53 protein-coding genes (2 of these 53 cut by a window edge) are annotated in these 55,123 nt (G+C 70.4%); 32 read left to right on the top strand and 21 right to left on the bottom strand.

The features are described from left to right. The 6 genes from ACYCO6_RS11355 to ACYCO6_RS11330 form a co-directional block, all read right to left on the bottom strand. On the bottom strand, positions 1-307 hold the 5' portion of the coding sequence (locus tag ACYCO6_RS11355) for a hypothetical protein (RefSeq protein WP_459771872.1). 83 nt of this gene lie to the left of the window's left edge; only the first 307 of its 390 coding nucleotides appear in the window; it begins with the start codon at positions 305-307; the stop codon falls past the left edge of the window. A 501-nt stretch (positions 308-808) separates the two neighbouring features. Further along, the gene (locus ACYCO6_RS11350; protein WP_457106099.1) at positions 809-1,015 is read right to left on the bottom strand and encodes a Trm112 family protein; all 207 of its coding nucleotides are present in this window, start codon (positions 1,013-1,015) and stop codon (positions 809-811) included. A 12-nt stretch (positions 1,016-1,027) separates the two neighbouring features. Continuing rightward, positions 1,028-1,693: an LON peptidase substrate-binding domain-containing protein gene (locus ACYCO6_RS11345; RefSeq protein WP_459771871.1), complete on the bottom strand. Its 666-nt coding sequence runs from the start codon at positions 1,691-1,693 to the stop codon at positions 1,028-1,030. 49 nt (positions 1,694-1,742) lie between these two features. Further along, the gene (gene trxA, locus ACYCO6_RS11340) at positions 1,743-2,657 is read right to left on the bottom strand and encodes a thioredoxin (protein WP_459771870.1); all 915 of its coding nucleotides are present in this window, start codon (positions 2,655-2,657) and stop codon (positions 1,743-1,745) included. An 84-nt stretch (positions 2,658-2,741) separates the two neighbouring features. Continuing rightward, entirely contained in the window at positions 2,742-3,209 is a 468-nt protein-coding gene (locus ACYCO6_RS11335) for a hypothetical protein (RefSeq protein ID WP_459771869.1), read from the bottom strand. 96 nt (positions 3,210-3,305) lie between these two features. Beyond that, a complete protein-coding gene (locus ACYCO6_RS11330) occupies positions 3,306-4,283 on the bottom strand; it encodes a glutathione S-transferase family protein (protein WP_459771868.1) in 978 nt (325 codons plus the stop codon). 250 nt (positions 4,284-4,533) lie between these two features. On the opposite strand from ACYCO6_RS11330, the gene ACYCO6_RS11325 reads away from it, so the two are divergent. Further along, positions 4,534-4,758: a hypothetical protein gene (locus tag ACYCO6_RS11325; protein ID WP_459771867.1), complete on the top strand. Its 225-nt coding sequence runs from the start codon at positions 4,534-4,536 to the stop codon at positions 4,756-4,758. Here the strand turns inward: ACYCO6_RS11325 and ACYCO6_RS11320 are convergent. Continuing rightward, positions 4,752-5,714, bottom strand: a complete 963-nt coding sequence (locus ACYCO6_RS11320; protein WP_459771866.1) for an alginate O-acetyltransferase AlgX-related protein — start codon at positions 5,712-5,714, stop codon at positions 4,752-4,754. The genes ACYCO6_RS11325 and ACYCO6_RS11320 overlap by 7 nt on opposite strands. 72 nt (positions 5,715-5,786) lie before the next feature. On the opposite strand from ACYCO6_RS11320, the gene ACYCO6_RS11315 reads away from it, so the two are divergent. The 5 genes from ACYCO6_RS11315 (at position 5,787) to ACYCO6_RS11295 (ending at position 10,076) form a co-directional block, all read left to right on the top strand. Beyond that, on the top strand, positions 5,787-6,902 hold the full coding sequence (locus tag ACYCO6_RS11315) for an SPL family radical SAM protein (RefSeq protein WP_459771865.1): 1,116 nt from the start codon (positions 5,787-5,789) through the stop codon (positions 6,900-6,902). A 27-nt stretch (positions 6,903-6,929) separates the two neighbouring features. Continuing rightward, positions 6,930-7,448 (top strand): 2'-5' RNA ligase family protein, encoded by a 519-nt coding sequence (locus ACYCO6_RS11310; RefSeq protein ID WP_459771864.1) that lies wholly within the window; start codon positions 6,930-6,932, stop codon positions 7,446-7,448. Between the two features lie 31 nt (positions 7,449-7,479). After that, complete coding sequence (locus ACYCO6_RS11305; RefSeq protein ID WP_459771863.1) at positions 7,480-8,238, top strand: phosphatase PAP2 family protein; 759 nt, start codon at positions 7,480-7,482, stop codon at positions 8,236-8,238. Between the two features lie 101 nt (positions 8,239-8,339). Continuing rightward, positions 8,340-8,708 carry a PilZ domain-containing protein gene (locus ACYCO6_RS11300; RefSeq protein WP_459771862.1) on the top strand — a complete coding sequence of 123 codons (369 nt, stop codon included), beginning with the start codon at positions 8,340-8,342 and terminating at the stop codon, positions 8,706-8,708. Positions 8,709-8,777: 69 nt separating this feature from the next. Continuing rightward, positions 8,778-10,076, top strand: coding sequence for a Gfo/Idh/MocA family protein (locus tag ACYCO6_RS11295; RefSeq protein WP_459771861.1), 1,299 nt, complete (start codon positions 8,778-8,780; stop codon positions 10,074-10,076). 6 nt (positions 10,077-10,082) lie between these two features. Here ACYCO6_RS11295 and flgH read toward each other — a convergent pair whose 3' ends face one another. Genes flgH through flgF form a run of 4 tightly spaced genes read right to left on the bottom strand, consistent with a single transcriptional unit; the run spans position 10,083 to position 13,581 of the window. Further along, positions 10,083-10,832 (bottom strand): flagellar basal body L-ring protein FlgH, encoded by a 750-nt coding sequence (gene flgH / locus ACYCO6_RS11290; RefSeq protein WP_459771860.1) that lies wholly within the window; start codon positions 10,830-10,832, stop codon positions 10,083-10,085. A 36-nt stretch (positions 10,833-10,868) separates the two neighbouring features. Next, positions 10,869-11,990, bottom strand: coding sequence for a flagellar basal body P-ring formation chaperone FlgA (gene flgA / locus ACYCO6_RS11285; protein WP_459771859.1), 1,122 nt, complete (start codon positions 11,988-11,990; stop codon positions 10,869-10,871). Between the two features lie 46 nt (positions 11,991-12,036). Next, the gene (gene flgG, locus ACYCO6_RS11280; RefSeq protein ID WP_459771858.1) at positions 12,037-12,828 is read right to left on the bottom strand and encodes a flagellar basal-body rod protein FlgG; all 792 of its coding nucleotides are present in this window, start codon (positions 12,826-12,828) and stop codon (positions 12,037-12,039) included. A gap of 12 nt (positions 12,829-12,840) precedes the next feature. Then, positions 12,841-13,581: a flagellar basal-body rod protein FlgF gene (flgF, locus tag ACYCO6_RS11275; RefSeq protein ID WP_459771857.1), complete on the bottom strand. Its 741-nt coding sequence runs from the start codon at positions 13,579-13,581 to the stop codon at positions 12,841-12,843. A gap of 255 nt (positions 13,582-13,836) precedes the next feature. Between flgF and fliL the strand changes: the two genes are divergently transcribed. From fliL to ACYCO6_RS11250, 5 genes are all read left to right on the top strand, one after another. Continuing rightward, a complete protein-coding gene (fliL, locus tag ACYCO6_RS11270) occupies positions 13,837-14,394 on the top strand; it encodes a flagellar basal body-associated protein FliL (RefSeq protein WP_459771856.1) in 558 nt (185 codons plus the stop codon). A 64-nt stretch (positions 14,395-14,458) separates the two neighbouring features. After that, entirely contained in the window at positions 14,459-15,676 is a 1,218-nt protein-coding gene (fliM, locus tag ACYCO6_RS11265) for a flagellar motor switch protein FliM (RefSeq protein WP_459773527.1), read from the top strand. Between the two features lie 19 nt (positions 15,677-15,695). Beyond that, on the top strand, positions 15,696-16,202 hold the full coding sequence (locus ACYCO6_RS11260) for a DUF6468 domain-containing protein (protein ID WP_459771855.1): 507 nt from the start codon (positions 15,696-15,698) through the stop codon (positions 16,200-16,202). Beyond that, positions 16,199-17,041: a MotE family protein gene (locus ACYCO6_RS11255; RefSeq protein ID WP_459771854.1), complete on the top strand. Its 843-nt coding sequence runs from the start codon at positions 16,199-16,201 to the stop codon at positions 17,039-17,041. Before ACYCO6_RS11260 ends, ACYCO6_RS11255 begins: the two co-directional genes overlap by 4 nt. Positions 17,042-17,294: 253 nt before the next feature. Continuing rightward, on the top strand, positions 17,295-17,894 hold the full coding sequence (locus ACYCO6_RS11250; protein WP_459771853.1) for a cysteine hydrolase family protein: 600 nt from the start codon (positions 17,295-17,297) through the stop codon (positions 17,892-17,894). Between the two features lie 70 nt (positions 17,895-17,964). Here the strand turns inward: ACYCO6_RS11250 and ACYCO6_RS11245 are convergent, their stop codons facing one another. The 4 genes from ACYCO6_RS11245 to ACYCO6_RS11230 are packed head-to-tail and all read right to left on the bottom strand — an operon-like array spanning position 17,965 to position 22,330. Continuing rightward, positions 17,965-19,263: a leucine-rich repeat-containing protein kinase family protein gene (locus tag ACYCO6_RS11245; RefSeq protein ID WP_459771852.1), complete on the bottom strand. Its 1,299-nt coding sequence runs from the start codon at positions 19,261-19,263 to the stop codon at positions 17,965-17,967. A gap of 3 nt (positions 19,264-19,266) precedes the next feature. Then, on the bottom strand, positions 19,267-19,458 hold the full coding sequence (locus tag ACYCO6_RS11240; RefSeq protein WP_459771851.1) for a DUF1192 domain-containing protein: 192 nt from the start codon (positions 19,456-19,458) through the stop codon (positions 19,267-19,269). 11 nt (positions 19,459-19,469) lie between these two features. Further along, complete coding sequence (locus ACYCO6_RS11235) at positions 19,470-20,690, bottom strand: phosphopentomutase (RefSeq protein WP_459771850.1); 1,221 nt, start codon at positions 20,688-20,690, stop codon at positions 19,470-19,472. Between the two features lie 2 nt (positions 20,691-20,692). Further along, entirely contained in the window at positions 20,693-22,330 is a 1,638-nt protein-coding gene (locus tag ACYCO6_RS11230; RefSeq protein ID WP_459771849.1) for an ABC transporter ATP-binding protein, read from the bottom strand. Positions 22,331-22,443: 113 nt separating this feature from the next. On the opposite strand from ACYCO6_RS11230, the gene ACYCO6_RS11225 reads away from it, so the two are divergent. The 5 genes from ACYCO6_RS11225 to ACYCO6_RS11205 all read left to right on the top strand — a co-directional run bounded on the left by ACYCO6_RS11225 (position 22,444) and on the right by ACYCO6_RS11205 (position 28,489). After that, positions 22,444-23,823 carry a CoA transferase gene (locus ACYCO6_RS11225; RefSeq protein ID WP_459771848.1) on the top strand — a complete coding sequence of 460 codons (1,380 nt, stop codon included), beginning with the start codon at positions 22,444-22,446 and terminating at the stop codon, positions 23,821-23,823. 125 nt (positions 23,824-23,948) lie between these two features. Continuing rightward, on the top strand, positions 23,949-24,857 hold the full coding sequence (locus tag ACYCO6_RS11220; RefSeq protein ID WP_459771847.1) for a transglycosylase SLT domain-containing protein: 909 nt from the start codon (positions 23,949-23,951) through the stop codon (positions 24,855-24,857). A gap of 83 nt (positions 24,858-24,940) precedes the next feature. Then, the gene (locus ACYCO6_RS11215) at positions 24,941-25,843 is read left to right on the top strand and encodes an alpha/beta hydrolase (RefSeq protein ID WP_459771846.1); all 903 of its coding nucleotides are present in this window, start codon (positions 24,941-24,943) and stop codon (positions 25,841-25,843) included. 259 nt (positions 25,844-26,102) lie between these two features. Further along, on the top strand, positions 26,103-26,882 hold the full coding sequence (locus ACYCO6_RS11210; protein ID WP_459771845.1) for an FkbM family methyltransferase: 780 nt from the start codon (positions 26,103-26,105) through the stop codon (positions 26,880-26,882). Between the two features lie 281 nt (positions 26,883-27,163). Beyond that, positions 27,164-28,489 (top strand): O-antigen ligase family protein, encoded by a 1,326-nt coding sequence (locus ACYCO6_RS11205; protein WP_459771844.1) that lies wholly within the window; start codon positions 27,164-27,166, stop codon positions 28,487-28,489. Positions 28,490-28,517: 28 nt separating this feature from the next. Here ACYCO6_RS11205 and ACYCO6_RS11200 read toward each other — a convergent pair whose 3' ends face one another. Both ACYCO6_RS11200 and ACYCO6_RS11195 read right to left on the bottom strand, forming a co-directional pair. Continuing rightward, complete coding sequence (locus ACYCO6_RS11200) at positions 28,518-30,275, bottom strand: outer membrane protein assembly factor BamB family protein (protein WP_459771843.1); 1,758 nt, start codon at positions 30,273-30,275, stop codon at positions 28,518-28,520. 78 nt (positions 30,276-30,353) lie between these two features. Then, positions 30,354-30,881, bottom strand: coding sequence for an ankyrin repeat domain-containing protein (locus tag ACYCO6_RS11195; protein WP_459771842.1), 528 nt, complete (start codon positions 30,879-30,881; stop codon positions 30,354-30,356). A 139-nt stretch (positions 30,882-31,020) separates the two neighbouring features. Between ACYCO6_RS11195 and ACYCO6_RS11190 the strand changes: the two genes are divergently transcribed. After that, entirely contained in the window at positions 31,021-31,239 is a 219-nt protein-coding gene (locus ACYCO6_RS11190; RefSeq protein WP_459771841.1) for a hypothetical protein, read from the top strand. A 25-nt stretch (positions 31,240-31,264) separates the two neighbouring features. Here ACYCO6_RS11190 and uvrB read toward each other — a convergent pair whose 3' ends face one another. Beyond that, positions 31,265-34,006, bottom strand: coding sequence for an excinuclease ABC subunit UvrB (uvrB, locus tag ACYCO6_RS11185; RefSeq protein ID WP_459771840.1), 2,742 nt, complete (start codon positions 34,004-34,006; stop codon positions 31,265-31,267). A 302-nt stretch (positions 34,007-34,308) separates the two neighbouring features. Between uvrB and ACYCO6_RS11180 the strand changes: the two genes are divergently transcribed. From ACYCO6_RS11180 to ACYCO6_RS11145, 8 genes are all read left to right on the top strand, one after another. Beyond that, the gene (locus ACYCO6_RS11180; RefSeq protein WP_459771839.1) at positions 34,309-34,926 is read left to right on the top strand and encodes a hypothetical protein; all 618 of its coding nucleotides are present in this window, start codon (positions 34,309-34,311) and stop codon (positions 34,924-34,926) included. Next, on the top strand, positions 34,913-35,302 hold the full coding sequence (locus ACYCO6_RS11175; RefSeq protein ID WP_459771838.1) for a transcriptional regulator: 390 nt from the start codon (positions 34,913-34,915) through the stop codon (positions 35,300-35,302). Before ACYCO6_RS11180 ends, ACYCO6_RS11175 begins: the two co-directional genes overlap by 14 nt. 77 nt (positions 35,303-35,379) lie before the next feature. After that, positions 35,380-36,105 carry a di-trans,poly-cis-decaprenylcistransferase gene (locus ACYCO6_RS11170; RefSeq protein WP_459771837.1) on the top strand — a complete coding sequence of 242 codons (726 nt, stop codon included), beginning with the start codon at positions 35,380-35,382 and terminating at the stop codon, positions 36,103-36,105. Between the two features lie 44 nt (positions 36,106-36,149). Next, entirely contained in the window at positions 36,150-37,373 is a 1,224-nt protein-coding gene (gene coaBC, locus ACYCO6_RS11165) for a bifunctional phosphopantothenoylcysteine decarboxylase/phosphopantothenate--cysteine ligase CoaBC (RefSeq protein ID WP_459771836.1), read from the top strand. Positions 37,374-37,823: 450 nt separating this feature from the next. Next, complete coding sequence (locus ACYCO6_RS11160) at positions 37,824-39,845, top strand: methyl-accepting chemotaxis protein (protein WP_459771835.1); 2,022 nt, start codon at positions 37,824-37,826, stop codon at positions 39,843-39,845. Positions 39,846-40,033: 188 nt separating this feature from the next. Then, the gene (locus ACYCO6_RS11155; protein ID WP_459771834.1) at positions 40,034-40,450 is read left to right on the top strand and encodes an FKBP-type peptidyl-prolyl cis-trans isomerase; all 417 of its coding nucleotides are present in this window, start codon (positions 40,034-40,036) and stop codon (positions 40,448-40,450) included. 35 nt (positions 40,451-40,485) lie between these two features. Then, positions 40,486-41,856, top strand: a complete 1,371-nt coding sequence (locus ACYCO6_RS11150) for a Wadjet anti-phage system protein JetA family protein (protein WP_459771833.1) — start codon at positions 40,486-40,488, stop codon at positions 41,854-41,856. Beyond that, positions 41,849-42,475 carry a DUF4194 domain-containing protein gene (locus tag ACYCO6_RS11145; protein ID WP_459771832.1) on the top strand — a complete coding sequence of 209 codons (627 nt, stop codon included), beginning with the start codon at positions 41,849-41,851 and terminating at the stop codon, positions 42,473-42,475. Before ACYCO6_RS11150 ends, ACYCO6_RS11145 begins: the two co-directional genes overlap by 8 nt. A 19-nt stretch (positions 42,476-42,494) precedes the next feature. Here ACYCO6_RS11145 and ACYCO6_RS11140 read toward each other — a convergent pair whose 3' ends face one another. Next, entirely contained in the window at positions 42,495-44,159 is a 1,665-nt protein-coding gene (locus tag ACYCO6_RS11140; RefSeq protein ID WP_459771831.1) for a methyl-accepting chemotaxis protein, read from the bottom strand. A 173-nt stretch (positions 44,160-44,332) separates the two neighbouring features. Here ACYCO6_RS11140 and ACYCO6_RS11135 point away from each other — a divergent pair, with 173 nt between their 5' ends. Further along, the gene (locus ACYCO6_RS11135; RefSeq protein WP_459773526.1) at positions 44,333-47,770 is read left to right on the top strand and encodes an SbcC/MukB-like Walker B domain-containing protein; all 3,438 of its coding nucleotides are present in this window, start codon (positions 44,333-44,335) and stop codon (positions 47,768-47,770) included. A 69-nt stretch (positions 47,771-47,839) separates the two neighbouring features. Here the strand turns inward: ACYCO6_RS11135 and ACYCO6_RS11130 are convergent, their stop codons facing one another. After that, the gene (locus ACYCO6_RS11130; protein WP_459771830.1) at positions 47,840-48,055 is read right to left on the bottom strand and encodes a hypothetical protein; all 216 of its coding nucleotides are present in this window, start codon (positions 48,053-48,055) and stop codon (positions 47,840-47,842) included. 404 nt (positions 48,056-48,459) lie between these two features. Here ACYCO6_RS11130 and ACYCO6_RS11125 point away from each other — a divergent pair, with 404 nt between their 5' ends. The 3 genes from ACYCO6_RS11125 to ACYCO6_RS11115 are packed head-to-tail and all read left to right on the top strand — an operon-like array spanning position 48,460 to position 50,585. After that, positions 48,460-49,590 carry a S1C family serine protease gene (locus tag ACYCO6_RS11125; RefSeq protein ID WP_459771829.1) on the top strand — a complete coding sequence of 377 codons (1,131 nt, stop codon included), beginning with the start codon at positions 48,460-48,462 and terminating at the stop codon, positions 49,588-49,590. Continuing rightward, positions 49,587-49,838 (top strand): hypothetical protein, encoded by a 252-nt coding sequence (locus ACYCO6_RS11120; protein WP_459771828.1) that lies wholly within the window; start codon positions 49,587-49,589, stop codon positions 49,836-49,838. The genes ACYCO6_RS11125 and ACYCO6_RS11120 overlap by 4 nt, the downstream gene beginning before the upstream one ends. Before the next feature lie 3 nt (positions 49,839-49,841). Further along, the gene (locus ACYCO6_RS11115; protein ID WP_459771827.1) at positions 49,842-50,585 is read left to right on the top strand and encodes a J domain-containing protein; all 744 of its coding nucleotides are present in this window, start codon (positions 49,842-49,844) and stop codon (positions 50,583-50,585) included. A 107-nt stretch (positions 50,586-50,692) separates the two neighbouring features. Here ACYCO6_RS11115 and ACYCO6_RS11110 read toward each other — a convergent pair whose 3' ends face one another. Beyond that, entirely contained in the window at positions 50,693-52,162 is a 1,470-nt protein-coding gene (locus ACYCO6_RS11110) for a serine hydrolase (RefSeq protein ID WP_459771826.1), read from the bottom strand. A gap of 292 nt (positions 52,163-52,454) precedes the next feature. Here ACYCO6_RS11110 and ACYCO6_RS11105 point away from each other — a divergent pair, with 292 nt between their 5' ends. From ACYCO6_RS11105 to clpA, 3 genes are all read left to right on the top strand, one after another. Then, positions 52,455-52,787, top strand: a complete 333-nt coding sequence (locus ACYCO6_RS11105) for a phasin family protein (protein WP_459771825.1) — start codon at positions 52,455-52,457, stop codon at positions 52,785-52,787. A 189-nt stretch (positions 52,788-52,976) separates the two neighbouring features. Then, entirely contained in the window at positions 52,977-53,378 is a 402-nt protein-coding gene (gene clpS / locus ACYCO6_RS11100; RefSeq protein ID WP_459771824.1) for an ATP-dependent Clp protease adapter ClpS, read from the top strand. 37 nt (positions 53,379-53,415) lie between these two features. Next, on the top strand, positions 53,416-55,123 hold the 5' portion of the coding sequence (gene clpA / locus ACYCO6_RS11095) for an ATP-dependent Clp protease ATP-binding subunit ClpA (protein WP_459771823.1). The gene runs 779 nt beyond the window's last position; the window shows 1,708 of its 2,487 coding nt (coding positions 1-1,708); its start codon is at positions 53,416-53,418; its stop codon lies off the right edge, out of view.

Below are 55,123 nucleotides of genomic sequence, written 5' to 3'. Positions count from 1 at the left end.
CGCCGTTGCCGGCCTGGAGCCGCCCCGTGCCGGTCCCGCTCGTTGTCCCGTTGCTGACGGTGAGCCCCACACTGCCGTCGGCGCCGACATGGCCGCTGACGCGGGCTCCGGCGCTGCCAGAGACGAGCTGCACCTGCCCTTCACGGATTGCCAGGGCATAGGTGTAGCGCGCGTTGCACAGGCCGCTCTCCGTGACCAGCTCCACCGACCACGTCCCGTTATTCGTGCCCGGCGCCGCCACGGCAGGAAGATGGACCGGAAGGGAGAGGCCGGCGGCGAGCGCCGCGGCGGCGACCAGCTTGATCATGGGTGGCAGTCTCTCAGCGAAGCGGCGCCGCAGGACACGGCGTGCTTGAACAAGATCATCGATTGAGGATGACTCGACACTGAATGGAAGAAGCGGCGAGAGTATGGCCGCGAAGCATTTTGGATCGGGATTCGCGAACAGCCGGATTTGAATAGCGGCGCTGATCGGCGCCAATGCTTGGCTGTATTCTCAAGCTTGTGGTTGAGTCCGGGACCGCACCGATCTTTCGCTGATGCAAGCGCGGCCGTACGGGCCGGCCCCTTCCAGAATGCCGCCCAGAATGCCGCGGTCGAGCCCGGATCTGCCGGATGGCGCGCAGGGCGAAGACGCAGCCGTGAAAGGTCTCAATGCCGCGACGGTCAACGATCCCGGGCTCCCCTGCACGGTCCCGGGATGACGCGGTGAATGGCGGGCGGCCGATGAATCGTCCGGCCCTTGAGACCACGACGTGGCTTCAGGCGATCGTACAAGTTTCGCCCGGCCTGGGCTTCCGGAACGCGCTCAGTCGGTGAGCGGCCGGGCCTCCTCCGGCAGCATGATCGGGATGCCGTCGCGGATCGGGTAGGCGAGCTTCGCGGACCGGCTGATCAGCTCCTGGCGGGCGGAATCGTATTCCAGGGTGCCCTTGGTCAGCGGGCAGACCAGGATCTCCAGGAGCTTCGGGTCGACGCGGGTCGCCTCGATGGGCGCGGTGAGGTCGTTGGTCATCGTTCCTGCAACCTATTGCATCGGCGACTCGGGGCCCGAGCCGCGCACCAGTTCCATCTGCGTGACCGCGATCAGGATCTCGGCCCGGGTCTTGAGGTCGGGCGCTTCCAGCATGGCCTGCTTCTCGCGCACGCCGAACGGGCTCATCATGCACAGAGCGTTGACCAGCGCCTCATCGGGCGCCTCGTCGATCCCGGCCCAGTCCACCTTGAGGTCGTTCGACTCCACGAAGTCGCGCAGCGCCTTGAGGACGCCGACGCGGTCGACCTGCTCCTCGCCCGCCCGCGGCTCGAAGTCCACCGCGAAGGCGTCGTAGGATACGTGGCAGCGCCGATAGAGGCTCGCCGAGGCCAGCTCGCTCTCGACCCGGAAGCGGCTGATGCCGGTGAGCGAGATCAGGTACCGGCCGTCACCGGTCTCCGCGTACTGCGTGATGCGTCCGGCGCAGCCGACGCGGTAGAGCTTCGGCACCGCCGCGCCCGATCCTTCCGGATCAGGCTGGATCATCCCGATCATCCGGTCCGTGCGCATCGCGTCGTCAACCATCGCTAGATAGCGCGGCTCGAAGATGTTCAGCGGCATCTGCCCGCGCGGCAGCAGCAGCGCGCCGGAAAGGGGGAAGACCGGGATCACGGCGGGGCAATCCGCCGGACCCTTGTAGCTCGCATGGGTGCTCATGGCGCCTCCCAGAGGGGCCGAAGGGTGGGCCGGAGCGCGAGCCGGCGCGTCACGAGAACAGGAGCGCCGAGAGCTTACGCCGCCCGCGAATCGTGTCGGGATCCATCACGCCCCAGGCCTCGAAGAACTGCAGCAGCTGCTTGCGCGCCCCGTCGTCATTCCAGTCCTTGTCGCGCTTGCGCAGCTCGATCAGGTGATCGACGGCCTGGCCGCGCTCGCCCCGTGCGGCGAGCGCCAAAGCGAGGTCAAACCGCGCCTGGTGCGCGTCCGGGTTCGCCTCGACCTCCCGCTGGAGCCCCGCCAGATCGCCCAGTGAGGCGGCCTGCTCGGCCAGTTCGAGGGCCGCGCGGATGCCCGCGAGCGCCGGATCGGCGGCCTTCGCCTCCGGGACCATCGCCAGAACCCGCTTGGCGTTCTCGATTTCGCCCGCGTCGAGCTGCAGCTTCGCGAGGCCGGCGAGCGCCGCCACGTTGTCGGGCTGCTGCTCAAGGACCGCCGCGTAGATCTCGGAGGCACCCGCGAGGTCACCCTCCTGGATCAGGCTGGCGGCCTCGGCGATGGCGGCCTCAACCGGATCCTGCATGGGGCCGGCGACCCGCGCGATCAGCTCCTTGATCTGGCTCTCCGGCACCGCGCCCATGAAGCCGTCAACGGGCTGGCCCTTCTGGAAGACGATCACTGCCGGAATCGACTGAATGCCGAGCTGCCCCGCGATCGAGGGATGCTCGTCGATGTTCATCTTGACCAGGGCGACGGCTCCGGCGGCCTCCTTGACGACCTTTTCCAGAACCGGCGTGAGCTGCTTACAGGGCCCGCACCAGGGTGCCCAGAAATCGACCAACACTGGCCGGCGCATCGACTCGGCGATGACGTCCTGACGGAAGGCCGCGGTCGTCGTGTCCTTGATCAGGGAGCCGGTATCGCCGGCCGGGGCGCCGCCGCCGGCGAGGGTGTCGTTGAGCATCGGTCTGGCTTCGGAACCTTTTTCGTGGAGCGCCCTAAATGGGGCCTTCGGCGCCGTCTGACCAGTCCGGGGCGGTCCGTCGGCTCAGCGAGCCGGCGCGGCGGCCGGTGCCCCCGCCGGCGCCTTGGCGGCGGTCACGAAGGTTCCCGCGAAGGGACGGCCGTCCGCGGCATTGGCCTCGCAGGTGATCGCTGTGCGGCCAGGCTCAGGTGTGGAAAACCGGCAGGCGCCGATCGCCAGGGTCGGCGTGGCGTCCTTGCCGACAATCACGACGTTGATCGGCTGGAGCGGGTCCGTCTCCTCGGTGGCCTCCTGCTGGGCGCCGTTGCCGCTGAAGCTCAGCCTCTGTCCGTCGGAGGTGGTGAAGTCGAAGCTCGTGCGGTTGCGACTCACCGCGTTCGTCAGGATGTTGCTGCAGGATTGGCTCAGATCCTGGGTGCCGATGACGAGCTTCTCGCAGGTCCCCTCCAGGCGCAGCGCGGCTTGGGCGCGCGCTGCGGACGGAAGGCTGACAAGGGCGCAGAGCAGCGCGAGGCGCAGGCTGTTCGTCATGGCGTGTGGTGCATCCTCCGGTTGAGAGCCGAATTAGGCGCGCGCGGCGCGCCGTCGAGAGTGACGGCAGGACGCCTGACGCGGCCGAATGGCTGGTTAAGCCGCGAACCGCAGGGCGCGGTCGTTGGGGGCCGAGAAGTCGAGATCCGGCCCCAGCGGTACGATCCGGGTCGGATTGATGGTCGGGTGGCTCTCGTAATAGTGCCGCTTGATATGCGTGAGATTCACGGTCGGCGCGACGCCCGGCAGGGCGTAGAGGTCGCGCAGGTAGTTGGACAGGTTCGGGTAGTCGGCGATCCGGCGCTTGTTGCACTTGAAGTGCCCCACATAGACCGCGTCGAACCGCACCAGCGTGGTGAACAGCCGGACATCCGCCTCGGTGAGCCGGTCGCCGCAGAGATAGCGGCTCCGGTCGAGCCGTCCCTCCAGCGCGTCGAGTTCCGCGAACAGGGCCTCGAAGGCCTTGGCGTAGGCCTCCTGCGCGGTGGCGAAGCCCGCCTTGTAGACGCCGTTGTTCACGCGGTCGTAGACGCGGGCATTCACGGCGTCGATCTCGGCGCGCAGAGCCTCAGGATAGAGGTCCGGCCCGCTGCCCCCGAATGCGCCGTTCAGCATCCGCAGGATCTCGGCGGATTCGTTCGACACGATGGTCGCGCGCTGCCGATCCCAGAGCACCGGGACGGTTACCCGGCCGGTATAGGACGGGTCCGCCGCCAAGTAGACTTCGTAGAGGCGCCGGACGTTGTGGATCGGATCCCGCGTCGCACCGGGCGTGTCGCCGAACACCCAACCCTCGGAGCCCATGTGCGGATCGACCACCGAGACGGTGATCGCCTCCTCCAGGCCCTTCAGGGCGCGCCCGATCAGGGTGCGGTGGGCCCAGGGGCAGGCCAGCGCGACGTAGAGGTGATAGCGGCCCGGCTCGGCGCGGAAGCCCCCCTCGCCCGTGGGGCCCGGCGCTCCGTCGGCGGTGACCCAGTTGCGGAACGTCGAGGCCTTCCGCTCGAAGCGGCCGCCCGTGGAGGCGGTGTCGTACCACTGATCGCGCCAGACGCCGTCTACGAGCAGGCCCATCGTCGTGTCCCGTTCCGCGAGCAGTTCCGGACCAGATGGGCGCGGGACCGCGCTTGAAAAGTGGCTTCAAGCAACCCGGCTTCGACGGCTGTTGCGTTTGTTCCCGCCAGCGTCCGAATCCGGCGCAAGGCAGGCTTGCGCCCGCCCTTCTGTTGCGGTGCAGCAAGATCCGCCATGTCTCTCGTCATCGCCGACCGATGCGCGCCCGCGGCGGCCGTCCCGACCCGGCGAGATCGATGGAGGTGAAGTCATGTCGTTCGCGCTGGTGCCCGTCGCGGAGGCGGCCCTGTTCACGTTCGGGTGCCTGGTGATCCACGCCCTGCGGCGCCATGCGGACGTGGTCACGGCAACCCTCGCGTGTCTGGTGACCCTCCTCGTGCTGATGATCGGCATCGCCTGCGCGCCGGGATCCTTCGCCAAGTATCAGGCGGCCAGCATCACCGACTTCGCCCACCTGGATCCGGCGACCTACTGAGACTCCGGAGGAGCACCGTCCAACCCGCCGGACCTGATCCGCGCGAGGCGGCCGCCCGTCCCGCGCTGGCCGGCGACCGTCACGTCGAAATCGTCCTTCGGCAGCCGGGCCAGGAAGCGCTCGGCCAGCTCGAACAGCAGGATGTCGGGGCGCACGCGCTCGATGTAGTCCCAGTCGAGGCTCGACGACCACACGAAGTGGACCTCGCTGAAGCTCTCGGCGAGCAGCCCGGTCAGCAGGAACGGGTCGAAATGCGCGCAGGAATCACCGAACAGGACGAGCCGGCGCGGATCGGCGGAGGGCGACGCATTCCGGTACACGACATGCGCGCCGACATGTACGTCCCGGTCGCGTCCCTGCGCCTCGTAGGCGGCGAGCAGCGGGCCGACCTCGACCCGCTTCGCATCGCGCTGAAGCATGAAGCGGGTCAGCCGCTCCTTCGGTCGGTCCCGGAGCTTCTCTCCAAGATCCATCACCGCGTCCGAGACGACGAGGGGCCGACCGCCGATATCGGCCGGCGGGATCGCCCCGAGAGCGCGCATGATCTCGCGGTAGGCGAGCAGGCAGCCCTGCGCGGTCCAGTGGGTGTCGGTGCGGAGATAGAGCGGAACCGGCCCGTTCCGGGCGGCCCGGAGCGGGGCCAGGAGATCCAGATAGGCCGGATGGCGCGCGAGGCTGCGGGCGAGGCGCCGGGTCGAGGCCTTGGCGGGCGCGTAGCGCAGGCCGTCGGTCTTGTCGTCGTAGACGGATAGTTTCTCCGGCACGATCACGTGGAGGTAGCGGATGCCGAGGCGCTCGGCGCGGACGGCCCGGGCCTTGATCAGCCGTGTCCAGCCGCGCAGCAGCAGCCAGTGCCGCAGGCCGCCCCGGTAGCGGTCCATGACGCGGTTGGTGCCTCCCGTGAGGAACAACCAGCCGTCCCGGCCGACATGTACGCTCTCCCTGCCTGCAGACATGGCGGTGCTTTAGCCGCACCGGGACCGGGCGCCTAGGCCGGACCCGGTGCGGACGGCGCGCGTTCGCCAGGAATGCTGCCCACATCCGCCCCGGTGCTCGAAATTCCTGACGGTGCCGAACGCCTCCGCCCCGCCCGCCTCTGGCGCCCCCGCCGAGTGCTGGTGACGCCCGCCGCCCTGGAGCACGCGCATGGGCGTGCCATGGCGGCCCGCGCCGAAGCCCTGGGATTGCCGCTGGAGCGCCTGCAATCCAACCGCCTGCCGAGCCCGCGCGAGCCGGATCCCCGCCGCGCCTATGCAGCCGCCAAGGCGACCCTCGCTCTCACGGTGGCGCCCCCGACGAAGCTGCGGCTCCAGCCGATCCCCCCCTCGGCCGACTGGCGCTTCGATCTTGCCGAGGGCTGCCCGGCCCATTGCCAGTACTGCTACCTCGCGGGCTCGCTCCAGGGGCCGCCGGTGACCCGCGCCTACGCCAATCTCGACGCGATCCTCGGCAACCTCACGGCGTATGCCGGACGTGGCGGCGTCACCTCGGCCTCCGCCGAGCGGGCGCACGAGGGAACGACGTTCGAGGCCTCCTGCTACACCGATCCTCTGGGCATCGAGCACCTCACCGGCTCGCTCTCGGCGGCGATCCGGCATTTCGGAGCCTGGGACGCGCCGGTGCAGCTGCGCTTCACCACGAAATTCGCCGCGGTCGCGCCGCTCCTCGGCCTGCCGCACAACCGGCGGACCCGCATCCGCTTCTCGGTCAATGCCCGCGCCGCGGCGCGCTACGAGGGCGGCACCGATCCGCTCGATGCGCGGCTCGCCGCGATGGGACAGGCGGCGCGCGCCGGCTATCCGGTCGGGCTGACCATCGCGCCGATCCTGCCCGTGGCCGGGTGGGAGGCGGGCTATGCGGACCTGGTACGCGACGCGGCCGACGCGCTCTCCGGCGCGCCGGACCTCGACCTGACCGCGGAACTCATCACCCATCGCTTCACGCCGGGCTCGAAGACGGTGCTGCGCAGCTGGTATCCGGGCTCCGACCTGCCCCTCGACGAGGCGGAGCGTGTGGAGAAGCGCACCAAGTTCGGCTCCGTGAAGCACGTCTTCCCGAAGCCTCTCATGCAGGCGATGCGTGCCCATCTCACGGCCTGCCTCGCCCGCGACCTGCCGGACGCGCGGGTGCTGTACTGGACCTGAGCGGCTTCGGACGCCATCTCGCCGGCCATGACCGATGCGGCCCCCCTGATCCTGACGCTCGCCTTCGACGCACCGACCTTCGCGCGCTTCGACGGCGAGCGGCGCCGGTATTTCCCCGAATCCCTGAATGTCATCCCCGCTCACGCAACGCTGTTTCACCATCTGCCGGGCGACCGGGAGCGGGGCGTGATCGAAGCCATCGCCGCGCTCGCCCGCACGGTGCCGCCCCCGGAGGTCGCGGTGATGGGCCTGCGCTTCACCGGGCGCGGCGTCGCCTACGTGCTGGAGTCCGAGGCTCTGTCGACCTTCCGGGCTCGGCTCGCGAAGGGCTTCGAGCCCCATCTCACGGCGCAGGACCGGCAGGGCTGGCGGCCGCACGTGACGGTGCAGAACAAGGTCGCCCCCGAGGTAGCCCGCGCGCTCCACGCCGACCTGTCGGCCGGCTTCGCGCCTGTCCGCTTCGCGGCACCCGCCACCCTGCTGTGGCGCTATCTCGGCGGCCCCTGGGCTGAGGTGGCGCGCCTTCCCTTCGGAGAGAATGCCTGATGGCCCCTGACCCGCATCGGGCGACCGCGTCGTGAGGGCGCCCGCGAGCCTGCGTCACAACCGGCTGATCCGCCCCGCCACGGCGGTCTGGCTGCGGCTGCGCCTGAACGAGGTCGGCCCCCTGGTCGCGCTGCTCTGCCTGAGCATCCTGGGCTACGGCTTCTTCTACCTCGCCCACGAGGTCGGTGAGGGCTCCACCGAAACCCTGGATCGCAAGATCCTGCTCAGCCTGCGCAATCCGGCCGATCTCGCCGATCCGATCGGGCCGCCCTGGCTCGAGGAGACGATGCGCGACATCACCGGGCTGGGCAGCGTCTTCACGGTGCTGTTCCTGACCTGCGCGGTGGCGGCGTATCTGGCGGTGTCCGGTCGGCGGCGGATCGGCCTGTACGTGCTCGGCGCGGTGGGCAGCGGCGAGCTGGTCTCGACGGTGCTGAAGGTCTTCTACCATCGGCCGCGGCCGGATCTCGTGCCGCACGGCATGGAGGTGTTCACCGCGAGCTTCCCGAGCGGCCACGCCACCATGGCGGCCATCGCCTACCTGACCCTGGCGACGCTGTTGGCGCGGGTCGACCGCAACCGCCGCGCGAAGGCTCTGGTCCTGGCCCTCGGCGTGACCGTGACGCTGCTCGTCGGCGTCAGCCGCATCTATCTCGGCGTGCATTGGCCGAGCGACGTTCTGGCCGGCTGGTGCATCGGCGCCGCCTGGGCGTCCCTGTGCTGGTTCGTCGCCCTGCAGCTCCAGCGCCGCGGCGAGGTCGAGGCGCCGGACCCGCCGCCGCCGGCCTGACAGCGCCGTTAAGGTAAAGCGGAGGTTAAGATGGACGGACCGGTGCGATCCGGGCTCGATGGCGGTTGTCGGGGCAGGGACGTCATCGAGGACAAGCGACCGTGATCGAGCGCCGCCGCACTGCCCGTCGCCGCGTCTGCCTCGGCGGCCGTGCGCGCGTGGCAGCCTTCCTGTCGGAGATCGATTGTATCGTCCGCGACGTCTCGCTGGGGGGCGCGAGGATCTACGTCTCTGCCGATGCCAGCCTGCCGGACTGCTTCGACCTGTTCATCCCAAGCCGCGACGAGACGCGCCGGGTCTTCGTGGCGTGGCGCAGGGATACGGCCATCGGCCTCGGCTTCGAGGTGCCGGAAGCCGCCGTCGCGCCGGAGGTCGTCGCCCCGCGCCTCGCCGCCAGCGAGGCCGAGGTGGCGCGTCTGCGCGCCGCGCTGCTGGCCGGAAACGGCCCGGAGCCCAGCTGCGTTCACTGAGCAGGCGGCTCCCGGCCACGCTGCGGCGCCGTGGTGCTCGAATTTCGACCCGGCAATACGGCGAGGCTCATGGCGGACGATAACAGGCTCTCACGACGCAACCTGATTGCTGCCGGGGGAGCCCTGGCCGGCGCCGCCATGGGAGGCGGCGCGCAGGCGGCACCGCCGGGTCCCTCGGTCCCGGCCGATACCGGCGCGGTCCAGGGCGGCCGGGTGATGTTTCCCAATTGGCGCGGCTCCGGTGATCGCCCACCGGCACCGAGCCCGGCGCCGCAGCCACCGGGCCAGCGCGTGGGCTACTGTGTCGTCGGGCTCGGGCGCCTGAGCCTCGACGAGATCCTGCCGGCCTTCGGGGAGGCCAAGCGCTCGCGGCTCGCGGCCGTGATGTCGGGCTCGCCCGACAAGGCCAAGCTCGTGGCCCGGCAGTACGGACTGCCCGAGGACGCCGTCTACGGCTACGACGAGTGGGAGCGGCTGAAGGCCAATCCGAACGTCCAGGCGGTCTACGTCGTCACACCGAATGGCGTGCACCGGGACAATGTCGTGGCGGCCGCGGCGGCCGGCAAACAGGTGCTCTGCGAGAAGCCGATGGCGGTCTCCTCGGACGAGTGCCGCGCCATGATCGCGGCCTGCGCCAAGGCCAACGTCAAGCTGATGATCGCCTACCGGTGCCAGTACGAGCCGCACAACCGTGCGGTGATCAAGCTCGCCCGCTCGGGCGAGTTCGGGAAGCCGCGCGTGATCCAGGCCTTCAACGGGCAGACCACCGGGTTGCCGGAACAATGGCGTCTTCGGAAGGCGCTGTCGGGCGGCGGCTCGCTGCCGGATATCGGGCTCTACTGCCTGAACACGTCGCGGGCCGTGCTCGGCGAGGAGCCGGAGCTGATCCAGGCCCAGATCCATTCGCCGCCCGACGATCCGAAATACCGTGAGGTCGAGGAGACGGTGAGCTTCACCATGCGCTTCCCGTCCGGCGTGATCGCGCAGTGCATGTCGAGCTACGGCGTCTACGAGGCGCGCGCGCTGACCCTGCACACGGGCACGGCGTCCATCGATCTCCAGAACGCCTTCGCGTACGAGGGCCAGCGGCTCTATATCGGCCACCGCGACGGCAAGAGCGCCGCCCGGGACGAGAAGGTTTTGAGCCCCAAGAACCAGTTCGCCCTGGAGATGGATCACTTCTCCCGCTGCATCCAGGAGAACCTGCGCCCGCGCACCCCCGGCGAGGAGGGGCTGCAGGACCAGGTGCTGATGGAGGCGATCTACGAAGCCGCCCGCACCGGCGCGCCCGTCAAGGTCGGGCCGCCTCCCGCCGCCGGCTCGGGCCTCGACGTGACGCGCGGCCCGGAGCCGGAGGAGCCGAGCTGAGGCGCCTCAGAACGGTAGCAGGATATCCACGATCTGCTGGCCGTAGCGGGGCTGCTGCACGTCGGTGATCTGGCCGCGGCCGCCATAGGCGATCCGGGCCTGGGCGATCTTGGTCGAGTCGATGGTGTTGTCGGACTCGATGTCCTCCGGCCGCACGACGCCGGCCACCACCATCTCGCGGACCTCGAAGTTGACCCGGATCTCCTGCTTGCCCTCGACCACGAGGTTGCCGTTGGGCAGGACCTGGGTGACCACCGCGGCGACGTTCGTCGTCACGGTCTCGGCGCGCTGAACCGAGCCGGCGCCGTCGTTGGAGGTCGCCGAGGTGGCGGCGAGCAGCGCCGTGCTGCCGACGCCGAAGGATTTGCCGACCGCGTTGTTCTCCAGCCCGAGGGCGTTCGGCAGGCCGAAGCTCTCGGTGTTGGCGCGCGAGCGCTTGGTCTCGTTGCTGATGTTCGCTTGGTCGGTGACATTGACCTTCACGGTCAGGATGTCGCCGAGCCGTGCGGCGCGCTGATCCTTGAAGAAGGCCCGGGAGCCGGTACGCCACAGCGAGTTCGGCGCGTACGAGACCGGCTGCACGTCGGGCATGGGCATCCGCACCGGCTTGTAGCCGGGCTGGGTGGTGGGATCCTCGATCGCCGACAGGGCCGGGGTCGCGCCGACCTGCGAGAGCCGGTCGGCGGTGTTGCAGGCGCCGAGCGCGCCGGCGATCAGCGCGGCGGCGAGCGGGTTCAGGACGATGCGGCTGGCCATCGGGCGGGTACTCTTCGACGCAAACGGAACGGGCGATCAGCGCAGGGAGGCGGTGGCCTGGACCGGCGCGGCGCCGGCTCCCTGCTGGGCCACGGGACCGGGGCTCACCGAGACGCGTCCGGGTCCGATCACGGTGGCCTGCAGGACCTTCTTGGAGGCGACGTTCACCACGTTGATGACGGCGCCCATGCGGCCGCCCTCGTTGGCGAGGCCGCGCATCGACAGGCTGATGCTCGGCGTCTCGTAGACGATGGTCACGCTCTCGCCCCGGGCGACGAGTTCGGGCGGGGCGGTGTCGGAGACCCGGAGCACCGTGCCGGCGGCGAGGGCGTGCTGGGCGACCTCGCCCAGAACCGCGGTGACGCTGGGCTGCGCATCGGCGGCCACCGCGTCGCGCGGGCGGCGCTCCACCACGAGGTCGGCCGCCTTCACCGGCTCGCCGCGGTTGAGCGCGCGGGTCAGGACCGCCACCTCGCGCAACTCGACGACCACGCCGGAGACCCGCAGCGAGGCCTGCCGCTCGCCGAGGCTGACGAGCCCCGAGACCCTGCGGGAGCGCGGATCGTAGGTCAGGTCGAGGGCCGCGGCCTGCCCTTCGAGGTCCACGGGCGCCAGGAGGGTCGGGCCGTCGCCGTCGAACCGGACCGATACGCTGCGCGGGTCGAGCCCGTAGCCCGCCTCGAGTCCGTGCTTGAGCGCTGCCTCGATCTCCGGCGGGCCGAGGCGGCGGGCGGCGCGCTGCACGGCGATCTGCAGGCGGCCGCCGGTCTCCAGGCCGGTGAGGCCGAGCGCGGAGGCCGCATCGACGATCCGGCGGGTCTGGATCGTCCCTGTGGCCCCGAGGGCGGGCGAGCGGAACAGCGGCCGCCCGGCGAGCGGCGATGGCGCCCCCTCGACGAGGTCGGCGAGGGTCAGGACGTCGCCGCGGGCGGTGAGGTCGCCGCGCAGACGCAGTCCCTCCGCCCGCGCCATCGCGGGGATCGCCAATGCGCCGAGCATGGCGAAGGTCAGCACGGCGAGGACCGCGCGCAGCACCACGGCCGTCCCGAGAGGCGCCACCCGCGGACGGGCGCGACGGACGATCGGGCTGAGGTCGCTCGCTTGCGCCGTGCCGAGGCGAGGCAGAGCGGCGGTCTCGAGGGCGGGGTCGGGGAGCATGCCGGCATACATGTTCGGGAACCTGAAGCGGGTGCGGGGCGCGCGGTTAGCTGCGGAACATCTGCGTGGTGGTGGAGAGCATCTGGTCGGCGGCGGTGACGACCTTCGAGTTCATCTCGTAGGCGCGTTGCGCGGCGATGAGCGAAGAGATCTCCGTCACGGCGTTCACGTTCGCCTCCTCCAGATAGCTCTGCTGGAGATTGCCGAAGCCCTCTGCGCCGGGCAGGCCGCTGATCGCCGGCCCGGAGGCCGCGGTCTCGATGAACAGGTTGTCGCCGATCGACTCGAGGCCGACCTTGTTGACGAAGCGCGAGAGCTGGAACTGCCCGAGCGCCTGCGGCGCCGTCTGGCCCGGCAGGGTCGCCTGCACGGCGCCGGTGGCGCTGATCGTCACCGCGGTCGCGGTCTGCGGCACGGTGATCGCCGGATCGAGCAGGTAACCGTCCCGGGTGACGAGCTGGCCCGAGGCCGAGAGGTCGAAGGAGCCGTCCCGCGTGTAGGCGGTGCGGCCGTCCGGCAGGGTGACCCGGAAGAACCCCTCCCCGCGGATCGCGACGTCGTAATCCTTCTCCGTGGAGGAGAGCGTGCCCTGGGACATCACCCGGGCGGTCGAGGTCGTCTTCACGCCCGAGCCCAGCGCGAGGCCGGCAGGGAGCTGGGTGTTCTGCTCGGAGGTCGAGGAGCCGGCCCGGCGCAGGTTCTGGTAGAGCAGATCCTGGAAATGCACCTGCTGGCGCTTGTAGCCGGTGGTGCGCAGGTTCGCGATGTTGTTCGAGATGACCTGGACGTTGAGTTCCTGGGCCGCCATGCCGGTGGCGGCGGAGTAGAGGGCGCGCATCGTCGTGCCCCCTTACGCGACGTCGGCGAGGCGGCGGATCGCCGTGCCCCGCAGGTCGTCGAGGCGGGAGATCATGCTCGACACCATGGCGTAGGAGCGGTTCACGTCCATGAGCCGGGTCATCTCGATGACCGGGCGGACGTTCGAGCGCTCCAGCGCGGCGGGCTCCAGGCGGCCCTCAATCCCGGCCGGGCGTGCCGGATCCGGCGAGGCGTAGAGGTTGCCGCCCTCGTTGGTCAGCCGCTGCGGGTTGGCGAAGGTGACGAGCTTGATCTTCCCGCGGATGCCGAGATTGGTCGACACCGTGCCGTCCGGCCCGATCGAGAGCCCGGTCTCCTGCGGGTTGATGGTGATCGGGCCGCCATCGCCCGCGACCTTGTAGCCGTCGCTCGTGACCAGCGCGCCCTGGGCGTCGATCTCGAAGGCGCCGTTGCGGGTGTAGCGTTCGCCCTGCGGCGACTGCACGGCGATGAAGGCGGAGCCCTTGATCGCCACGTTCAGCGGGTTGCCGGTCTGCTCGATCGGCCCCTGCCCGAGGTCCAGAGTGGTGCCCTGGTCGATGACGTAGGACAGGCGCCGGTCGGGCCGGGCGAAGGAATCCGCGCTGGCCACCGGCATCAGGTATTCCTGAAAGCGGGTGTTCCGGGCCTTGAAGCCGGTGGTCGACACGTTCGCCATGTTGTTGGCGATCACGTCCAGCTCGCGCTGAAGCGCCATCTGGCTCGACACGCCGACGAAGAGGGCATTCTGCATCGTGGACTCTGGGACTCGCGGGCCGCGGAGGCGGCAACGGTCCATTCAGCATGCGCTGTGCCACGGGCCGGTCTGCCGGATTTCCGTTGCATGGGAGTGGCTTGGCTCGAAATCTTGTGAGCCTGCCGACGGGCCCGGACTGCGCCGCGGCAAACCTGACTCGGCAGGATTTGCCCGCTTAACGGCACGTTAACCGTGATGCTCCGATATCCGGGTGTACCCGGCGCGGGGACTCCCGCGAGAGAGCATTATTCCATGGCCAAGAAGCCCAAGAAGGCCTCCGCCGAGGAGGGCGAGGCCGGAGCCGAAGCCGCCCCGAAGGGCAAGAAGAAGCTCATCATCATGGTGGCCGCCGCAGTCTTGGTGGTGGGCGGCGGCGCGGGTGCCTTCCTGATGATGGGCCATGGCGGCGGCCACGGCGAGGGCAAGGAGGCCGCGCAAGGCGGCCATGGCGGTGGCCACGGCGAGGACGGCAAGGGGGTCGGGCCGGACGGCAAGAAGCCGGTCGTCTTCGTCGACGTGCGCGAGATGCTCCTGAACCTCAGCCCCGACCTGCCGCAGGACAAGGCGAAGTACGCCAAGGTGCGGCTCTCCCTCGAACTCAAGGACGCCAAGGCCGAGGAGGAGGTGAAGCCGCTGATGCCGCGCGTCGAGGACGCGCTGCAGGTCTACATGCGCGAGCTGCGCGCCAGCGATCTCACCGGCTCGGTCGGTCTGTTCCGCCTACGCGAGGAGCTGCTGCGCCGCGTCAACATCGCGCTCTATCCCGCCAAGGTCGAGGCCGTGCTGTTCAAGGACGTGATCGTCCAGTGATCCGGGCCGAGACCCTCTCACGCGAGTCGGCAGCCGCGCGCCGCCAGGGCCTGATCGAGCACGCCTGATGGAACCCGAGGACGAACTCCCCGAAGACGATTGGTCGGCGGCCCTTCTGGAGCAGGGCGCCGAGGGCGGCGACACGTCACTCGCCGAGGAATGGGGCGCGGCGCTCGCCGAGCAGGGCACGACGCGCAACGCGGGCGACGTCGCCGCCGAATGGGCGACGATGATCGAGGACGGGGAGAGCGACAATCTCCCCGAGCTCGCCGGCAATGACCGGGTTCTGAACCAGGACGAGATCGACGGCGTCCTCGGCTTCTCCATGCGCGAGCTCTCGGCCTCCGGGGCCGGGGGCGTGCAGGCCATCGTCGATTCGGGCGTCGTCCAGTACGAACGCCTGCCGATGCTGGAGATCGTCTTCGACCGGATGATCCGGTTGCTGTCGACCTCCCTGCGCAACCTGTTCCAGGACAATGTCGAGGTGACGCTGGACAACATCACCTCGGTGCGCTTCGGCGACTATCTCAACGCGATCCCGCTGCCGACCCTGCTGGGCGTGTTCCGCGCCGAGCAATGGGAGAATTCGGGCCTTGTCACGGTCGATTCGAACCTCGCCTACGCGACCTTCGACCTGCTGCTCGGCGGCAAGCGCGGCGGCTCGTCGAGCCGCCTCGACGGACGCCCGTTCACGGCGATCGAGATGACGCTGGTGCGCCGCCTCGTGGAGATCGTGCTGGGCGACCTGGAGCTGTCGTTCCAGCCGCTCTCGCCCGTGACCTTCGGCATCGACCGGATCGAGACCAACCCGCGCTTCGCCACCATCACGCGGCCGGGCAACGCCGCGATCCTGATCAGCCTGCGCCTCGACGTCGACGGGCGCGGCGGCATGCTGCAGATCCTGTTCCCCTACGCGACCATCGAGCCGATCCGGGAACTCCTGACCCAGAGCTTCATGGGCGAGAAGCTCGGCCGCGACCATGTCTGGGAAGGCCACCTCGCCACCGAGATCTGGCAGGCCGACGTGACCATGGAGGCGGTGCTGCACGAGATGATGCTGCCCTTGAAGCAGGTCATGAGCCTCAAGGTCGGCGAGACGCTGATGTTCGACGCCAAGCCGTCGGACCTCATCACCGTGCGCTGCGGCGACTGGGCCCTCACCCAGGGTCGGATGGGCCGGGTCGACGGCCACATCGCCGTGCAGGTCACGCGCCCGCTGCGCCGCTCGCGCACGACGATCCAGGCCTACGAGGCCTCGATGAACAACCGCTCGGACAATTAGGGTCGATGAGGGTCCGGTCATGAGTCTCTTCGTCACCCTCGCCGCCGACATCCTGGTCGCGGTCCTCCTGGCGGCCACCATCGTCACCTCGCTCCGGCTCTCGCGCCGGATCGGGCAGCTCAAGGGTGACGAGGCGGCGCTCCGCCAGACCATCGGTGACCTGATGGTGGCCACCGGTACGGCCGAGCGCGCCATCGCGGGGCTGCGCGCAGCCATCGACGAGGGCGACCGCACCCTAACTGCCAGCCTGGACGCGGCGACCGCCCGGTCCGCCGAACTGAGGCTGCAGGTCGAGGCCGGGGAGACCGTGGTTGCGCGCATCGCCGCCATCGTGGCGCAGATGCGCGCGGTTCCGGCCCGGCCGGAGCCGACGCCTGCTCCGCAGACCGTGCCCGAGTCCGAGGTTCAGCCCCTGCGCCGTCCCGAGCCGTCGAGCCCGAACGGGGAGCGTCTCGGGGCCGCTGCCGCGGCGGCGCTCGCCATGAGCGAGCGCGCCCTCGCCCGCGTCCGGGCGCGCGCCGCGTGACCGGAGTCAAGGCCCCGAAGATTCCGCCGCCGGAGCCCGCGCCGAAGCCGCGCCGCACCGGCACGGCGCTTCGCCGCTCGCGCCTGAAGCCCATACGGCCGATGCGGCTGCGCCTCGTCGACGCCGTGGCTCTCGCGGCCGGCGGTCTCCTCGTGCTCAAGCTGCTCAGCCTGCTGCAGGCCGGCCTGCCGGAGAGCGGCGCGCTGCCGGATTACGGGCGGGCGGTGGCCCGGGCCCGAACCGGCTACGAGCCGCCCGACCCGGTCACCACCGGCTCGGTGGGCGCCAAGGAGGAGGCCGCTGCATCGGAGAAGGCTGCGGAGGCGCCCGCGGAGCAGCCCGTCTCGCAGCCTTCCACCTCGCCCACCGAGCGCGCGCTCCTGGAGAAGCTCGGCGCGCGGCGCGACGCCTTGCGCCAGAAGAGCGAGGAGCTGGAGCTGCGCGAGAAGATGCTGGGCGAGGCCGAGCGGAAGCTCGAGACCGGCCTGGGCGACCTCAAGAAGGCCGAGGACAAGGTCGATTCCGCCGCCAAGGCGAGGGAGGATGCCGAGAAGCAGGGGCTCAAGAACATCGTCACGATGTACGAGGCGATGAAGCCCAAGGACGCCGCCCGGGTGTTCGACCGGCTCGGGCACGACGTGCTGGTGCCGATCGTGCTGGCCATGAACCCCCGCAAGATGGCCGAGGTCTTGGCGGTGATGCAGCCCGAGACCGCCGAGCGCCTGACCGTGGCGCTCGCCAACCGCGCCCGCGGGGCCTCCGGCGCCCAGGCCCAGGCCAGTGCGGGCCTGCCAGCCAACGAATTGCCGGCGATCGACCCGGGGCCGCCGGCGCGCTAGAGCCACGCCCGATCGCGGTGCCATCGGTCGCGGCTCTTAATCCTTGTCTTGACGCGCTCTCTTTCGCCGAACCGGCATCCACATCGGTCGCGAGCGCTCGAGCTGCGGGGGCGATCCCGCTCGGCGGGCTCGGAGGGAACCTGCGTTCCGGGTGAACCTATTTGCTATGGCGCCCGCTCGGCCGCCCATCGTAGGGTCCCGGGCCACCAAGATGGCGGCCGCGCCCCTCGCGCGGCGAGATGGGAGGATCCGGATGTCCGATCTTGCAACCCTGCGCGGCCTGTCAGGCCTCAGCCCGGAGCCGGCGGCGCTCAAAGGCTCGGCACTCGTGATGATCGACCTGCAGCAGACCTACCGCGAAGGCGTCATGCGGCTCGAAGGCGTCGAGCCCGCGATCCGCGAGGCGGCGGACCTGCTCCAGCGGGCGCGCGCGGCCGGTATCCCGATCTTCCACGTCCGCCACGATGCCGGCCCGGGCTCGCCCTACGACGTGACGGCGCCGATCGGGCAGATCAGCCCGGAAGTGGCGCCGCAGGGCGACGAGCCGGTGATCACCAAGGCCTATCCGAGTTCGTTCGTGGGCACCGATCTCCAGGCGCAGCTCGAGAAGGCGGGCGTGAAGGACGTGGTGCTGGCAGGCTTCATGACGCATATGTGCGTCAATTCCACAGCCCGCAGCGCCTTCAATCTGGGGTTCCGCCCGACCATCGTGGCCTCCGCCACGGCGACCCGCGATCTGCCCGCGCCGGACGGCTCCAAGGTGCCGGCTTCTCAGCTTCAGGCCGCGAGCCTCGCCGCGCTCGGCGACCTGTTCGCCGTGGTCGCGCGCAAGCAGTCCGACATTCCGGACTGAGGTCACGCCTGCGCGCCGCTCCTGCGAGCGGGTCCCGTCCCCCAACCGAAGAGGGCTGCCCCTCGACGGCTCAGGACGGCACCCGCCCCATCTCGGAAACGACATCCGCAGGGCTGGGCCGCTGATCCGGATCGACCTGCATGCAGGCCTGCCCCAGCGCGCGCAGCCTGTCCGGCGGCGCATCGCAGTGGTCGAGCAACTCGTCGATGAGGATGCCGAGGGCCCGCACCTCGATCCGCGCCAGGGCCGCACCGCCCGCCCCGTCGGGCAGCACCGAGGCGGCACCGAAATCGCTGAGCACGGCCGCGCCGGTCCCGGCATCCCAGAGCGTGTTGTGGGCATAGACGTCGCCGTGGAGCAGGCCGCGCCCGTGCAGGTGGGCCACCGCCTCCGCCACGGATCGGGCGATCCGCAGGACCTGTGCCGCGTCGAGGCGCAAGCCCGGCTCGTACACGTCGCGGCTGCAGGTCGCGAGGCTCGGCGGCCCCGCGAGCACGCGCCAGTTCTGGGGCAAGAGCCGCAGGAGCAGCCCCTGCGCGCCATCCGGATGCCCGTCGAGCCGGCCGAGGGCGCCGGTCAGCGCCGGATGCGTGCCGGCGGCGAGGCAGGCCTCCATCTCGCGCTCGGGCAGACCATCGCTGGTCATCGCGCCCTTGAACAGCTTGAGCGCCACCTCCTGCGCGCCGGCGGGGCTCGTCCAGACGGCGCGATGGACTTGGCCCGAGGCCCCCTCCCCGAGAAGGCCGCCGATCGTCAGGTCCGCCCACGGCACGCGGGGGGCCGCGGCAGGCTCCGTCTCCGGCTCCGCGGGATTGCCCGCATAGGCGATCCAGGCGAGCCGCGGCAGCCGCCCCAGCCAGGGCGGAAGCGCGGCGAGACGGTTGCAGGAGAGACGGATCAGCTCGAGGTTCTCAGCCCCTGCGAGGCTGTCGGGCAGCGTCGCGATCCGGTTGCCGGCCAGCATCAGCTTCTGGAGCAGCGGCCGCTCGCCGAGAGCGGCGGGCAGGTGCTCGATGCGGTTATCGGTCAGCGTCAGCCAGCGCAGGTCGCGCGGCAGCGCCTCCGCCGGCACCGCGCGGATTCCGCAACCCCGGAAGCCGAGCTGGCTCAGCGTCGGGCAATCGCCCAGCACCGGTGGCAGATGCGGAAAGGGGTTGCCGGAGCAGAACAGCACCCGCAGGCGGCGCAGGCGCCCGAGATCATCCGGCAGGTCGGTGAGGCTGCCCCGGCCGAGATCCAGAACCTCGAGCGTATCGGCGAGATCCAAGACCTCCCGGGGGAATTCCTTGAGCCCGTCGGGCAGCCGCAGCTCACGCGCGCCGCCGAGGTCGCCCCGCCGGAGAGCGGCGAGCGTTTCGGTTCGGTTCAAGCCTCAGCCCCGCTTGAAGAAGGCGTCGGCCGCCCCCTGCGCCGCCTGCTTGGCCGCTTTCGCCGCCTCGATCCGGGCGATCTCGGCCCGCAGGAGCGCGATGCGCTCGTCGAGGTCCGAGAGCGAGAGCGTGTCCAGCGGCTGCCCGATCTCGTGGGCGACGATCTTGCGCGGCCTGTCGTCATCGTCCCGCATCGTGCACACTCCTACAGAAACGGTCGTCCGGCGCCGTTCCAGGGCAGGCCGAGATGGCCCGCCACCGTGGCGCCGATATCCGCGAAGGTGTCCAGCCGGCCGATCGACCGGCCGGCCACGCCAGGTCCGCAAGCCAGGACCGGCACCTGCTCGCGGGTGTGGTCGGTCCCCGCCCAGGTCGGGTCGTTGCCGTGATCGGCGGTGATCACCGCGAGATCACCGGACCCGAGAGCCGCCAGGATCTCCGGAACCCGTGCATCGAACGCCTCCAGTTCCGCCGCGTAACCCGGCACGTCGCGGCGGTGGCCGTGCTCCGTGTCGAAATCCACGAGGTTGACGAAGACGACGCCGCCGTCCGGCAGGTCTTTGAGCGCGTCGAGCCCTGCCGTGAGGCAGGCCGCGTTCGGACCCGGCTTGAGCTCGCGGCCCGTTGCGCGGTGGGCGAAGATGTCGCCGATCTTGCCGACGCTCACCACCGCGCGGCCCGCCGCCTCCGCCCGGTCGAGCAGCGTGCGGCCGGGCGGCGCCACGGCGAAATCCTTGCGGTTGCTCGTCCGGCGGAAACCAACCTCCGCCGATCCCACAAACGGCCGGGCGATGACCCGGCAGACCCGGTAGGCATCGCAGAGGCGGCGGGCGACGCGGCACAGGTCGTAGAGCCGGTCCAGCCCGAACGCCTCCTCGTGGGCGGCGATCTGGAACACGCTGTCGGCGGACGTGTAGCAGATCGGCTTGCCCGTCCGCAGGTGCTCCGCCCCGCATGCGTCGATGATGGCGACGCCCGGCGCGTGCCGGTCCCCGAGGATGCCGGGCAGCCCGCCTTCGGCGATCAAGGCCTCCGTCAGTTCCCGCGGGAAGGCCGGTCGCGTATCCGGAAAATGGCCCCAGGGCTCGGAGAGCGGCAGGCCGGCGATCTCCCAATGGCCGGAGGGCGTGTCCTTGCCGGCAGCCGTTTCCACCGCATGGCCGTAGGCCCCAGTGGGTGCGCCTTCGGGGGCGAGATTCGGCGGGATCCGGCCCGAGGCGCCGGCGGCGGCGAGCCCGAGTCCGAGGGAGGCCAAGTTGGGCAGGTGCAGCGGGCCGCCGCGCAGCTCTGCCCGGTCGCCGCGGCCCGCCGCGCACGCCTCGGCGATGTGACCCAGCGTGTCGGACCCGGCATCGCCGTAGGCCTCGGCATCCGGGGCACCGCCGATCCCGACGGAATCGAGGACGATGAGGAGCGCGCGCGGCACCGTCAGGCGGGCTCCAGCTCGGTTGGCGCGTCACTGTCGAGGGCGAAAGCGGCCTTGAACAGGGCGCGCGTGTAGGCGGTCTGGGGGGCCGCGAAGACGGACTCGGCCGGCCCTTCCTCGACCACGCGGCCGTTCTGCATCACCATGACGTAGTTCGCGAGCGCCCGCACCACCTTCAGGTCGTGGCTGATGAACAGGTAGGCGAGGCCGCGCTCCCGCTGGAGGTCGCGCAGCAGCGTCACGATCTGCGCCTGGACCGAGCGGTCGAGGGCCGAGGTCGGCTCGTCGAGCACCACGAAGCGCGGGTTGAGCACCATGGCGCGGGCGATGGCGATGCGCTGGCGCTGGCCGCCGGAGAATTCGTGCGGGTAGCGGTCCATGGCGGCCGGGTCGAGGCCGACATCCGTCAGGGCCTTCGACACGACGGCGCGGCGCTCGGCCCGGGAGCGCACGGCACCTTGGACCACCAGCCCCTCGGCGACGATGTCGGCCACCGACATGCGCGGTGAGAGCGAGCCGTAGGGGTCCTGGAAGACCACCTGCATGTCCTTCCGCAACGGGCGCATCTGCGCGACGCCGTAGCTGTCGATCGCCTTGCCGAGGAAGACGATCGGGCCTTCCGAGCCCGTCAGCCGCAGCAGGGCGAGTCCGAGCGTGGTCTTGCCGGAGCCGGATTCGCCGACGACACCCACGGTCTCCCCGGCACGCACCCGCACGGAGACCCCGTCCACCGCTCTGACATGGCCGGTGACGCGCCGGAGCAGGCCGGATTTCAGCGGAAACCAGACCTTGAGCGGCCCCGCCTCGACCAGCGACTGTGCGTTCGCCGGGACCGGGTTGGCGCGGCCCTGCGGCTCCGAGGCGATCAGGCGACGCGTGTACTCGTGCTGCGGGTTCGCGAAGACGGCTCCGGTCGCACCGGCTTCCACGATCTTGCCCTTCAGCATCACGCAGACCCGGTCGGCGATCCGCTCGACGATGCCGAGATCGTGGGTGATGAACAGCATCGCCATGCCGAGCCGCTTCTGCAGGTCGGCGAGCAGCGCCAGGATCTGCGCCTGCACGGTGACGTCCAGCGCCGTGGTCGGCTCGTCGGCGACGAGGAGGTCCGGCTCGCAGGCGAGCGCCATGGCGATCATCACCCGTTGGCGCTGGCCGCCGGAGAGTTCGTGCGGGTAGGCGCCCATGCGACGCTCCGCATCGCGCAGGCCCACGAGCTCCAGGAGTTCCAGGATCCGGCGCTTGGCCGCCTTGCCGGTGAGCCCGCGATGAAGCCCGAGCACTTCGCCGATCTGCCGCTCGATCGTGTGGAGCGGGTTGAGCGACGTCATCGGCTCCTGGAAGACCATAGTGATGTCGGCGCCGCGCACGTCGCGCATCGCCCGCTCCGGCAGGCTCGCGAGGTCGCGGCCCTTGAACAGGATCCGGCCGCTCTGGCGCGCCGCGCCGTCGAGGAGCCGCAGGATCGCCAGCGCGGTGACCGACTTGCCTGACCCCGATTCGCCCACCAGCGCCACGGTCTCGCCCCGGCGGATGGTGAACGCGATGCCGTCGACCGCCACCGTCTCGCTCTCGCGGGAGCGAAAGGCGACGGACAGGTCCTCGACGGCGAGGAGCGGCTGGGTTTCGGCCTCGGACATGGGACCCCTTATAGCGCGCCCGGGCGGCGACCCTAGTCTATCCTGCGGCAACGCGGTGCCGGCCGCGGTGCGGCGCCCGGTCCCGCCTGCGCCGAAGCTCATGGGAGATCGTCATGAACACTGGGCCCGAGGGTTTCGCCGCACGGATCTGGGCGGCGCTCGACGGGCCGCCCGGTGCCCTCGACAGCCTGCGCTTCACCGGAACGGGCGCCCTGCCCTCGGCCTTCGCGGTCACCGACCTCGCGGCCGGATCGATCGCGGCGGCGGCCCTGGCCCTCGCCGGGATCGCGGGCTCGGACGGAGCGGTGACCGTGGACCGGCGGCTCGCCGCGTTCTGGTTCGCGACCTCGCTCCGGCCCGAGGGCTGGCGGGTGCCCGCGCCCTGGGACCCGGTCGCCGGCGACTACCCGGCCCGGGACGGCTGGATCCGGCTCCACACCAATGCCCCTCATCACAGAGCCGCGGCCGAGCGGGTGCTCGGCGCGCAGGCGGATCGCGGCGGCATGGCCCGTGCGGTGGCGGGCTGGGACAAGGCCGAGCTTGAGGCCGCGATCGTCGCGGCGGGCGGCTGCGCCGCCGAGATGCGCGGGCTCGACGCATGGGCGGCGCACCCGCAGGGGCGCGCGGTGGCGGAAGAGGCGCTGGTGAGCATCGGGCCGGCAGGCGGCCGGTCCGCGTCGCGCTGGGTGCCGCGGCCGGAGCGGCCGCTCGCGGGCCTGCGGGTCCTCGACCTGACGCGCGTTTTGGCTGGGCCGGTGGCGACGCGCTTCCTCGCGGGTTTCGGGGCGGACGTGCTGCGGATCGACCCGCCCGCGTGGAGCGAGGCGGCCCTTGAGCCGGAGGTCACGCTCGGCAAGACCTGCGCCCGCCTCGACCTGCGCAGGGATTCCGACCGGTCGACCTTCGAGGGGCTGCTCGCGGGGGCGGACGTGCTCGTTCACGGCTACCGGCCGGGCGCCCTGGACGGGCTCGGATACGGTGCGGACGCCCGGCGGGCGCTGGCGCCGGGTCTCGTCGAGGTCTGCCTCGACGCCTATGGCTGGACCGGCCCCTGGGCCGGACGGCGTGGATTCGACAGCTTGGTGCAGATGAGCTGCGGGATCGCGCGGGCCGGGCAGGAATGGCGGAAGGCCGACAGCCCGGTGCCGCTTCCCGTCCAGGCCCTCGACCACGCGACCGGCTACATGATGGCGGCGGCGGTCCTGCGGCTGCTGGCGCGCCGCCTCTCGGATGGGGCCGGCGGTGAGGCCCGGCTCTCGCTGGCCCGGACGGCGGCGCTGTTGACCGAGGCGGGGCCGGCCGCGCCGGAGCCGCCCTTCGCGTCCGAGACGGACGATGACCGCACAGCGGCGATCGAGGCGACATCCTGGGGACCGGCGCTGCGCCTGCGGCCACCGGCTGTCGTGCCGGGCGCCCCGATGCGCTGGGCACGGGCGGCACGCCGGCTCGGGGACGATGCCCCGGCCTGGGCGGCGGACCTCGAGCCGGCGTGACGGTGCGCGCCTGCCATCAAGCCTGGGGATGGAGCTGCTTGCGCGGCGCGGCCTAGCGTAAGGAGGCCCACGCCAAAGGGCCAGGATGGATTGATCCGCAACCGGAGGTCGCTACAAGCGCCGGTGTGGATGCTTCACGCCTGCGCCTCGGCGCGCTGCTCGCCCTCGTCGTCATCGCCATCGCGCGCCCGGCGGCGTCCGCTCCGTCGGAGGGGGCGACCGAAACCGTCGAGCAGGCGCTCTGCCGCCTCATCGACGATTCCGCCAAGGCTCGCGGCCTGCCGGTGCCGTTTCTGACGCGGCTGATCTGGCGCGAGAGCAGTTTTCGCGTCGGCGTCGTGAGCCCCGCGGGCGCGCAGGGCGTAGCGCAGTTCATGCCCGGGACGGCGCGGGAGCGAGGGCTCCTCGATCCGTTCGATCCGGAGCAGGCGATCCCGCACGCCGCCCATCTGCTGGCGGACCTCAAGACCCAGTTCGGCAATCTCGGTCTCGCCGCCGCCGCCTATAACGGCGGCGCGGCGCGCGTGAGCAAATGGCTCGCCGGGGATGGCGGCCTGCCTGCCGAGACCCGCGCCTACGTGGCCGCCATCACGGGCTTGCCGGTCGACGACTGGCGGACCGGCCCGGCCAAGGCCATCGAGTATCCCGAGGGCGGCGCGCCCCAGAAGCCGGAGAAGGAGGCGAAGCCGGAGGCGTCGCAGACCTGCCTCCAGGTCACCGCCACCCTGCGCATACCGTCCCGCGGCGACCGCTTCGCCTTCGGGCCCAACGAGGGACCGGCCGCCCCCTGGGGCATCCAGCTCGCCGGCAACTTCTCCAAGGCGCTGGCGCTCCAGAGCTTCAACCGCGCGCGGAGCACCTACGCGGGCGTGATCGGCGAGGTGCGGCCGATGATCATCGGCACGCGCCTGCGCAGTCGCGGAACCCGCGCCTTCTACCGGATCCGGATCCCGGCCCAGAGCCGGCAGGCCGCCGACGACCTGTGCGGCCGGATCCGCAAGGTCGGAGGCGCCTGCATCGTGCTGCGGACCTGATTTTTCGCGCCTCGCCGCGCGGAGGTCATCAATCCGCCCCGAGCGCAGTGCGGTATGAGAAGGTCGGGACAACCGGATGGGATATGACACGACTCCTCACCGCGCTTGCCAGCCTCCTCTGCCTCGGGCTCGCCGCGTTCGGCTTCAACGCAGCCTCGCCGCTGGCCCTGTTCGACGCGATCGGCCCGCGCGATCCGGGCGGACGCCTCGCGGCGAAGGATCAGCCGTTCGGCGAGGGTCCTCGGCGGCGTCTCGACGTCTACGTCCCCACCGCGGTCGCCGAGAACGCGCCGGTTCTGGTGTTCTTCTACGGCGGGTCCTGGCAGAGCGGCTCCAAGGACGATTATGCCTTCGTGGGGCACGCGCTGGCCGCGCAGGGTTTCGTGACGGTGCTGCCCGACTACCGGCTCTTCCCGGAGGCGCCGTTCCCGGGCTTCCTGGAGGACGGGGCCGAGGCCGTGGCCTGGGTCCGCGAGAACATCGCGACCTATGGCGGCGACCCGCGCCGCATCGTCCTCGCCGGGCACTCGGCCGGTGCCTACAACGCCGTGATGCTCGGCTTCGACCCGCGCTATCTCACCGCGGCGGGTGTCGATCCCAAGGTGATCCGCGCGGTGGCGGGTCTGTCGGGCCCCTACGATTTCCTGCCGCTCGATCAGGACACCACCATCAGGGTGTTCGGGACCGCGCCCGACAAGGCCGCCACGCAGCCGGGGACTTTCGTGGGCCCGCTCTCGCCGCCCGCCTTCCTGGCGACCGGCGACACCGACACGGTGGTGAAGCCCCGGCACACGGTCAGCCTCGCCGCCAAGCTCCGCGCCGAGCACGTGCCCGTGCAGGAGCGGGTCTATCCCGGGCTCGACCACAAGGACACGCTGCTGGCGCTGTCCGTCACCTTCCGCTCGAAGGCGCCGGAGCTCGCCGAGATGGCCGCGTTCCTGATGCGTCAGTCCGCCGGCCGCTCGCAGTACACGATGCGGCGCTGACAGACGCGGCTGGTGCGCCTGTGTCGGGCTTCGTTGCCTAAGCCAGACGTTCTGGTCTCCAGGCGTCAGGAAGGTCTTGGCGGTTCTCATCGAATCCCGAATGCAGAGATGGCCGCGCGGCCGCGCGGCCGCGGGATGCAGGGTGGGCGTCAATATGGAGGCAGAGTGCTTCAATTCCGTGGACACCGCGACATTTGAGGGGGCTGTTCCCTTTGCTGCCTTTAGAAACCGTCTTGCAGCTACTGAGTAGGGTCCGGCGATGATTGCATCGATCAAGGCGATTTTGCCGCCAGCATTGTTTCACTGGGCAAAAAATACTTACAATCGATGGCGCTATCGGATCCTGTGGCTGCGGCGGCGTACCGTATCATTCAAGCATCGGGGTGAAATAGTTAAGCTATGCATCGTCGACCCTAAGGATTATATCCAGAAAACACAGCTCGGGGGCGGGTTTTACGAGGAGACCGAGCTTCGGAATATCGAGGCTGCGTTTCCGAAGGGCGGTGTATTCCTCGATATCGGCTCGAACACCGGTCAGCACGCAGTCTTCGTTGCGAAATTCTGTGGCGCCAGCAAAGTCATCGTGGTCGAGCCCATTCCGGAGGCGACCGCGATCATCCGCGAGAACATCAAGCTCAACCATCTCCAGTCAATCGTCGACATGAGTGTGCTGGGCGTGGCGCTCGGTGAATCGGGCGGTCGGATGGGCTACAGTTCGTTTCTGGATAATCTTGGGGGCACGATCCTCAAGGAGTCGAAATCGGGGACTGTACGTGTCGAGAGCGGCGACGTGCTGCTGCGTGGGCGGAGGGTCGATTTCATCAAAATCGATACCGAGGGTTACGAGATGAAGGTCCTTGCCGGTCTCGAGGAAACGATCCTCGCCAATCGCCCCAAAATATTCATTGAGGTTGACAAGTCTAACGTTCCGTCTTTCCTCGAGATGATGGATCGGCTCGGATATGAGCCGATATTCAAGAAAGAATATCAATTCAATTGGAACTACATCATGAAGCCGCGTCTCGAGGCCTCGCTTTGAATTGATGATAGCGCGGTAGACCGACGGGTCCTTGCTCGACCTCACGATGCAGACCGGGATTGACCATCGCGCAGGACGGGCTGTTCGGCGTGGGATCGCCTCGTCGCGCCGCTTTCGGTGGTGCGAAAGGCCTCCGAGACGCATCGCGCGCAGCGTCTCGGGCGCGGCGCTAAGGTTATCATCAGATCCTCCGGTGGTGCGGTCGCTTTCCGGATCGTCTCGCGCGCTGCCGCCGCTAGAATGAAGCGGGCTGTAATGTGCGGCCTTGGTGGTGGGACGGAATGGCTTCTGCGGACGCGGTGATCGGCATCCCGGCCCACCGGGGGCAGCGCGGCGTCGCCGGCCGCGATCTGCCGGACGCGCTGCGGGTGCTCCTCAACGGCGCGGTCTTCGTCCTCCTCTGGAATCACGTGTGGTTCCAGGATCTCTCCGACCGGTCCGCGCTCGCGGCCTCCGAGGACGGCAGCCTGCTCACGCAGATTCTGTTCGGCGCCGCGGGGCTCGCGATGGCCGGGGCCATCCACCGGATCGGCTTCCGTCACCTGCGCCCGCTCGCGACGCGTCCGCTCGTGCTGTGCGGTCTCTGGCTTGGCCTCACGACTCTTCTCTCCATCGAGCCGAGCCTGTCGCTGCGGCGGCTGGCGCTGTTCGCGATTGCCGCGATGCTCTCGGCGGGCGTGCTGATCGTTGCCCGGTCGCCGCGGCAGCTGGCGCTGACCATGGCGGGATCAGCCCTGGTGATCCTCGTCTCGTCCTATCTCGCGGTGGCGTTCGTGCCGAACCTCGCGATCCATTCGGCCTTCGACGTCAATTCCGATCCGAGCCATCCGGGCCTCTGGCGCGGGATCTTCCCGCAGAAGAACGAGGCCGGCGCCGCCATGGTGATCCTGGTGATCGTCGGCCTCTATGTCGCCGCCGCGGCGAGCCGCGTCCTCGGCTGGAGCATCGCGCTGCTGGCAGCCGGATTCCTGGTGGCGAGCGGTTCCAAGACCGCGATCCTGCTGCTGCCGGTCATCCTCGCGGTCACCGGCCTCTGCCAGGTCATGACCGGCGGCGCCGCGCGGGCCCTGCTTCTGCTGGGTCCCGTCATCGGATTCTCGCTCATCTCGGTCGGCTCCGTCCTGGTGCCGGCGATTCAGGACGCGGTCGGCGCCCTGCTCACCGACGCGACCTTCACGGGGCGCAGCGAGATATGGCAATTCGCCATCGACAACATCCTGATCCGCCCGTGGCGGGGCTGGGGGATCGGGGCGTTCTGGATGACCGAGCGCACCATGTATGCCGGCTCCGAGGAGCTGACCTGGGTCAACAGCGCCAACCACTCGCACAACGCCTATCTCGATACGGCGTTGATCGGCGGTTTCCCGTTCCTCGTGCTGACCGTGCTGGCCTTCGTGCTCGCGCCGGTGCGGGACCTGCAGCGGGTCACGGGCGGCACGCGGCTCGACGCGGAGACGCTGCTGTTCCTGCGCCTGTGGTTCCTGGGCCTCGTCTCGGCCTCGTTCGAGACGGTGCTGTACAACGGCAACAACGCCACCTGCTGCATGTTCATGATGGCGGTGTTCGGCCTGCGCCTGCGCACGCGCTACGCCCTCGCGGCGAGCTGACCCGATCGGGCAGCGGTTTCGGCCGGCGTCAGTCGGGCAGCGCGAAGACCAGCAGCGCGTCGCCGGTGCCGAAGCCCGCCGCCTTGGTGTAGGACGCGCCGCCCGCCGCCACGGCGAGGTACTGCCTGCCGTCGAGGGCGTAGGTCATCGCCGGCCCGCTGATGCCGGCCCCGCACTGGAAGCGCCAGAGGATCCGGCCGTCGCGGGCATCGTGGGCATCCAGATGCCCGTCCTCCTCGCCGGAGAAGACGAGGCCGCCGGCGGTCGCCAGCGTTCCCCCCGAGAGCCGGCTCACCGACCGCACCGACCAGGCGATCTTGCCGCCGTCCGAGAGATCCACGGCGGTGAGCGTGCTGAACGCCGGCTCGCCCTTGGCCTCGCCGGTCTCCGTGTAACGGATCTCCGGCCGTCCATTCGCGGCCGGCACGGTCTTGATCGTGTAGGTCGTCGCGCCATGGCGGACCTGCACGTAGGCCAGCCGCCCGTCATAGGCCGTGGGCGGCCAGGACACTGCGCCGAGCGGCCCGGGCGCGACCACGGTGCCCTGCGGGGTGGGCGGTGCAAACAGGTTCTTCTGGTCGAGGAGCGGCGCCGACCGTTCGAGCAGCTTCCCCGTGGCGCGGTCGTGGACGTAGATCCAGCCGGTCTTGCTCGCCGAGGCCACGGCCTTGGCGCCGTTCGGGCCGTCGAGCAGGAAAGGCGGCGCGGCCACGTCGTAGCCCCACTCGTCGTGCGGTACCTGCTGGTAGTACCAGCGCAGCTTGCCCGTGTGCACGTCGAGGGCCACGAGGCACATCGTGTAGAGATTGTCCCCCGGACGCGACAGGCCGAAATTCTGCGGCGCCGGATTGCCGGTCCCGAGGAAGATCAGGCCGAGGTCGGGGTCATAGGCCGGCGTCATCCAGAGCGAGCCGCCACCCACCCGCCAGGCGTCGCGGTTGGCCGGCGCGGCCGCCTTCTCGGCGGCGATGTCGCGGTGGAGCGGCGTGCCGTCGGCGGTCTTCGCGACGAAATCGCCCTCCCAGCCCTCCGATGGGGTGACGTACCAGCGCCATCGCTCCTCGCCCGTCTTGGCATCGTAGGCCGCGAGCCAGCCGCGCCGCCCGTAGCCACCCTCGATGCCGACCACCGCGCCGCCGTCGAGGCCGCCCGCCTCGTCCTCGATGTGGAGACCGTAGCCCGCGCCAGTGACGCCGACGATCACCAGCCCGTCGGCGACCAGCGGCGGCATCTTGAAGCCGAGACGGCTCGAGCCCTGCACAGGCTTGCCGCCGAGAGTCGCCGCCAGCCCCGAGGCGGTCTCGCTCTCGCCCTCCTCCGGCCGCACCGCCTCCTTGTCCCACACCACCCGGCCGGTCTTGGCGTCCAGCGCGATCAGCCGCCCATCCATGGTCGCCTCGAAGACGAGGCCGCCCGACACGGCGAGGCCGCGATTCGACGGCGGCCCGAAGATTTTTTCCGTCCGCGGCTTGTGCGTGTAGGTCCAGAATGGCTTGCCGGTGCGCGCGTCGAGCGCCGCGACGTTGTTCTGCGTCGTGGAGACGTAGAGGGTCCCGTCCACCATCACGGGCTGGGCCTGGAAGTAGCCGGTAATACCGGTCTGGAAGATCCAGGCGGGGCGCAGCCGGCCGACGGTGTCGCGGTCGATCTGCGTGAGAGTCGAGTAGTTCCGGTTGCCGGGATCGTGGCCGAAGGCGGGCCAGGGTGTCTCGTCGGCGGATGCCGCGCTGAAGGACGCGATTTGCGCGAGGCAGGCCAGCACGGCGGTTCCGGTCGATCGCGGCAAGTCTGTGCTCCCGGGTGGGGCGCCTGTCACGCCCGTGTGTTTCGCCTCAGGGGTGCGGACGACGCCCGCAGAGATGCACTACCGCCGCGCCGCGGCGTCGAGCTGACCGGGTGTCGCCTGCGCACCCATGGCCCGCGCTATGTCGGCCGCGCTCTGGCCGGAGGCGTCCCGCCGGTCCGGATCGGCGCCGTGCTGAAGGAGCAGGTCGACCATCTCGATCCGGTCGAACATGGCCGCGGTCATCAGGGCCGTGCGGGTGCCGTCACCGATCCCGTCCACCGCGGCCCCGTGCCGGAGCAGCAGCTGCGCGATCGCGAGATCGTTCTTGAAGGCCGCGCCGGCGAGCGGCGTCTGGCCGCGGTCGTTGGCGAGTTCAGGATCGCCGCCCGCCTCCAGGATCACCCGGGTCGCGTCCGCCTGGCCGTTGTAGGCTGCGAGCATCAGCAGGCTGTCGCCCTTGTCGTTGCGCAGGTTCGCCGGGAGTCCCTGAGCGAACAGCGCGGCGAGTTCCGCCGCGTGCCCCATCCGCGCGAACTGGAAGACCCGGGCCGCGAAGGCGAGGGTCTCCTCGTCGAGGGCGGGGGGCGTGTTCGTCTCAGAAGTCATCGCGTGCTCGCCTGCGTCACGGGGCCTGATCTGGGCCGGCGCGACATCCGCGTCCAGCGGCGCCGGGAACACTTTTGCCGGGATGGTCGTTGCAGCCGCCACCCGGGCCAGAACGGCCTCGGGCTTCCGGAGCGCGACGATGCCCCGACCGTACGAGCCTTTTGCTGATGCGCTGCGCATGGCGCGCGCGATCGTCCGCGAGCGGGTTGGGGACGTCGCGGAGGCGGCGGTCAAGGCGGATTCCCAGGCCTATGAGGAGGCCTGCAACGCCCTCGTGGTCCGGATCGCGCAGGCCCTCGTCGATGAAGGCGAGGCCGCGACGGGGCGTCGCCCGCGTCGGGATAGCGAGGCGGCTTGAAGAGTGACGCCCGCGGCGGGTGCCGTCAGCCCCGCCGCCGGCCTCCGCCGCCCTTGTATTTCGGCTTCTGGCCGCCGAGGCCCTGCGTCGAGCGCGGCTTCGGCCGCTCCTGCCAGAGCGGCACGGCGCCGCCGACCGGCAATTCGCGGTCGGTACCCGGGCCCATATTGTCGAGGTCGGGCTTGGCGATGCGGCTGCCGCCTCCGCGCGGGGCTTTCCGGCCGAACTTGCCGGCCTCGCGCTCCACGTCGCTCTGCCGGGCCATCGGGTCGTCCGACACCAGCAGCTCGGTCGCTTGGAGCCGCTTGAGCTCGTCGCGCAGCCGCGCCGCCTCCTCGAAGTCGAGATCGGCGGCCGCCGCGCGCATGCGCTTCTCGAGGTCCGCCATCACGGCCTTGAGGTTGTGGCCCACCGTGATCGCGTCCTTGGCCAGGCCGGTGTCGACCTGGACGTGGTCGCGCTCGAACACGCTGCTGAGGATGTCGGCGATGCCGCGCTTCACGCTCTGCGGCGTGATCCCGTGCTCGGCATTGTAGGCGAGCTGCTTGGTGCGGCGGCGCTCGGTCTCGGCCATCGCCCGCTCCATCGAGCCGGTGATGTTGTCCGCGTACAGGATGCAGCGCGCCTCGGCGTTGCGGGCGGCGCGGCCGATGGTCTGGATCAGCGAGGTCTCCGAGCGGAGGAAGCCCTCCTTGTCGGCGTCGAGGATCGCCACCAGGGCGCATTCCGGGATGTCGAGGCCCTCGCGCAGCAGGTTGATGCCGATCAGCACGTCGAAGGCCCCGAGCCGGAGATCCCGGATGATCTCGATGCGCTCCAGCGTGTCGATGTCGGAGTGCATGTAGCGCACCCGCACGCTGTTCTCGTGCAGGTACTCGGTCAGGTCCTCGGCCATGCGCTTGGTGAGCGTGGTCACCAGCGTCCGGTAGCCGGCCTGGGCCACGGCCCGGACCTCGCCCAGCAGATCGTCCACCTGGCTGCGGGCCGGGCGCACCTCGATCACCGGGTCGACGAGGCCGGTCGGGCGGATGACCTGCTCGGCGAAGACGCCGCCGGTCTGCTCCATCTCCCACTTGCCGGGCGTCGCCGAGACGTGGACCGTCTGAGGCCTCATCGCGTCCCACTCCTCGAAGCGCAACGGGCGGTTGTCGAGGCAGGAGGGCAGCCGGAAGCCGTACTCGGCGAGCGTCGCCTTCCGGCGGAAGTCGCCCCGGTACATGCCGCCGATCTGCGGCACGGTGACGTGGCTCTCGTCGGTGAAGACCAGCGCGTTGTCGGGCAGGTACTCGAACAGGGTCGGCGGCGGCTCGCCCGGCTTCCGGCCGGTGAGATACCGCGAATAATTCTCGATGCCGTTGCAGGCGCCGGTGGCCTCGATCATCTCGATGTCGAAGGTGCAGCGCTGGTCGATGCGCTGGGCCTCGATCAAGCGGCCCATCTTCGTGAGCTCCTCGATCCGGCCCTTCAGCTCGTGCTTGATGCCCTTGATCGCCTGCTGCAGGGTCGGGCGCGGCGTCACGTAGTGGGAGTTGGCGTAGACCTTCACGAACTTCAGCTCTGAGATGGTCTTGCCGGTGAGCGGGTCGAACTCGACGATGCTCTCGACCTCGTCGCCGAACAGGCCGATGCGCCAGCCGCGGTCCTCCAAGTGGGCGGGCCACAGCTCGATGGAATCGCCCCGCACCCGGAAGGTGCCGCGGGCGAAATCCGACTGGATGCGCTTGTACTGCAGGGCCACGAGGTCGGCGATGAGCTGGCGCTGCTCGATCCGCTCGCCGAGGGACACGGTGAACGACATCGCCGTGTAGGTCTCGACCGAGCCGATACCGTAGATGCACGAGACCGAGGCGACGATGATCACGTCGTCCCGCTCGAGCAGGGCCCGGGTCGCCGCGTGGCGCATCCGGTCGATCTGCTCGTTGATCGAGGATTCCTTCTCGATGAACGTGTCGGAGCGCGGCACATAGGCTTCGGGCTGATAGTAGTCGTAGTAGGAGACGAAGTACTCGACCGCATTGTCGGGGAAGAACGCCTTGAACTCCCCGTAGAGCTGCGCGGCGAGCGTCTTGTTGGGCGCCAGGATCAAGGCCGGGCGCTGCGTCTCCTCGATGATCTTGGCCATCGTGAAGGTCTTGCCCGAGCCAGTGACACCGAGCAGCACCTGGTCGCGCTCCAGCGCCTGCACGCCGGAGACCAGTTCGGCGATGGCGGTGGGCTGGTCTCCCGCGGGCTGGAAGTCGGATTGCAGCGTGAACTTCACGCCGCCTTCGGACTTCTGCGGGCGCTCCGGTCGGTGCGGCGTCCAAGTCTTGCCGTCCTTGAACAGCGGGTTGCCCTCGGTGAGCAGGCGCTCCAGCGCCGCCACCGTGGCCGAGGCGCCACCGTCGCCGCCGGGGTCCGGCAGGTCGGCACCCTCGGGCACGGGACCATCCTCCGGCGGCGTCAGGCCGAGGGCCTGGGCAAGGCGCGGGTCGACATCCGCCGCATCGCCGAGGGCGTAGCCGGCCTGCGGCGCCTCCGCGAAGCCGTCGCGGGCGATCTCCGCCCTCCGGGTGGCGGCCTTTGCGGCGCCGGACTTGGACGCGCCGTTCTTGGTCTTGCCCGGCCGGGCGGGCTTCTCGACCGCCTCCGACACCGGCCTGTTGCGGTTCAGCGCCGGGTTCAGCAATTCGGCCAGGTAGGTGTCGAGGGGTTTCAATTCGGGCTTCGACGCCTTGGCGGACGAGACCGAGACGGAAGCGGCGCGCGGTTTCTTCGGAGCGGGCATGGGAACAATATGGGCCCGGCAAGCGCTTCGAGAAACCCTGGGCGAGGCGCGGTTTTACCGCTTTCGTGCGATCCCAGGCGCGAGCCGGCCTGGATCCGCCCCGGATCGCGCTTGCGGAGTTCCTGTGTCGAATGGGCGTCTGAATACAACCACTGGGTAGATTTCGTCCTGGTACGGGCTCGGCCGACCTAACCTATGCTGAGAAGATCCGCCTTTATGACGAGCGCGAATTGGCTTGCGATGACCCTATCGGGCCGGTACTTTGCAGTGCAAAGCATGGTGCGGCCCGGGGCTTGAGGCACATGCAGGACCTGGACAAGGCGCTCGCCGACATCGTGGCGATCCGCTCACAGATCGCGCGGGATACGGCGTTCCGCGGGTTGGGGGCGGCGACCGTTGCGGGGACCGGTGGTCTCGCTCTGGCCTGCGCGGCGGGGCAGGCCCTCTGGCTCGGGGACCCGTCCGCGCGGACGGGTCTGTTCTTCGGCCTGTGGGTGGCGGCCGCGCTGGTGGCCTTCGCGATGATCGGCATCGAGGCCGTGCGGCGGAGCCGCCGCCTGCATTCCGGCCTCGCGGACGCGATGGTGTGGAGCGCGATCGAGGTTTTCCTGCCGGCCGCGGGAGCGGGAGCCTGCCTCGCCCTGGTTATTGCCCGCTTCGCTCCGGAAGAGGTCTGGATGCTTCCGGGCCTCTGGCAGGTTCTGGTCGGACTCGGCCTGTTCGCATCGGCGCGGATCCTGCCGCGGGCCGTTCAGGGCGTCGGCGCCTGGTACCTGCTCGCCGGGCTGGCCGTGCTGGCCCTCTCGGCCGGGACGCGCGCCCTCTCCCCCTGGACGATGGGTCTTCCCTTCCTGGTCGGCCAGGCTTGGCTGGCGTGCATCATCCATCACAGCGCCCGGTCGTTCGATGACGACCGCTGATCGCACCGACGGGCGCTTTTCCTACGAGGGGCTCGACAGGATCATCCACGAGCGGGCGCGGCTCTCCGTGCTGACCTCCCTGGTCGCGCACCCGAAGGGTCTGCCGTTCCCGGATCTCAAGCGGCTGTGCGGGCTCACGGACGGCAACCTGAGCCGCCATTTGGCCGTCCTGAGCGAGGCCGATCTGGTGAGCCTCGAGAAGGGGTTCGCCCACAACCGTCCGCAGACGGTCTGCCGCCTGACGATGACGGGGCGCCAGCGCTTCATCGGCTATCTCGGCGTCCTCGAACAGGTGGTGCGCGACGCCGCGATGGCCGCCGAGCGGGGACCCGAGAGCGGCGTGCGCGGCCTCGATCCGGCCACGAAACCGGCGTGAGACCGCCGGATCCCGTCGGGATTGTTAACTCTGATCCAATAAACCTTAGCGATACGCCCATGCCGGGAGACTTTACGATGCAAAGCGAAGCGGCGCCGAGGGTCCTGCACGCCGCGATCATCATGGACGGCAACGGGCGCTGGGCGACGCAGCGCGGTCTTCCGCGCCTCGCGGGCCACCACCGCGGCGTGGAGGCGATCCGGCGCACCGCCGAGGCCTGCCCGGATCTCGGGATCGGCACGCTGACGCTCTACGCCTTCTCGGCCGACAACTGGCAGCGACCGGCCGAGGAGGTCGGCGGCCTGATGCGCCTCCTGCGCTCCTACCTGCGCAACGAGACCCAGCGGCTCGCCCGCACCGGCACGCGGCTCAGCGTCGTGGGACGGCGCGACCGGCTGCCCGACGGCATCCCCGAGGCGATCGCGGCCGCGGAGGCCGCCACCGCGGCCGGCACCCGCCTGCACCTGCGGATCTGCGTCGATTACTCGGCGCGCGACGCAATCATTGCGGCGGCCCGGCGTCTTCAGGACGGCGACGAGGTTTCGCGCGAGAGCTTCGGCGCGCTGGTGGCCGGCCCGACGCACGGGTCGCCCGTCGACGTGGATTTGCTGATCCGCACCGGTGGCGAGCAGCGGCTCTCGGACTTCATGCTGTGGGAGGCGGCCTACGCTGAGCTGCACTTCACCGAGCGGATGTGGCCCGATTTCGGCCCCGGGGATCTCGCCGAGGCGATGGCCGAGTTCGCCCGCCGCGAGCGCCGGTTCGGCGGCCTGAAGGCGCCGACCGTCCCGGCTGCGGCCTGACTTCCGCTTGACGCGCGTGCGCGGGCGCGCAGAGGGTTTCCGGCATGACCGAGACCCTCGCCCATCGCCGCGTCCTCCTCGTCATCGGCGGGGGCATCGCGGCCTATAAGGCGCTCGACTTGATCCGGCGCCTGCGCGAGCGGGGCGCCAGCGTCTGCCCGGTGCTGACCGCAGGAGCGCAGGAATTCGTCACCCCGCTCGCCGCGGCGGCGCTTGCCGGGGAGCGGGCGCATACCGACCTGTTCGACCGGGCCTCCGAGGCCGAGATCGGCCACATCAAGCTCGCCCGGCAGGCCGACGCCGTGGTGGTGGCGCCCGCCACTGCCCACCTCATGGCCCGTATGGCCGGCGGCCACGCCGCCGATCTCGCAACCACGATCCTGCTCGCCACCGCCCTGCCGATCCTGATCGCGCCGGCCATGAACGTGCAGATGTGGGCGCATCCGGCCACCCGCCGCAACCTCGCGACTTTGGAAGCCGACGGCGTGCGCGTCGTCGGCCCGAATGCCGGCCGCATGGCCGAGCCGGAAAGCGGCCCCGGTCGCATGGCCGAGCCCAACGAGATCGCCGACGCGCTGGCGTGCATGCTGGGCGTCGCGCAAACGCAGCGCCCCCTCGCCGGTCGGCGCGTGCTCGTCACCTCCGGACCCACCCACGAACCGATTGATCCGGTCCGCTACATCGCCAACCGTTCGTCGGGCCGCCAGGGCCACGCCATCGCGGCCGCCGCCGCGCAGGCCGGCGCCACGGTCACGCTGATCTCCGGGCCGGTGACGATCCCCGATCCGCCGGGCGTTGCCGTGGTCCGGGTCGAGACCGCCCGGGCGATGCTGGACGCCGTCCAGGCGGCGCTGCCGGCCGACATCGCGGTTTTCGCCGCCGCGGTGGCTGATTGGCGCCCGGAGCACGAGGCCGGCGCGAAGAAGATCAAGAAGGATGGCACCCGCCCCGCGCCGCTGCCCTTGGTCGAGAACCCGGACATCCTCGCGACCATCGCGCGGTTGCGGTCGGGACGTCCGCCCCTGGTGGTCGGCTTCGCCGCGGAGACCGATGCGGTGGTCGATCACGCCCGCGCCAAGATCGCCCGCAAGGGCTGCGACCTGATCGTGGCCAACGACGTGTCGGCCGAGGGCGGCGTCATGGGCGGCGCCGAGAACGCCGTCCACCTGATCCGCCGCGACGGCGCCGTTGAATCCTGGCCGCGCCTCGGCAAGGACGAGGTCGCCCGCCGGCTGGTGGCCCATCTGGCCGGCATGCTGGACGGCTGACGCCGGCTGGACGGCCCAGCGCCCACGATCGGTCGATTCGCCCAGGGGCTCGCCGGAGGCGCGTGGGGCTTGTGGGGTGCCCCGATCCGGAGGCCGTCCCGCCGAACCCCGTCGAATGGGCAAGCCGCGCAACGCCGTGTTCTGCTGTCGATAAGCAGGCCGTTTTCGTGCGGCGGCGCTACAAGATCAGGCTTGCCGATTTGCGTTCTGTCGAGCCGTAAGCCGCGATAAATTGCCTTATCGGCTATTTTATACATCATAATCAAAGTAAAATTCTCATCGATATTTTTAGATATATTCTGATATCGTTTCCGCTGTCGTGAGAGAATTGTCCGGATCGCGGGTCCATCTGGATGGAATGTCTTGCTATAACTGCGCGGTGTGCTCGGCGCACTGGGCGGCTGGAGGTGGGGGATGTTCCGCGCAAGGCACCCGAGGATCCGAACGACGATGTCCCTCGTGCTCCTCGTCATGGGCGCCATCATGCTCAGCTTCGCGACGAACGCCGTCCTTGAGGCGCGGCGGCAGGCCACCCAGTCGGAAGCCGTGATTGCCGTGGTTCGGGCGAGCCGCGCCCTGCTCCAGACCCTCTACATGACGCGCCTCGAGCGGGGGGCGACCCTTCAGTCCCTCGCCGCAGACGAGCCCGTCGATCCGGAAGCCCTGTCGTCGCTCTACGGCGACCGGCAGCGGGCGATCGCCGGCTTCGCGGAGGCGCGGTTTCTGCTGGATGGCTTGTCCGCGTCCGCCGTAAAGCGAACCCTCGGCCGGCTTCAGGCCGCCCGCGAGAGGATCGACCGCCTTCGGCCCCGCGTCGATGCGGCCCTGCGACTGTCCAGGAAGCAGCGCGAGGCTACCGTCACGGCCGAGGCGCAGGCCGCATTCCTCGAGATGCTGGACTCCCTCATTGCGACGAGCGACGCCGTGGATGCCACCATTCCCCTGGCCGACCCGAGCATCCGGCGTGATCTGGCTCTCAAACGTGCGGCATGGTCGGCCCGCATGGCGAACGGAGCCGTCGCCCTGCGGGTGCAGACATCCCTGGCGGCCGGCACAGCCTGGTCCCTGGCCGAGACCGTAGCCGCCGCGGAGGAGCGGGGGCGCCTCGACGCGGCCTGGAAGGCGGCCGCGGAGGCGGCGGCCGATGTCTCCGAGACGGTGCGGGCGGCCTTCCAAAGAGCCTCTGCCAACAACTTCGAGGGCGCGCCCCTGGCCCGGCGGCTGGCCGTGGCGAATGCGCTCAGCCGCGGCGAGCCGCCGGGCCTGACGCTCCAGCAGGCGCGGAAACTCGATACGCCCGAGCAGTTCACCCTCGTGGAGCTCGCCTTCGTCTGCCTCGACGAAATGGTCGCGCGTGCGGAGACCCTGCACGCCGATGCCCGTGGTGCCCTGGCGCGAGCCGCCGCCGCCCTGCTCGCGACCCTGCTGCTGGTCGCCATCGGCCTGGCTGTCCTGTTCCGTGGGGTGCTGCGGCCGATCGGGCTGATGACCGCGACGATGCAGAGGCTGGCCGCGGGAGACACATATCTGGAGGTGCCGGCCCGGGACCGGGACGACGAGGTCGGCGCGATGGCGCGGGCCGTCGACGTGTTCAAGGACAACCTGATCCGCACCCGGCAGCTGGAGGCCGAGGCGGAGGCGGCGCGGCAGACCGCTGAGGCGCAGCGCCGGGCCGGCATGCACGAGCTGGCCGGGCGCTTCGAGGCCGCGGTCGGCGGCCTCGTCGAGCAGGTTTCGGCTTCGGCCACCGACCTGCAGGCCAGTGCCCAGACCATGAGCACCACCGCCGCAGAGACGGTCAGCCAGTCCACCGCCGTGGCGGCGGCGGCTGAGGAACTGGGCTCCTCCGTGCAGGAGATCGGCCGGCAGGTCGACGGCTCGGCCGAACTCGCCAGGGTCGCCGCCGGCGAGGCGGATCAGGCGGCTGCGCTGGTGCACGAGCTGAGCACGACGGTCGCCCGTATCGGCGACGTCGCCGGGCTGATCGCCTCGATCGCGAGCCAGACCAATCTGCTGGCGCTCAACGCCACTATCGAGGCCGCCCGGGCCGGGGAGGCTGGCCGCGGCTTCGCGGTGGTGGCCTCCGAGGTGAAGGCGCTCGCCGAGCAGACAGCCCGGGCCACCGACGAGATCTCAGGCCAGATCGCGCGGGTTCAGGCCTCGACGGGCCAAGCCGTGTCGGCGATCGGCGCGATGACCGCCCGGATTCGGGAGATCGACGGCGTCGCGATCTCGATCGCGGCAGCGGTGGAGCAGCAGGGGGCGGCGACCCAGGAGATCGTGCGCAACGTCGCCGAGGCCGCGCAGGGCACCGGCGCCGTGACCAGCAACATCGCCAGGGCCGCCGAGACTTCGCAGGCGACCGGGGTGGCGGCGAGCCAAGTCCTGAACGCCACCCTCGAGCTGTCGCGCCAGTCCGAGCATCTCGCCGCCGAGGTCTGCTGCTTCCTCGACCGTGTGCGGGCCGCCTGAACGACCGACGCCGGACAGGTCACCGCATCGGCCTGCACCTTCCATCGCGTGCAAGGGACGCCCTCGGCGCGATCAACGGTCCGGTCGGGAACGCGGATCGGCCGCGCGCCTCCCTGGCTTCGACTGCTTCAAGTCGGTAGAAGGCCCACGACGGCCGGCGCGTACGGCGCCGGTTTCAGGGAGAAACCATGCCTCGCCTGTCCCTCATCGCCGGAGCCGCGTTGATCGCCATGAGCACTGCCGCCAATGCCGAGACCGTCACCCTGCCCTCCGGCCTGAAGTACCAGGACGAGGTCGTCGGGACCGGACCTGAGCCGAAGGCCGGCCAGCAGGTCACCGTCCAGTACACTGGCTGGCTCGACGAGGGCGGGAAGAAGGGCAAGAAGTTCGACTCCTCGCGCGATCGCAACCAGCCCTTCACCTTCCCGCTCGGTGCCGGTCAGGTCATCAAGGGTTGGGACGAGGGCGTCGCCACCATGAAGACCGGCGGCAAGCGCACCTTGATCATCCCGCCGCAGCTCGGCTACGGCGCCCGCGGCGCCGGCGGCGTGATCCCGCCGAACGCCACCCTTATCTTCGACGTCGAGCTCCTCGGCGCGAAGTAAGACCCGGCTGCGCGGCGGCGAGATTCCCAGGACCCATGCTGTTCGCGCAGCTGCCCGACGAGCTGTTCAAGCCGCTGGCTTCGCCCAGCCGCGGCTTCAACGCGGCCCTGCTCCTGCACCTGCACCGGCGCGTCCTCGGGGCCGAGCCGGTGCGCAAGGCCGAGCTGCTGGCCGAGATCGGCGATTTCGCCGCCGGCTGGAGCGACCCGGAGGTCAGCGGCGATGAGCCGATCTCCGCCGATCCGGCCGAGCGCCGCGCGGCGCTCTACCGGCGCCTCCTCGAGACCGGCTGGCTGATCGAGCGCCGCGAGCGCTACGTGCCGGTGGTGGAGTTCGACCCCGAGGCGCGTCTCCTCCTGGAGGAGCTGTCGCGCCTCGAACGGGGCGAGACCCGCTCCTATGGTGGCGCTGTGCTGGAGGTTCTGGGCGGGCTGGAGAGCGCCCTGTCGGATCCGGCGAACCGCTCGGAGGCCCTGTCCAACGCCGCCCGGGCCGCCGCCGCCTTCCTGTCGCACGTGCGCGGGCTCGCCGCCGGCATGCGCAAGGTCGAGGAGCGGATCCTGCGCGAGCCCGACCGCGCCCAGACCTTCCGGCTGTTCTTCGAGGATTTCGTCGAGCGCCACCTGATCAGCGACTACCGGACGCTGCACACGCGCTTCAACCCGTTCCGCTTCCGCGCCAGCGTGGTGCGCGAGGCCGGCCGGGCCCTGCGGGACGCGCTCACCGTGCGGGCGCTGGCCGAGGGCCTGATCCGCGAGGGGCGCAGCGCCGATCTCGACACCGCCCAGCGGGCGGTCCGGGCGGATCTCGCCCAGATTCTGTCGGTCTTCGAAGGGCTCGACAATCACCTCGACGCCGTCGACGCCGTGGTGGCGCGCCTGGAGCGCCGGATCAGCGCGGCCTTGCACGTCATGGACCGCCCGGATCCGAGCGGGGTCGAGCGCGCCGCCGCGATGTTGCGCGCCATCGGCACGGCCGAGGTGGCGCCCGAGGTGCCCCCCGACGTCTCCCTGCTCCGGCCGCCCATCGGACACGCCCATCTCCAGACACCGCGGGCGCGCAAAGCGCCCATCGACATGGAGCCCCTGCCCGACGTGGATTACGATCCCGTGGTGGACGCCTTCGCGGCCGCCAAGGCGGAGTTCCGCCGGCGCACCACCGTGACGCCCGAGAGCATGACGACCTTCGTGGAGGCGCGGCTCGGCAAGAGGCGCTTCCTGCGCGGCTCGCAGATCACGATCACGGGGGTCGACGACTTCGTGGTGTTTCAGCGCTTGCGCGAGATCGACGTACTGTTCGAGGCGCAGCTCGGCAGCCGCTACGCCCTGACGCGGCTGCCCGAGCGCCTGGCCAATGGCTGGCTGGACTGCCCGGATTTCGTTCTGGAGCGGTGCCCCGGTGCTTGAGGGATTTCGCGCGATCATCGACGGCGACGAGCCGCCGCCCCCCGGCACGCGCGCGCCGGACGCCGAGGAGCTCTGCCGCGCCCTGCAGGTGATGCTGAAGGGCCAAGTGATCTATGCCGACACTCCGGGCATCGGCCGCTCGTACGAACTCGCCCGGCACTACGCGCCGTTCTTCACCGACTACTTCGCCTGCCTGGGCTACACCCTCACGGTCTCGCATCGTGACCAGATGGTCTCGCTGAGCCCGGCCGCGGACGCGCCACGTCACGACATCGCCTCGGAGCGCCTGCGCAAGGACGAGACACTGGTGCTGCTGGCGCTCCGGCTCCTCTATGAGGAAGGGCTGCGTGACCATCGCGTCGGCACGGACGGGATCGTCGAGTGCACCACCGACGAGATCGTCGAGAAGATCCGGACGGTGGCCCGCAACGAACCTCCCGAGGAGGGGCGGCTCGCAGACATCCTGCGGCTCTACGCGCGACGCGGTGGCGTGCGACTCGGCGAGCGCGACCGGATCGAGCGGGTGACCCCCCTCTCGCTTCTGCCGGGACTGGCGGTGCTGGCATCCGATGCCTGGCTCGAGCGTCTGCGCGTTTGGACCGAGGCCGCGGAGGGCTGATGGGTCGGCGGGGATCCGGTCAGGCCGCCCGGACTGTCGTGAGGAAGCGCTCCACCTCGGTCCCGAGATCGGCTGCGTGGCGCGCCATCTCCGATGCCGAAGCGAGTACCTGCCGGGCCGCCGCTCCGGTCTCCTCGGCCGCGCCGGCGACGTCCGCGATGTTGAAGGTTACGGCTCCGGTCCCATCTGCCGCCTGGGCGACGTTGCGGACAATCTCCTGTGTGGCCGCCCGCTGCTGCTCCACCGCCGTCGCGATGGAGGCCACCCTGCCGTCGATCTCCCGGATCCGCGCGGCGATGCCGTCAATCGCCCGAATGCTGGTTCCGGTCGAGCCCTGGATCTGTGCGATCTGAGCTGCGATGTCCGCGGTCGCTCGGGCGGTCTGCTCGGCCAGCGCCTTCACCTCGGCGGCGACGACCGCGAAGCCGCGGCCAGCCGCCCCAGCCCGGGCCGCCTCGATCGTGGCGTTGAGCGCCAGAAGGTTGGTCTGGCTGGCGATGGCGGAGATCACGGCCACGACATCCCCGATCCGCCGCGCCCCGGCGCTCAGCTCCTGCACCAGATCCGCGGTCACACCGGCTTCGCGGACGGCGACTTGGGCGAGATCCGCCGCCGAGACCACCTGACGGCCGATCTCGCCGACCGAGGATCCGAGTTCCTCGGCCGCGATCGCCACCGTGTTCACGTTCATCGAGGCTTCCTCGGCCGCTGTGGTCGCGCCGTCGGAGCGGTCGGCGGTCCGGGTCGCCGTCGCGGTCAGGGCCTGTGCCGTGGTCTGCAACTGCGTCGCCGCGGCCGTGACCGATCCGACGATGCCGCCGATGGTGCTCTCGAATCGCTCTGCGAGTTCGTCGGTCGTGCGCCGCCGCTGCAGCTCGGCCCCGGCTCGGGCGCGGGCCGTCTCGGCTTCCAGGGTGCGGGCGTGCAGCAGGTTCTGCCTGAAGATCTGCACGGCCGCCGACATAGCGCCGATCTCGTCCTGCCGCTCCCCGTAGGGCACGTCTGCCTCCGCATCGCCTCCGGCGAGCCGGCGCATGGCGTCGGCCATGACGGTGATCGGCCGCGACACTCCGAGCAGCGCGTAGAGCGTGGCGCCGAGCGCGACGGCGAGGATGGCCACGGTCCAGGAAACGGCGCTTGCCCGGCTATCCTGGGCGGACCGACCGGCGGCTTCCACGGCCCTGACATGCAGGTCGACGAGAGCCCGGGCAGCTTCGGAGGCCTCCCGATAATGGCCGCTCATGGCGCCGCGATAGTAGGACATCGCCATCTCGCGTTGACTGAGCCCCAGGCCGCTCAGCCGCTCCCAATCGTAGTGCTGGACCTTGAGCTTGGCGTCCAGGGTCTCGAAGAGCGCCTGCTCGTCCGGTGAAGCGATCCGGGCGCGGTAGGCCTCGACCTTCGCGTCGCGATCCCTGAGCAGCGCATTCACCTCCTTCCAGCTCTGGTCGCGTTCGGAATCGGTGTCCGCCGTGGCAAAGCGCACCTGGAGAATCCGCGCCTTGACGAGCAGAGCGTCGATCGCTTGTGCCGCGTTCAAGGATGGAACGGCTCGATCGAGCAGTTCTGTCAGATTGTTGTCGACAAATATCATTCGACTGATGGTCGTCGCGCCCTGGATGATGGCGACAACAAACATAAACATGAAAACTGTACTTAGTTTAATCTTGAGACTGGCACGCATCGATTCGTTATATCTCGCAATCCTAGCCAGGATGCATGTGGTCGCGCCATTGACAAGCTGTAGGTGTCAGAGGGACCGATCCGCCGCGGGTTCCGGCGCTGGCTTGCATGTGCGGCCGAGTCCGGCCAACTGGGCCGGACATTCCCTTGCCAACGGTCCGGCGCCTCGATCTCGTGTACGTCCTCACCGACATCGCCATCTCGAACTGGTATCTGATCCGGCGCGAGCAGATCCGGCTGCGGGGCGCGGCCGCCCTGGTCGGGCCGACCGGGGCCGGCAAGTCCACGATCTTCGACGCGGTCGGGACGGTGCTGGCCGGCAACAACGCCAGCCGCCTCGCGCTCAACGCCTCGGCTTCCGGGCGCAGCGCCCGAACCGTGCGCGACTACTGCCTGGGCTGGATCAGCGACCCCGCAGAGGGCGGACGGCCGACGCGGGAATCCTGCGAGACCGTGCTGGCCCTCGTCTTCGAGAACCCCGACTCGGGGCGCGTGGTCACGGTTGGGCTGGCGCTGGCGGCGCGTGCCGTGGAGCCGAAGGAGACGGTGCTATCGCGCTTCATCGCGGTCGGCCACCGGTTCGAGATCGCCGACTACGCCCGCACCGCCCCGGGGGGCAGCTTCACGGCCCCGTGGAGCGAGATCGCGGCGGATCTGCGCAGCCGGGCGTCGAGCTTCACCGAGTACCGGACCTCCGGCGAGCGGTTCACGGCGGACGTTCTGGCCACCCTGCGCGAGGGTGCGCCCGCGCCGGAGCCGCGGCACTTCCTGCGCAGCTTCGCCAACGCGGTGGCATTCAAGCCGATCTTCGACACCAGCGCCTTCGTGCGCGCCTTCGTACTCGATCCCGAGCCCCTGGATGTCGAGCGGGTGCGCCACTCCATCGCCAACTGGCGCCGCCTCTTGGACACCATCGCCGAGCTGGAGAGCCGCCTCGGACGGCTCCGGCGCCTGCGCGACCGTTACGACGCCTGGAGCGAGGCGGTCCGCGACTCCGCGAACCACGAATTGCGCGCGGCCTCAGCGGAGCTGCGCCGCCGCAGCCTCGACCTCATCGCCGTCCGCACGCGCCTGCGCGAGGGAGCCGATACGCTGCGCATCGCCCGCGAGCGCGTCGCCGCGAGTCGCGGCTACGTGCGGGAGATCGATGGCGAGATCGCCGAGAAGAAGGCGCTCGCCGCGGCGAGTGCGGCGGAAGGGCGGCTCGCCGCCTCGACGCTCGGCCTCTCCATGCTGGAGCGGGACCGCAAGGAGCTTGCGGGTCGGATTGCCGACCTCGTCGGCGTCGTCGCGCAGATGGGCAAGCTCCAGCCGGTCGCCCCGATCCTGCGCCAGACCTGCCCGCAAGCCGCGCGCCTCGCCGAAGCTTGCGCCCGGGCCGGCCTGCGCCGGGAATCCTCGCCCGAGGAGATCCTGCGCCCTGACGGTCCGCTGGCCGAGCTGGTCGACGGGCTGGCGCGGCTGCCCGACTTCGACGAGGCTCTGGAGCGGGCCGCCGAGGACGCGGCGCTCAAGGCCCGTGCCCAGGAGAGCGAGGCCGAGCGCACCGCCCCGCGCACCGGCACCGGCCCGGCGGCGCGCCTCTCCTCCGACACGGTGGCGTTCCGGGGTGAGCTGGAGCGCCGCGGCATCACGGCCGTGCCGATCTGCGAGCTGGCCGAGATCGTGGATCCGACCTGGGGCCCGGCGCTCGAAGGCCTGCTCGGGCGCGCCCGCGAGGCCCTGGTGGTGGCGCCGGACCGGCTGAACGAGGCGCTCGGCGTTCTCCAATCCGGCCGCGACCGGTTCCACCGCTGCATCCTGGTCAAGACCACCGACACCGCCAAGCAGCGGGCGCGCCGCTACGACGACGGGCCGCTCACGGTGATCGAGACCAGCGATCCGCACGCGGAGGCGTTCCTCGGCGTGCGACTCGGCGGCTACGACCTCGCCCGGGACGATGCAGAGCTCGCCCGCCTCGCCCGCGCGGTGGCGCCGAGCGGGCGGACCACCGCCGGCATGGCCTATTCGGTGACCCGCAGCGTCGACCTGCTGATGACCCGCGGCCATCGCGGTCCCACCGCCGACAGCCGCCGTGCCCACGAGGCCGCGGTGGCGGAGGCGCGCCGCTTGCGCGGTGAAGCTGCGGTGCTGCGCGAGGCTGCCCGCACCGCTGCCGCGATCCGCGCCCGCATCGCCCGCGGCCTCGACGACGTGGATGCGCTGCGGGCCGAGCTGGACGGCCTGGACGGGCGGCGGCGGACCCTCCAGACCGAGCGCGAGGGCATCGAGAAGCGCGACTCCGCCGGGCTGACCGCCGAGATCGCCGCGCTGACGACGGAGCGCGCCGGCTATCTGCGCGAGTTGTCGGAGGAGCTGGAGCCGAAGCTCGATCGCCTCCTCGCCGACGAGGCGGCATTGCGCGCCCGGCTCGGCCCGGTGCGCGAGGCCGCCCGCGCGGCCCTGGCGGCGCGGCGCGCGGCCCTCCGGCAGCTGACCGGCGGCGACGCCGCCCGGGTGCGGCTCGCCCTCTCCGAGCCGTTCGATCTCGGGGCGGTCGCCGAGGCGCGGCGCGCGCTCGCGGGCCTGGATGCCAAGGCCGCCGGCTCGCGGGTGACCGCCGAGCGCAGCCTCGCCCGGGAGGCCGCCGAGGCGGCCCGCTCGCACGGGCGGATCGCCGAGCGGGAACTGGCGGAGGCCTGTGCCGCCTGGCGGGTCGAGAATCCGCTCAATTCCGGGGATGCCCCCGCGATCGACGGGTTCGCCTGGGTCCGGCGGGAATACGAGGCCGTGGAGGGCCACGAGCTGCGGCGCTACCGCGCCCAGGCCGAGCGGGCCGAGACCGAGATGCGCCGCCTCATGACCGAGGACCTGCTGACCCGCCTCGCCGACCGGTTCGAGCGGGTCCATGCCCGGCTCGAGGCCCTCAACGAGCGGCTCTCGGCGCGCAGCTTCACGGGACAGACCTACGCGTTCGAGGCGGCGGTGGACCGACGCTACGCCGCGGTCCATGCGCTGGCCACCGAGACCGCCCGCTCGCCGGAGGCCGCGCAGGCGCTGCTCGCGGGCGAGGCCGAGGGGCCGATGGCGGCGGCTCTGGCGGAGATCACCGCCCTGATCGCCGGCGAGGACGACGCCGCGCGGCTCGCCGATTACCGCAACTACTTCGTGTACGAGATCGGCATGCGGGACCGGGCGGGCAACCGCACGACCATGTCGGCCCGGGCGCTCCGCGGCTCGGGCGGCGAGGCGCAGGCGCCGTTCTACGTGGCCATCGCGGCCTCGCTCGCGAGCGCGTATTATCCTGGCGACCGGCCGGGGGATGAGAATCCGGGCTTGGGCCTGTGTCTCCTCGACGAGGCGTTCTCGAAGCTCGACGTGCGCAACAGCCAGGCGTTGGTCGATCTCTACCGGGCCTGGGGGCTGCAGCTGCTGATCGCGGCGCCCGAGGACAAGCGCACGACGCTGACCGAGGTGATGGACACCATCGTCACGGTCTACAAGAGTCCGGATCTCACCGCGGTCCGGATCGAGGCCGAGCATCCGCTGGAGGCGGCCCGGCGGGCGCTCCACGCGATCAATCCCGATCAGGTTGGGATCGAGGGGTTCCGCCAATCGGACGCAGCGGAGTGAGCCCGCGGGGCCCGGGGTGGGGCTTTCGCCGCCATCCCCGATATCCCCGCTCTTCGGTTCAGGGCGTCGTCAGTTCAGGTAGGTGCGGATCCAGTTCGGCGAGAGGATCTCGCCCTCTTCGGTGATGATCCAGGGCTGCTTGGCCGGGTCGGCCAGGGCGCCGGCGGCGGCCGCGATCGCCTCGCGCAGGGTCTGAAAGCGCTCGGGCTGCGCGAGCGGGGTGCTCGCCGGGGCCGTGCGCCAGATCGTCAGATCCGCGGGCCGTTCCAGAGCTTCGGTTTCCATGGGTACTCGTCCTTCCGAACCGTTTTGGACCGTTCAGATCGCCGCCGGCGGGCTGAGCCGAGGTGCGGCGGGGATCGATGGTCTGAGCGTCAAAGCAAGCATCTCTGCGGCAGTTTTGCGATCAATTCGGGCGGTTTTCGAAACCAGCATCCCGTGCCGAGGCACGAGAAGATGCAGGCTCCGGTCTTCCATGTCCGTATTGAGCGCGCCTGATCCGCCGTAGACTTGCGAGAATTGTGGCTCTCGAATGATGACCATCCCGTTAGCCAGTCTGTGCCGTTCGCGGGCGTGCGCCAGAACACGTCTGGCGCACGCCCGCGTCGGCGCTTCTTCGTGTTGACGCCCCGATCCTGAACGCGCACTTAAGACCCGCGCCCGCCAAGCGCCTTCTATCGGAGACACCCGTGCCGGATCGTACCGTGCGCATCCTCCTCGCCGCGGTTCTGGTCCTGATGGCGCTCTACGTCGCCCAGCCCTACCTGCAGCCGCTGCTCTACTCGGCCGACACGCCCCGGGCGGTGACGGCCCGCGGCGATCTCGCGCAGTCGGAGAAGACCACCATCACCCTGTTCGAGCAGGCGAGCCCGTCCGTGGTCCACGTCTTCGCGCAGAGCGCAGCGCAGAACCGCGACCTGCTCGACCTCGACGCGGAGGGCAGCGAGCAGGGCGGCACGGAGACCGGGACCGGCTTCGTCTGGGACGGCGCCGGCCACATCGTCACCAACACGCATGTCGTCCAGAACGCCGCGCGGAGCGGCGGGTCCGTGTCGGTCCGGCTGAGCGACGGCGAGGTGGTGCCTGCGAGCCTCGTCGGACTGGCGCCCTCCTACGATCTGGCGGTCCTTCGGCTCGGGCGGGTCACGCACATGCCGCCGCCGCTCGCGATCGGCACCTCGGCGGATCTCAAGGTCGGGCAGTCGACCTTCGCCATCGGCAACCCGTTCGGCCTCGACCACACGCTGACGACCGGCGTGATCAGCGCCGTCCGCCGCCGGATGCCGACCAGCGAGGGGCGCGAATTGTCCGGCGTGATCCAGACGGATGCGGCGATCAATCCCGGCAATTCCGGCGGCCCGCTGCTCGATTCCGCCGGGCGGCTGATCGGGGTGAACACCGCCATCGTCTCGCCTTCCGGGGCCAGTGCCGGGATCGGTTTCGCGATCCCCGTCGACGTGGTGAACCGGATCGTGCCGGAGCTGATCAAGGCGGGCCGGGTGCGCAACCCTGGAATCGGCATCATCGCCGCCCAGGAGGCCGCCACGGCGCGGCTCGGCATCGACGGCGTGGTGATCGTGCGGGTCCTGCCCGGAACGCCCGCGGCCCAGGCCGGCCTGCGCGGCGTCGATCCGCAGACCGGCGATCTCGGCGACGTGATCGTCGAGGCCGATGGCCATCCGGTCCACCGCCTCGCGGATCTCACCGCGGCCATCGAGGAGGCCGGCCTGGGCGCCTCCGTGGCCCTGAAGATCGTGCGCGACGGCCGGATCCGACAGGTCCGGATCACCACGGCGGATGTCGCGGAGAATCGCCAATGAAGGCGCTGGCCTGCCTCGCCCTCCTCGTCCCCCTCGCCGCCGGCGCCGGGCAGGCTGCCGAGCGGCCTGCGCGCTCGCGGCTCTGCCCGGAGGACCTGCCCGAGGGTGTCCGCCTGCCGCCGCAGCCTGGTTGTGAGGTCCCCGCCCGCGGCCCGAGGCCGCGCCAGGATGGGGTCTACGATCTCGGCAACGGCACGACGCTGCGGATCGGTGGCCGCGCTTCGGCCGAGTACGGCGTGCGGCACTGAGCGATGGCACTGTTTGCCGGCCTGCTCGTTTGCCTGACCCTGTGGTGGCTGTCGAAGAACCGCGACGGTTTCGGCCGACGGCTGCGGCGCGCGTTCGGCCGGGCCTCGGACGCTATGTTCGGCGTGTCTCAGACGCGGTCGCTCGGCGCCGTCGCGCTGCTGGCGGCCGGATTCCTGATGCTCCGCGGAAATTTCGTCCTGGCGGCTCTCCTCGGCCTCAGTGGCGTCTGGATGATCGAGGGGCAGGCGGCGATGACCGCGCGCCTGCGTGGCCTCATCAAGCCGCGCTCCGATGTGGGGCGCCGGTATCGGACGAATCTCATCGAGGCGGATCTGCGCGCGGACGGGAGCCTGCGCACGGGCCGGGTGATCACTGGACCGTGCGCCGGCGAATGGCTCGACGACATGCCCGTTGAAACAGTGGTCGAGTTCCTTCGGCTCTGTCGCGTCAGCGACGCCGTCGGCGCCGCCCTGCTAGAGCCGTATCTCGACCGCCGGGCGCCCGGCTGGCGTGTAGACGCTGAGCGCGATCGTGACCCGCGGCCGCGCCGCCCGCCGAACCCAGGGGCGATGACGCAGGAGGAGGCGTACCAGGTCCTGGGGCTTCAGCGCGGGGCGACCGCTGAGGAGATCCGGTCGGCCCACCGGTCTCTGATGAAGCGCGCCCACCCCGACCAGGGGGGCAGCGCCGAGCGGGCGGCGCGCATCAACGCGGCCCGGGACAGGCTTCTGAACCGACATCGCTAAACTCCACGCGCGTTGTCAGAGAGTTACCGTTTCGCGGCTGCGGGCCGAACGCGGCCGCGGCCTTGCCGTGCCGGCGCGCGCGAGCGCGACGGCAGGTTCCGGGCGCCTCAGCTCCGGGTCGCGAAGCAGCTGAAGCCGCTGCGCTTCAGGGCCGTGCAGGCCTCCTGCGCGGAATCCTGCTCGGCGAAGCCCGAGAAGCGGGCGCGGAACAGCGTGGTGCCACCATGCTCGACCTTCACCGTGTAGGGCGCGGCCTTCGAGAGGCTGCCGCCGACCTTGGCGCGGGCTTCCGAGAGCATGGAGCGGGCCTTCGCCTCGTCGTCCATGGCGCCGAGCTGGATGACCCAGGCCGTGGGAACGACGCGGGTGCCGGTGATCGCCTTCGGGGGTTCGTCGCGCTCGACCGAGGCCACCCGGGCCGACGACTTGGTGGCGCCCGGGAAGGGCGGCTGGGCGCTGCTGGCGCCGGCATAGGCCTGTGCGGCCTTCGGGATCCCCTGCGGGCCGGGCTTCCAGGTGCCGCCCGGGGTCGTGGTCTTGGACGGGGCAAGATCGAGGGGCTCGCCGGTGGTGCCCGTCGTCTCGACGTCCTCGTCGTCCGCGGAGGCGACCTGCGTGCGCGTCCGCGAGACCGCGTCGGCGACCACCGCCGGGCGGGCGCGCTCGGCGACCTCGGTGACCGGGGGTGCGACGCGCGCGCCGGCGTAGGCCCGCGGCAGGCTGGCGCGGACGAGGTCGGCCATGATCCGGTCGCGGCTCGCGCCGGACTTGCCCCCCAGCACGATCGCGACGATCTGGTGGCCGTCGGACTTCGCCGCGGTCATCAGGTTGAAGCCGGAATCGCGCGTATAGCCGGTCTTGATGCCGTCCACGCCCTGAACGTTGCCGAGCAGGTGGTTGTGATTGCCGATCACCCGGCCGCGGAACGCGAAGGACCGGGTCTGGAAATAGCGGTAATAGTGCGGGAACCGGTCCTGGATCGCCCGGGCCAGAATGGTGAGGTCGCGGGCGGTGGTGAGCTGTTCGGGATCCGGCAGGCCCGAGGCGTTGGCGTAATGCGTCCGGCTCATGCCGAGGGCGTGGGCCTTCGCGGTCATCATCTGAGCGAAGCGCTCCTCGGAACCGGCAATGTTCTCGCCGATGGCGCAGGCGACGTCGTTGGCCGACTTCGTCACGATCGCCTTGATGGCGTCCTCCACCGAAATGGTCTGGCCCGGGCGCAGGCCGAGCTTCGAGGGGGCCTGGGCGGCGGCGTGGGCCGAGATGGTCAGCTCGGAATCGAGGGCGAACTTGCCGCGCTCCATCTGCTCGAAGAGCATGTAGAGCGTCATCACCTTGGTGATCGAGGCCGGGTGGCGCAGGGCGTCCTCGTTGACCGCATGGAGGGTCTTGCCGCTCTTCACGTCCACGACCATCGCGGCGTAGGGCGGGTTGTAGCCGCCGGTCGCCCGTGCGTGGTGATGGTGGCGCCCGCGTCGCGCCTCGGCCGGTGAGGCCAGGGCCGTGAGAACCGCGGCGGCCAGGATCGCGGCCGGCAGCGCTGGAATCGTCCGGGAGCGGCCTACTACGCTACGCATCACGCCTGATTGCCTCGCGAAACCGGCGCTCGCCGGTCGTGTCCGTTGCGTGGCCCGCTGTGATCGCGTGGCCCCGCTGCATCATCGGAGAGTTAGGCAAGCGCAGTTACAGGCCCGTTAATGCGACCGACGCGAATGCCGGATCGTGTCGCGCCGGCCATTGCTTATCCGGCCTTACCACCCGTGGCTTGACGCTGGCTGACGCACCGCACAAAGTTCGTGAACGTCCGATAGCGCCGTTCGGGTCGCTCGCGCGTGGCCGGCACGACCGGCAGCGATCTGGAGAACGGCCATGCAGCAGGTCCTCGCCCTTACCCTACTGCCGGGTTCGGCCGGGTTCGGCACGGCTCTGCGCCGGTTCGGCGTCGCGAGCCGGACGGCGCAGACCGTCGGGATTGAGTGGTTCGACTACGCCAAGCAAGGTCTGGACGACATCGCCGACACGGCGCGGAAGCTCGCCGAGGCCCGCAGCCCGGCCGAGATCCTGGCGGTCCAGGCGGCCTATCTGCAGCGGGCCGGCGAGCGCTTCACGGTAGGATCGGCGGTGGTCGGTGACCTGATCATGACCCTCGCGGGCGATCTCCTGCGGCCGCCGGCGGCAACCAGTTCCGCCCGGACGCATTAGCGGGGCGGCGGCCGTGCGCCCGGCACAAGCTCTGCGGGGCGGACAAGTGCGCACAGGCGTCTGGCGAAGTCGGCTCACCGCCTGTAGATTAACGGATCTGGAGCCGAGCGCCGCCCCTGGCGGGGCCAAGACAGAATCGGCAGTCGGGGCCGGCGACGCCCGCTCCAATCGAGGATCGGTTCGACGCACATGACACAGGTCCCCCCACAGGGCACCGCGAATTCGACGAAGGATCACTGGCCGACGCGCCCCGCGATCACGGCATCCGGTTCGCGCGCGCCGGGAGGCGACGACCGCTCCAACACCGCGATCATCACCCGCACGAAGCCCCGGACCAAGCGGCCGAGCCTCTACCGGGTACTCCTTCTGAATGACGACTATACGCCGATGGAATTCGTCGTGCTGGTGGTCGAGCGCTTCTTCAACAAGAGCCACGAGGACGCCTACCACATCATGATGCACGTGCATCAGAACGGGGTCGGCGAGTGTGGGGTCTTCACCTACGAGGTGGCGGAGACCAAGGTGACGCAGGTCATGGACTTCGCACGCAAACACCAACATCCTCTCCAGTGCGTTATGGAAAAGAAATAGGCGCCGCTCGCGGTAGGCACCCAGACAGAGGCCAGCTTTGCCAAGCTTCTCACGCAGCCTAGAACAAGCTCTCCACCGCGCCCTGGCGCTCGCCGGGGAACGTCGGCACGAATACGCGACGCTGGAGCATCTCCTGCTCGCCCTCGTGGACGACCAAGACGCGGCCGCGGTCATGCGCGCCTGCAATGTCGAGATCGACACGCTTAAGCGCAGCCTGATCGACTACGTCGACACCGAGCTCTCCAACCTCACCGGCGACGGGCGGCAGGACGCCAAGCCCACGGCCGGGTTCCAGCGCGTGATCCAGCGCGCCGTGATCCACGTCCAGTCCTCCGGTCGCGAAGAGGTGACGGGTGCCAACGTGCTCGTGGCGATCTTCGCCGAGCGCGAGAGCCACGCCGCCTATTTCCTGCAAGAGCAGGACATGACCCGCTACGACGCGGTGAACTACATCAGCCACGGCATCGCCAAGCGCCCCGGCGCCTCCGAGTCGAAGCCCGTGCGCGGGGCCGACGAGGAGGGCGCCTCCGAGCGGCCGAGCGACGAGGGCGATCCCCGCGGCGCCAAGAAGAAGGGCGACGCGCTGGACGCCTACTGCGTCAACCTCAACAAGAAGGCCCGCGAGGGCAAGATCGACCCGCTGATCGGCCGCGAGAGTGAGGTCCAGCGGACGATCCAGGTCCTCTGCCGCCGGCAGAAGAACAACCCTCTGCTCGTGGGCGATCCCGGCGTCGGCAAGACCGCCATCGCGGAAGGTCTGGCGCGCAAGATCATCCAGCACGAGGTGCCGGAGGTTCTGGCCGATGCCACGGTCTTCTCCCTCGACATGGGCACGCTGCTCGCCGGCACCCGCTACCGGGGCGACTTCGAGGAGCGCCTCAAGCAGGTGATGAAGGAGATCGAGGCGCACCCGAACGCGATCATGTTCATCGACGAGATCCACACCGTGATCGGTGCAGGCGCCACCTCGGGCGGGGCCATGGACGCGTCGAACCTGCTCAAGCCCGCGCTCGCCTCCGGGACGCTGCGCTGCATCGGCTCGACCACCTACAAGGAGTACCGCCAGTATTTCGAGAAGGACCGTGCCCTGGTGCGTCGGTTCCAGAAGATCGATGTCAACGAGCCGTCGATCCCCGACACGATCGAGATCGTGAAGGGCCTGCGCCCGTACTTCGAGGAGTTCCACAAGCTCAAGTACACGACCGAGGCCGTGAAGGCCGCGGTGGAGCTGTCGGCCCGCTACATCAACGACCGCAAGCTGCCCGACAAGGCGATCGACGTGATCGACGAGACCGGCGCCTCGCAGATGCTGGTGCCGGAGGCGCGCCGCAAGCGCACGATCGGCATCAAGGAGATCGAGGCGACCATCGCCACGATGGCCCGCATCCCGCCGAAGACCGTCTCGAAGGACGACGCGGTGGTGCTGCAGCACCTCACCGAGAACCTGAAGCGGGTGGTCTACGGCCAGCCGAGCGCGATCGAGGCCTTGACCTCGGCGATCAAGCTGGCGCGTGCCGGCCTGCGCGACCCGGACAAGCCGATCGGCTCTTACCTGTTCGCGGGTCCGACCGGCGTCGGCAAGACCGAGGCCGCCAAGCAGCTCGCCGCTTCGCTGGGCGTCGAGATGCTGCGCTTCGACATGTCGGAATACATGGAGCGCCACACGGTGAGCCGCCTGATCGGCGCGCCCCCCGGCTATGTGGGCTTCGATCAGGGCGGCCTCCTCACCGACGGGATCGACCAGC

The sequence above is a fragment of the Methylobacterium sp. CM6257 genome (genome assembly GCF_054611515.1).
This window is presented reverse-complemented; position numbering and strand designations above follow the sequence as displayed.

Bases quoted from the DNA above. Each gene is read 5' to 3' on its own strand.
- ACYCO6_RS11310 (WP_459771864.1), top strand. From the start codon at position 6,930: ATGACCGATGCGGCCCCCCTGATCCTGACGCTCGCCTTCGACGCACCG.
- ACYCO6_RS11320 (WP_459771866.1), bottom strand. From the start codon at position 5,714: ATGTCTGCAGGCAGGGAGAGCGTACATGTCGGCCGGGACGGCTGGTTG.
- ACYCO6_RS11330 (WP_459771868.1), bottom strand. From the start codon at position 4,283: ATGGGCCTGCTCGTAGACGGCGTCTGGCGCGATCAGTGGTACGACACC.
- ACYCO6_RS11335 (WP_459771869.1), bottom strand. From the start codon at position 3,209: ATGACGAACAGCCTGCGCCTCGCGCTGCTCTGCGCCCTTGTCAGCCTT.
- ACYCO6_RS11170 (WP_459771837.1), top strand. From the start codon at position 35,380: ATGCAAAGCGAAGCGGCGCCGAGGGTCCTGCACGCCGCGATCATCATG.
- flgH (WP_459771860.1), bottom strand. From the start codon at position 10,832: ATGGCCAGCCGCATCGTCCTGAACCCGCTCGCCGCCGCGCTGATCGCC.
- fliL (WP_459771856.1), top strand. From the start codon at position 13,837: ATGGCCAAGAAGCCCAAGAAGGCCTCCGCCGAGGAGGGCGAGGCCGGA.
- ACYCO6_RS11120 (WP_459771828.1), top strand. From the start codon at position 49,587: ATGAAGGCGCTGGCCTGCCTCGCCCTCCTCGTCCCCCTCGCCGCCGGC.
- ACYCO6_RS11210 (WP_459771845.1), top strand. From the start codon at position 26,103: ATGATTGCATCGATCAAGGCGATTTTGCCGCCAGCATTGTTTCACTGG.
- trxA (WP_459771870.1), bottom strand. From the start codon at position 2,657: ATGCTCAACGACACCCTCGCCGGCGGCGGCGCCCCGGCCGGCGATACC.
- ACYCO6_RS11140 (WP_459771831.1), bottom strand. From the start codon at position 44,159: ATGCGTGCCAGTCTCAAGATTAAACTAAGTACAGTTTTCATGTTTATG.
- ACYCO6_RS11260 (WP_459771855.1), top strand. From the start codon at position 15,696: ATGAGTCTCTTCGTCACCCTCGCCGCCGACATCCTGGTCGCGGTCCTC.
- ACYCO6_RS11115 (WP_459771827.1), top strand. From the start codon at position 49,842: ATGGCACTGTTTGCCGGCCTGCTCGTTTGCCTGACCCTGTGGTGGCTG.
- ACYCO6_RS11190 (WP_459771841.1), top strand. From the start codon at position 31,021: ATGCCCCGACCGTACGAGCCTTTTGCTGATGCGCTGCGCATGGCGCGC.
- ACYCO6_RS11325 (WP_459771867.1), top strand. From the start codon at position 4,534: ATGTCGTTCGCGCTGGTGCCCGTCGCGGAGGCGGCCCTGTTCACGTTC.
- ACYCO6_RS11195 (WP_459771842.1), bottom strand. From the start codon at position 30,881: ATGACTTCTGAGACGAACACGCCCCCCGCCCTCGACGAGGAGACCCTC.
- ACYCO6_RS11225 (WP_459771848.1), top strand. From the start codon at position 22,444: ATGAACACTGGGCCCGAGGGTTTCGCCGCACGGATCTGGGCGGCGCTC.
- ACYCO6_RS11175 (WP_459771838.1), top strand. From the start codon at position 34,913: ATGACGACCGCTGATCGCACCGACGGGCGCTTTTCCTACGAGGGGCTC.
- ACYCO6_RS11160 (WP_459771835.1), top strand. From the start codon at position 37,824: ATGTCCCTCGTGCTCCTCGTCATGGGCGCCATCATGCTCAGCTTCGCG.
- ACYCO6_RS11215 (WP_459771846.1), top strand. From the start codon at position 24,941: ATGACACGACTCCTCACCGCGCTTGCCAGCCTCCTCTGCCTCGGGCTC.
- ACYCO6_RS11180 (WP_459771839.1), top strand. From the start codon at position 34,309: ATGCAGGACCTGGACAAGGCGCTCGCCGACATCGTGGCGATCCGCTCA.
- ACYCO6_RS11295 (WP_459771861.1), top strand. From the start codon at position 8,778: ATGGCGGACGATAACAGGCTCTCACGACGCAACCTGATTGCTGCCGGG.
- ACYCO6_RS11250 (WP_459771853.1), top strand. From the start codon at position 17,295: ATGTCCGATCTTGCAACCCTGCGCGGCCTGTCAGGCCTCAGCCCGGAG.
- ACYCO6_RS11240 (WP_459771851.1), bottom strand. From the start codon at position 19,458: ATGCGGGACGATGACGACAGGCCGCGCAAGATCGTCGCCCACGAGATC.
- ACYCO6_RS11130 (WP_459771830.1), bottom strand. From the start codon at position 48,055: ATGGAAACCGAAGCTCTGGAACGGCCCGCGGATCTGACGATCTGGCGC.
- ACYCO6_RS11150 (WP_459771833.1), top strand. From the start codon at position 40,486: ATGCTGTTCGCGCAGCTGCCCGACGAGCTGTTCAAGCCGCTGGCTTCG.
- ACYCO6_RS11155 (WP_459771834.1), top strand. From the start codon at position 40,034: ATGCCTCGCCTGTCCCTCATCGCCGGAGCCGCGTTGATCGCCATGAGC.
- ACYCO6_RS11315 (WP_459771865.1), top strand. From the start codon at position 5,787: ATGCTGCCCACATCCGCCCCGGTGCTCGAAATTCCTGACGGTGCCGAA.
- flgA (WP_459771859.1), bottom strand. From the start codon at position 11,990: ATGCTCCCCGACCCCGCCCTCGAGACCGCCGCTCTGCCTCGCCTCGGC.
- coaBC (WP_459771836.1), top strand. From the start codon at position 36,150: ATGACCGAGACCCTCGCCCATCGCCGCGTCCTCCTCGTCATCGGCGGG.
- ACYCO6_RS11345 (WP_459771871.1), bottom strand. From the start codon at position 1,693: ATGAGCACCCATGCGAGCTACAAGGGTCCGGCGGATTGCCCCGCCGTG.
- ACYCO6_RS11230 (WP_459771849.1), bottom strand. From the start codon at position 22,330: ATGTCCGAGGCCGAAACCCAGCCGCTCCTCGCCGTCGAGGACCTGTCC.
- ACYCO6_RS11105 (WP_459771825.1), top strand. From the start codon at position 52,455: ATGCAGCAGGTCCTCGCCCTTACCCTACTGCCGGGTTCGGCCGGGTTC.
- ACYCO6_RS11110 (WP_459771826.1), bottom strand. From the start codon at position 52,162: ATGCGTAGCGTAGTAGGCCGCTCCCGGACGATTCCAGCGCTGCCGGCC.
- flgF (WP_459771857.1), bottom strand. From the start codon at position 13,581: ATGCAGAATGCCCTCTTCGTCGGCGTGTCGAGCCAGATGGCGCTTCAG.
- clpS (WP_459771824.1), top strand. From the start codon at position 52,977: ATGACACAGGTCCCCCCACAGGGCACCGCGAATTCGACGAAGGATCAC.
- ACYCO6_RS11350 (WP_457106099.1), bottom strand. From the start codon at position 1,015: ATGACCAACGACCTCACCGCGCCCATCGAGGCGACCCGCGTCGACCCG.
- ACYCO6_RS11205 (WP_459771844.1), top strand. From the start codon at position 27,164: ATGGCTTCTGCGGACGCGGTGATCGGCATCCCGGCCCACCGGGGGCAG.
- flgG (WP_459771858.1), bottom strand. From the start codon at position 12,828: ATGCGCGCCCTCTACTCCGCCGCCACCGGCATGGCGGCCCAGGAACTC.
- uvrB (WP_459771840.1), bottom strand. From the start codon at position 34,006: ATGCCCGCTCCGAAGAAACCGCGCGCCGCTTCCGTCTCGGTCTCGTCC.